Below are 57121 nucleotides of genomic sequence, written 5' to 3'. Positions count from 1 at the left end.
GGACGAGGCGCTGCGCCTGGCCGCCTCGTACGACCGCACCATCGTCGCGGAGCCGGCGCTGCGGGACAGGCTGAGCCCGCTCGCCGACGATCACCGGGCCCACGCCGCCGAACTGGCCGCGGTCATCGGCGTCACCGCGCCGTCGGCCGCACCGTCCGCGGCCGCCGGTGACACTCCGACCCTGGCGTCGCTGCGCAAGTCCGAGCAGGCGGCGCAGAAGACGGCGGCCGCCGCGTGCCGTACGGCTCCGTCCGACCGCGCGGCGCTGACCGGGTCGATCGCCGCCGCTCGGGCCGCCCACGCCGAGGCGCTGCGGTGAGCCCCCCGCTCGCGGCCGCCCTCGCGGCGGAGGAGGCGGCGATCTACGCGTACGGGGTGCTCGGCGTCAAGCTCACCCGCGACGGCGACCTGGTCGAGGCCCGCGCGACCGAGGCGGTGCACCGGGACCGCAGGGACGTGCTGGTCAGCAAGCTCGCGGCGGCGCAGGCGAGCGCGGCACCGGCGCCGGCCGGATACGAACTGCCGTTCCCGGTGACCGACCGCAAGACCGCGCTGAGGTTGGCGATCGAGGTGGAGGACCGGGTGGCCCAGGCGTGGCGGGCGGTGCTGCCGGTCACCGAGGGCGGCGACCGGTCGACGGCGCTGAACGCCCTGACCGACGCCGCGGTCCGCGCGGCCCGCTGGCGGCGGCTCGGCTCGGTCACCCCGGCGACACTGGCCTGGCCCGGACGCCCCTGAGCCATCGAGGATCTTCCACTCGGGGTCGGCGTACCCGAGAATCAGGCGGTGGCGCTGGACGAGATCGACCTGGCCGACCCGCGGTGGTATCTGGCCACCCGGCTCCGCGACGTGATCCTGCGGCGGTGGTCCGCGGAGGTGCGGGCCATCGCCGTGCACGGCTCCCTGGCACACGGCGACGACACCGGCAGCAGCGATGTCAACCTGGTCGTCGTCACGTACCGGCCGACGGCCGGGCCCCGAGCGGCCCTGCGCCGCGTCGACGGCATCCTGGTCGACCTGAGCGTGACGACCGGCGAGGAGGGACTGCGCCGCTGCCGGGAGCTGACGGCGCAATGGCCGCTGGAGGCCGACCGCTACCTCACCACCCGCGACCTGTTCGACCCCAATGGGTGGTTCGCCGCGCAGCGCGACGCGCACCTGACGCGGCTGGCCGAGGCCCGGCCGGCGGAGTTCAGCGGGCTCGCCCGGCACAACTGGTGCCTCGCCTCCGCCGCGCATGAACGCGCCGTCCGCCTCGCCGAGTGGTACGAGACCGACGCCGCGCTGGTGCTGATGGCCGAGGCCCGCCTGCACGCCGCCCTGGTCACCGGGCTGCTCACTCGCACGTACTTCCGCAACCGGGCCGACGCGGTGAAGCGCACCGGGCTGGCCGGCGCCGATATGACCGAGCTGGGCGCGATCCTGAAGACCCAGGCGGAGGAGCTCACGGCGCGCGGCCGGCCGGTCGACGGCCCGCTGGGTGCGCTGTTCGAGGTCTAGCGGGTCAGGGCAGCGTCAGGATCTCGTAGCCATCCTCGGTGACCACCAGGGTGTGCTCGAACTGCGCCGTCCACTTGCGGTCCCTCGTGACGACCGTCCAGCCGTCACTCCACATCTCGTACTCGTGGGTGCCGAGGGTGATCATCGGCTCGATGGTGAACGTCATGCCCGGCTCCATGACCGTGTCGAGCCGCGGGTTGTCGTAGTGCGGGATGTAGAGCCCGCTGTGGAAGGTCTCGCCGATGCCGTGGCCGGTGAAGTCGCGCACCACGCCGTAGCCGAAGCGGCGGGCGTACGCCTCGATGACCCGGCCGATGGCGTTGATCTGCCGCCCCGGCGCCACCGCGCGGATGCCGCGCATCATCGCCTCGTGGGTGCGCTCGACCAGCAGCCGGGCCTCCTCGCTGACGTCGCCGACGCAGAACGTCGCGTCCGTGTCGCCGTGCACACCCCCGATGTACGCGGTGACGTCGACGTTGACGATGTCCCCGTCCTCGAGCACCGTGCTGTCCGGGATGCCGTGGCAGATCACCTCGTTGAGCGAGGTACAGCAGGACTTGGGGAAGCCCTTGTAACCCAGCGTCGACGGGTATGCCCCATGGTCGGTGAGGAACTCGTGCACCACGCGGTCGATCTCGTCGGTGGTGACGCCCGGCTTGCAATGCTCACCGGCGAGCTGCGTCGCCTGAGCGGCGAGACGGCCCGCGACCCGCATCTTCTCGATCGTCTCCGGGTTCTGCACGTGCGAACCGCGCCACTCTTTCGGGCGCTTCTTGCCGACGTACTCGGGACGGACGATCTGCGGCGGCACCGCCCGCCAGGGCGTGAGCTTTCCCGGGGTGAGCGGGGCACGAACGGTCATGGCTCCAGCCTATCGCCGCCGATGTGACCGATCCCCGGTGCGTGCAATGGTTGTTGCCGCTCCTGGGCCCCTGTGTAATCGTGTCAGCGTGGATCAAGACGGGCCAGAGAACATCTTCTCGGCCACCACATCGGTGGCCGGCGACCGGGTCACCGTGGTGGTGACCGGAGAGGTCGACATGTCGACGGCGGACGGGATGTTCCAGGCCGCGACCGGCGACGACGCCCGCGCCGCCACTCTCGACCTGCGCAGCGTCACCTTCTTCGACTCGGCGGCCATCCACACCCTGATCCGCCTCGCCGAGCGCTTCCCCGCCGCCCTCGAGGTCATCCCCTCCCCGCAGGTGCGCCGGGTCCTCGACATCTCCGGGCTGGGCGACCAGCCCTGGCTGGTCACGCGCGGCTGAGCGGCCGGCGCAGGGTCACCGTGGTGCCCGCCTCCGAGCGGATCACCGACAACTCCGCCAGGGCACCGATCAGAGCCAGCCCACGTCCGCGGAAGCTCGGACCGGTGGCCGGCCGCCAACGGCCGGTGTCGTGCACGGTCGCGGTCACCGCGTCCTCGTCGAGCGAGACCCGGATCGCGATCACCGGCTCGGCCGGGTCGACCGGGTGCTCGATCGCGTTCGCCGCGGCCTCCGAGACCGCCACCATCAGGTCGAAGATGTCGCTCTGCGGGACCTCGTTGCCGGTGAGGAAGTCCTCCAACCGCCGGCGCAGCACGCTGAGCCGAGTCGGATCGGCCGGGAGCCGCAGCTCGAACTCGCGCGGCTCGGTGGCCTGCAGGGCGAGCAGCGCGATGTCGTCGCGGCGGGTGTGCCGGGCCGCCTTGGCCAGCAGGTTGTCGAGCAGATCCTCGACGTGGTCGGCCGGCTTGGCCAGCTCGGCGCACACCTCGGCGAGACCGGTGTCGATGCCCTGCCGCCGATCCTCCACCAGGCCGTCGGTGTAGAGCAGCAGCCGGTCGCCGGCTGACAGCTCGGTCCGCAGGGTCGGATACGCCGAGCCGGCCAGCGCACCGATCGGCGGTCCCAGCGCGGCGGTGTAGAGGAACTCGCCCTCCTCGCCGGGGGCCGCGCGCACCGGTGACGGGTGTCCCGCCGCGGAGTAGTGCAGTTCCCGGGTATGCGGATCGAAGCGCACGCACACCACCGTCGCGAACTGCCGCCGGCCCAGGTTGTCCACCAGCCGGTTGAGGCGCGTCAAGGCCTCACCGCAATCGAAACCTTCGAGGATGTACGCCCGCAGCGCGTTACGGAGCTGCCCCATCCCCGCGGCGGCCTGCACCCCCTTGCCGACCACGTCACCGATGACGAGGAAGAGCCGGTCGCCGGGGGCGACGATGACGTCGTACCAGTCGCCGCCGACCTCGGCCTCGCTGCTCCCCGGCAGGTAGCGGCTCGCCACGATCGCGCCCGGCACCCGCGGCAGCGACTGCGGGAGCAGGCTGTGCTGCAGCGTGCTGGCGATCCGGTGCTCGGCCTCGTAGAGACGGGCGTTCTCCAGGCGCAGGCCGACGAGGCGGGCGAGCTGGGTCAGCAGCACCGGTTCGGGCGCGCCGTCGGCACCGGACCAGACCTTCAGCTCGCCGAGCGTCGCACCCGCGGTGTCCGGCAGCGGCAGGACCGCGTCGGGCTCCGGGGGGCCGGTGAGGTCGCCGACCACCTCCGCACGATTTCCGGTGGCGGTCAGCACGACCCGGCGGGCCGAGGTCATCGCCGCGACGTGCCGCGCGGCCACCTCCAGCACCTCGGCGGTCGTCCGTACGGTGTTGACCGCCGCCGCCGCGTCGACCAGACCGCGCAGCCGGCTGATGATCTGCCGGCGGAGCTGTCCCAGTTCCAGGTTGGCCCGTACCCGAGCGGTCAGATCGCGGGCCGAGAACGGTTTCACCAGGTAGTCGTCGGCGCCCACGGAAAGACCCTCGACAGAGGACTCCTCGCCGGCCCGGGCGGAGAGCACGACGATCGGGACGTCCCGCGTACGCTCGTCGGCTCGCAACGCCTTGATCAGGCCGAACCCGTCCAGCCGCGGCATCATCACGTCGGTGAGGATCAGGTCGAACGGATCGCGGCCGGCCCGTTCGAGGGCCTCGAGGCCGTCGACGGCGGTCGTGACCTCCCAGTGCGGCCGCAGCAGCCGCGCCACGTGATCCCGCAGGTCGGCGTTGTCGTCGACCAGCAGCACCCGGCCCCGCCGCGCGTCCTCGACCTCGCCCGGAGCCGAGCGGGCCCCCGGCTCCGATCCCGTGTCGCCGAGCCACCAGTGCGCCTCCTCGACGTAGAGGCGGGCCTGCTCGTCGGGCACGGCGGCGGTGCCCACGTCGAGGATCCGGTCGGCGGCCAGATGTGCCGTGCCGAGCGGGATGGTCACCGTGAACGTGCTCCCGACGCCGGGTTCGCTGCGCGCGCTCGCCGTGCCACCGTGCATCTCGGCCAGCTCGCGGACCAGGGCCAGGCCGATGCCCGTACCCTCGTGGCTGCGGGACCAACTGCCGGTGACCCGGTGGAAACGGTCGAAGAGCAACTGCTGGTCGGCGGCGTTGACGCCGACGCCGGTGTCCGCGACCTCGAGCACCGCGCAGCCGAGCCGTTCGCCGAGGCGGACCGTGATGCCGCCGGATCGGGTGAACTTGACGGCGTTGGAGAGCAGATTGAAGACGATCTTCTCCCACATCTCGCGGTCGACGTGCACCGGGCCGCTCAGCGGCGGGCAGTTGACCTGCAGGTCCAGCCCGGCCCGCTCGGCGGCCGACCGGAAGGTGCTGGCCAGCCGCGCGGTGTAGTCGGCGAGATCGGTGGGCCGGTACTCCGCGCGCAGCCGCCCCGACTCCAGCCGCGAGAAGTCGAGCACGGTGTTGACCAGCCTCAGCAGGCGCAGGCCGTTGCGCTGCATCGGCAGCAGGCGCTCCCGCAGCTCATCGTCGCCGATGCCCCGGCTCGTCAGGAGGTCCTCCAGCGGGCCCAGGATCAGGGTCAGCGGGGTCCGGAACTCGTGGCTGACGTTCGAGAAGAAGTTCGTCTTCGCCGCGTCCAGCGCGGCGAGCTCGGCGGCCCGCTGGCGTTCCTGCTCGAAACTCCGCAGATTCGTCACGGCGCGCGAGATCTGCGTGGTGGCCAGGTCCAGGAAGTCCCGGTAGCCGTCGTCCATGGCCAGGTAGCGGCTGACCCCGACGACCAGTGCGCCGGCGTCGCTGCCGCCCGTACCCACCGGGAGCACCAGGGCCTGGTCCGCGGCCGACGGCGGCGCCGCGTCCGTGACGTCCGCGACCGGCACCGAGGCGGGCCGGTTCGTGCGCATGACCTCCTGGACCATCTGTCGTGCCTCGGCGCGCAGCGGACCGGACGCCGCCGGGACGCCGCAGGACCCGGCAGGGGCCGGACCGTCGCCGTCGGCGGGACCGTCCAGGTACAACAGGGCGAACGGCACGTCGCCGGGATTGTCGCCGAGGACCCGCGCGGCCTGGGCGCCGAGCGCCCCCTGGTCCGGCGAGTCGGCCAGCAGGGAGCCGAGCCGGCTGAGCGTACGGACCCGGCGGTCCGCGAGCACCCGGCGGGTGGTGTCGCTGACGATGCAGAACACCCCGCCCACCGTGCCGTCGTCGCGCCGGATCGGGTCGTACGAGATGTCGAAGTACGTCTCCTCGAGGAAGCCGTACCGTTCGAGCATGAACGGATGGTCGGCGGCGTAGTACGCCTCGTCGGTCGCGGTCACCCCGTCGAACAGGTCCTGCAGCAGCGACCAGGTCTCGGCCCACATCTCCCGGCCGGGGCGGCCCAGGTGGCCGGGATGCTTGCTCCCCATCGCGGTGATGTACGCGTCGTTGTAGAGCGCGCAGTAGTCGTCGCCCCAGAACAGCACGATCTGGGCCTTCGAGGCGAGCATCGTGGCGACGGCGCTGGCGAGCTCCGCGGGCCACTGCGCGGGCACGCCGAGCGGGGTGTCCGCCCAGTCCAGGGCGAGCATCCGGCGTCCCATCTCACCGCCGCGCTCGAACGCCGTCCGGAGTCGCTCCGGCAGCGCGCCGCCCATGCATTCCTCCAGGACTGGTGCCTTCTGAAAATTGCACGGTAACGGTATCCAGCCTTCCCTGCCTGTCGAGCCCGGCCCGGGACCGGGGTCCGCGAACACGCCCGTCCCCTTCGGCCGGGGGCGCTGCCGCTTTCGGCCGGCCGGGCCCGCTGCCGCTTCGGCCGGGCCTTGCGGGGTGGCCCCGGGTCAGGCGGCCAGGCTCGTCCGGCCCAGTCCCGAGCGGACGGCGGCGGCCTCGGCCAGGGCGGCGAACACGCGCAGATCGCCGGTGCGTTCCGGATGCCATTGCACGCCCAGGGCGAACGTCCGGTCGCGGTTCTCGAGGATCTCGGCGATCCGGTCGTCGGGGCACCAGCCGCTGACCGTGAAGGTGCCCGGGTCGTCGACCGCCTGGTGGTGGAAGGAGTTCACGGTGAGGTGCGACCCCAGCAGGCCCATGGCCCGCGAGCCGCGCCGCAGCACGACCTCGTGCCGGCCGAACGACGAGGAGTCCGCGGCGAGCGGGTCGGTGCCGGAGGCGGCGCGGTGGCGATCATGACCGACCAGATCGGGGAGGTGCTGGTGCAGCGCCCCTCCGGTGGCTACCGCCATGAGCTGCATGCCCCGGCACACTCCGAGGACGGGCAGGTCCGCGTCGAGCGCGGCCCGCATCAGCATCAGCTCGGAGAGGTCGCGGACGGGATCGGCATCGGTCGCCGGATGCGGCTCGGCACCCCAGTGCGACGGATCCACATCGCCGCCGCCGGCGAAGACGATGCCGTCCAGCGACTCGATCACGTCGGTGCCGGGATCGTCGGGGGTGATCAGCACCGCGCGCCCGCCAGTGGCGTGCACGGCCTTGACGTAGGACATGGGGAGCATCCCGGCCAGGACATCGTTGCCGTTGTACTTCACGTGCTCGGCGTACGAGGTCAAACCGATCAAAGGCCTGCGCATGCGGTGCGAACCTCCTGGGTCTTCAGATCTCGGTTATCGGCCGGCGATGGCAAGGCCTTGAGGGGTATTCCGGCGACGATGCCGATCTACCTTCCATAACCCACCGCCGCCCGTCGCAATCTGTTGATCACCGACGTTTTCCCCGGAGGCGCCGAATTCGTTCGAGCAGGTGACACCCGCGCGCGGGGTCGAATTCCCACCAATCACCCCGTGGGGCGGGTAAGCCCCCCACGCGGGGACGAGGCCTCCATAAGCGCGGCGAACAACCGTTTGTCCCGCATCACTTCCGGATGCCATTGGACGCCGAGCACGAAGGACCGCGCCGGATCCTCGACCGCTTCCACACCGCCGTCCTCCGCACGCCCGGTGACGAGCAGCGTGCCGGGGTCCGCGACGCCCTGATGGTGGTAACACCGCACCTCCCGGTCGTCGCCCATCAGGGCGGCGATGCGGCTGCCCGCGGTGAAGAGCACCTCCTGCCGTCCGTAGACGGCGGGAGCGGGCCGGTGCCGGTCGTGCCCCAGCACGTCGGGTAGATGCTGGTGCAGCGTTCCGCCGGCGGCGGCTACCAGGAGCTGCATCCCGCGGCAGATGCCGAGCACCGGCAGGTCCATCTCGAGGGCGGCCCGGGCCAGCAGCAACTCCGCCGAGTCGCGGTCGGGCCGGGTGACGGTCAGCGGCTCGGGGCGCTCGCCGTACAGCCCGGGGTCGATGTCGGCGCCGCCGCTCAGCACCAGGCCGTCGAGGACCCGCAGCACGTCGGCGTCGAGGTCGTCGGGCGGCAAGAGCACCGCCCGGCCGCCCGCGGCGGTTACCGCGGCCACGTAGTCGTGCGGGATCAGCACGGTGGGCAGGTCGTGCCAGACCGCCCAGGTGGCGGGCTCCACGTAGGTGGTGATGCCGATGACGGGGCGCATCACGCCGACCTAGGTGTTTCCGCCGGCGGCGCCGGCACCTCGAAACCCGTCTCGGCGGCGATGCCGAGCTCGCCCGCGATGCGCCGGGTCGGTTGGCAACACGAGCGCGCGACGCCGGTCCCAGAGGGCTGACGCCGCGCTCGGGCCCGTGCGTCCCACCGACGCAGCGATCGAAGCGTGCACCGGCGGGGATTCGACCCCTGCGCCCTGCCTGAGCAGCGCGTGAAGGTCCCGTGCCCGCGGACTGATCGTCCTAAACAAGCCATCACGGATTAGGTGTGCCAGATCGTGAATCACAGGGGCGTCACATAGGCCCCGGTGATACCGCCGTCCACGACGAACTGCGCGGCCGTCATGAACGACGCGTCGTCGCTGGCCAGGAAGGCGACCGCCGCGGCGATCTCCTCCGGCTCGGCGAAGCGGCCCATCGGCACGTGCACCAGCCGTCGCGCCGCGCGCTCGGGATCCTTGGCGAACAGCTCCATGAGCAGTGGTGTCGCCACCGGCCCCGGGCACAGCGCGTTGATCCGGATGCCCTCGCGGGCGAACTGCACCCCGAGCTCACGGGTCATGGCGAGCACGCCACCCTTGCTCGCCGTGTACGCGATCTGCGACGTGGCCGCGCCGAGCAGTGCGACGAACGACGCCGTGTTGATGATCGACCCCTTGCCCTGGCGCTGCATGTGCGGGATCGCGTACTTGCAGCAGAAGAAGACGCTCGTGGTGTTCACCTTGAGCACCCGCTCCCAGGCCTCGATCCCGGTGACCAGGATGGAGTCATCGTCGGGCGGGGAGATGCCCGCGTTGTTGAAGGCGATGTCCACCCGGCCGTGCCGCTCGGCCACCCCGTCGAAGAGGGCCCGCACGGACTCCTCGTCGCTGACGTCACAGGCGACGAACTCGCCGCCCACCTCGTCGGCGGCGGCCTTGCCCGCGTCGGGCGAGATGTCGACGCAGACCACCCGGGCACCCTCGGCCGCGAAACGCCGGGCGGTCGCGAGGCCGATGCCGCTGCCGGCCCCGGTGATGACGGCGACCCGATCCTGCAAACGTTGCATGCCGACCCCCTCAGTTGTCCGTCGAGATGAACACGTTCTTGACGTCGGTGAAGCTCAGCGGCGCTTCGGGGCCAAGCTCGCGGCCGAGCCCGGACTGTTTCATCCCGCCGAACGGCGTCCAGTAGCGCACCGATGAGTGCGAGTTGACGCTGAGGTTGCCGGTCTCCACCGCCCGCGACATGCGCAACGCCCGGCCGAGGTCGCGGGTCCAGATGGAGCCGGAGAGACCGTACTCGGTGTCGTTGGCCAGCTCGATCGCCTCGGCCTCATCCCGGAACGGCATGACCGACAGCACCGGACCGAAGACCTCCTCGCGCCAGTGTGGATCGCTGGACGAGCGGGCGAGCAGGACGGTGGGCGGGAACCACCAGCCGTCGCCGATGGGTGCCTCGCCGGTGAAGGCCACCTCGGCCGCCGCGGTGTAGGAGGCGACCTTGTCGCGGTGGGTGGCCGAGATCAGCGGACCCATCTCCGCGGTGGCGAGGCTCGGATCCTGCACTCGGAAGGCCTTGACGGCCGGCTCGAGCAGCGACAGGAAGCGCTCGTACACCGATTCCTGCACGAGCAGCCGCGACCGCGCGCAGCAGTCCTGACCGGCGTTGTCGAAGACGCCGCCCGGCGCGGCCGCCGCGGCACGTTCGAGGTCGGCGTCGGCGAAGACGATATTGGCGCTCTTGCCGCCCAGCTCGAGCGTCACCCGCTTCACCTGATCGGCGCAGCCCGCCATGATCGACTTTCCGACCTCGGTGGAGCCGGTGAAGCACACCTTGCGCACGGCCGGATGTGCGACGAAACGCTGCCCGACGACGCTGCCCTTGCCCGGCAATACCGTGAACACGCCCTCGGGCAGCCCGGCCTCCAGCGCCAGCTCACCGAGGCGGATCGCGGTCAGCGGGGTCAGCTCGGCCGGCTTCAGCACCACGGTGTTGCCGGCGGCCAGCGCCGGGGCGAACCCCCACCCGGCGATCGGCATGGGGAAGTTCCACGGCACGATGATGCCGACCACGCCGAGCGGCTCGTGAAACGTCACGTCGATGCCGCCGGGCACGGGAATCTGCCGCCCGGACAGCCGCTCGGGCGTGCCCGCGTAGTAGTCGAGCACGTCGCGGACGTTGCCTGCTTCCCAGCGCGCGTTGCCGATCGTATGCCCGGCGTTGCGCACCTCGAGCCCGGCGAGCTCCTCGACATGCTCGTCCACGACGGCCGCAAACCGCCGCAGCAACCGCGCCCGATCCCCCGGCGCCACCCGCCGCCACGAGGGGAACGCCCCGTGCGCCCGCTCGATCGCGGCGTCGGTCTCGGCCACCCCATAGGCCGGCACGGTCGTCAGGAACCCGCCGGTCGCCGGGTCGATCACCTCGCTGCTGTCCACCCCAACACTCACATTCTTTCGAAGCCGCGGCGGAGCTCCCAGTCGGTGACCGCTGCGTCGAACGCCGTCAGCTCCACCCTGGCCATGTTCGCGTAGTGCGCGACCACCTCGCCGCCGAACGCCGCCGACGCCACCGGTCCACGCTCCCATAACTCCAGCGCCTCACGCAGCGTCGTCGGCACCCGGGGCGCGGCGGGGTCGCCATACGCGTTGCCCTGGAACTCGTCCTCGAGGGACAACTCGTTCTCGATCCCGTGCAGCGCCCCGGCGATCAGCGCGGCGATGGCCAGATAGGGGTTCACGTCGCCGCCCGGCACCCGGTTCTCCACCCGCATGCCCTGCCCGTGCCCGGCGATCCGCAGGGCGCAGGTCCGGTTGTCGACCCCCCAGCGCAGCGCCGTCGGCGCGAAGGAGCCGGGCTGATAGCGCTTGTACGAGTTGATGTTGGGCGCGAAGAGCAGGCTGAACTCGCGCATCGTGGCGAGCAGCCCGGCGAGCACCCGCTGCCCGATCACCGACAGATGCGCGGGACCGTCGCCCAGCATCGCCGAGCGGCCGTCCTGCCCCCGCAGCGAGAAGTGGATGTGGCAGGAGTTGCCCTCACGCTCGTTCGGCTTGGCCATGAAGGTCAGCGCCATCCCCTCCTGCGCGGCGATCTCCTTGGCGCCGTTCTTGTAGATCACGTGGTGGTCGGCGCAGGTCAGCGCGTCGGAATAGCGGAAGGCGATCTCGTGCTGCCCGAAGTTGCACTCGCCCTTGGCGCTCTCGGGAACCAGCCCGGCGCCGGCCATGTCGTTGCGGATGCGGCGCAACAGTGGCTCGACGCGGGCGGTGCCGAGCAGCGAGTAGTCAACGTTGTACTGATTTGCGGGCACAAGGTCGCGATAGTTCTTGGCGAACGCCCGCTCGTAGGTGTCGCGGAAGAGGACGAACTCCAGCTCGGTGCCGGCATACGCGGTGAGGCCGTGCGCGGCGAGCCGGTCGAGCTGGTGCCGCAGGATCTGGCGGGGCGAGGCGTAGACCGGATGGCCGCCGGTGGTCTCGAGGTCGGCGAGGACCATCGCGGTGCCGGGCAGCCACGGCACCGGCCGCAGCGTCGCGAAGTCGGGCCGCAGCACGAAGTCGCCGTAGCCGCTGTCCCACGACGACATCGCGTAGCCACCGACGGTGTTCATGTCGACGTCGACCGCGAGCAAGTAGTTGCAGCCCTCGCTGCCACCGGTGGCCACCTCGTCCATGAAGTAGCGGCCGTGCAGCCGTTTGCCCTGTAGGCGGCCCTGCATGTCGGTGAGTGCGAGCAGCACGGTGTCGATGCTGCCGTTGTCGACGTCGACGGCGAGGTCCTCGAGATCCATGGTGCAGTCCTATCGCATGGGGCCGACAATTTCCGCCGGCCGGGCCGGGGCCCGGCCGGCGGATGATCACTCTGGTGGAGTCGGCATGGTCTGCTCGCCGTGCGCAGCCTTCTCGATGAGGTTCTGCCGGGGCCCGGTGAACCACTTCCGGGCGCTCGTGAACCACCAGATGCCGGCGGCGCCGACCACGACCAGTACGGCGACGATGGTGTAGTTGAAGGTCTTGGCCGTCACCGGGCTCGCCGTGGGCAGGACGAACAGGACGCAGATGATCGCGACCCAGACGATGGCGATCCATCCGATCGGCGCGCTCCATCTGCCGAGATGCCACGGCCCCGGCCGGAAGTCGGGGCTCAGCCGGCGCAGCAGCACCGGCCCCACGTAGGCGATGTAGAGGCCGATGACGGCGATGGATGTGGCCGCCAGGTAGGCGGTCGTGTTCCACAACGACGGCAGCACCAGGATCGTGCTCATCGCCACGCAGAGCCAGATGGAGTTGGTCGGCGTACCGGTGCGGGGGTTGACCTGCTTCCACAGCCGCGATCCGGGCAATGCGCCGTCCCGGGCGAAGGCGTAGGCCATGCGCGAGTTCGCCGTGACCGATGCCATGCCGCAGAACCACTGCGCCACCATGCAGATGAAGAGCAGGAAGGTACCCAGGTCGCGGCCGACGGCATCGATGAAGATCTGGGCCGGCGGCAACCCCAGTGCGGTCGCACGCTCCGCCTCGTAGTCCTGGATGGACCAGGTGATGGCGACCAACAGCACGAAACCGGCGATCACCGAGACCACCACCGACATCACGATGCCGCGCGGCGCTGCGCGCGCCGCATCGTGGGTCTCCTCCGCCACATGGGCCGAAGCGTCATATCCGGTGTACGTGTACTGCGCCATCAGCAACCCGACGAGTACGGCGTAGACACCCGCCCCGGCGAACGTGAACCCGGTCGCGTTCTGGACCTCGAAGAACACCTCGGAGAGCGGCTTGTGGTTGTCGGGCACGATCGCGAGCACGCCCACGATCACGGCGACGCCGACGAGGTGCCACCACGCGCTCACGTCGGACAGCAACCGGACCAGGTTCACGCCGAACGTATTGAGCAGACCGTGCACCACGATGATGACGATGAAGATCAGGAAGGTCCGCGCCGCGGTGACCTTCATGTCGAAGGCCAGGCCGAGGAAGGCGGAGGTGGTGATCGCCGCGCCGAAGTCGATCGCGGCGGTGACCGCGACCTCGCCGAGGAAGTTGAACCACCCGACGAACCAGGCCCACGCGGCCTTGTTGCGCTTGGCGAGGGCGGCGGCCCACCAGTAGAGGGCGCCGGCGGTCGGATAGGCGGAGCAGACCTCCGCCATCGCCAGCGCCACGAAGGTGACCATGACACCGACGAAGAGCCACCCGAGGGTGATGGCGAGCGGCCCGCCGGCGGTCATGGCGATGCCGTACGAGGTGATCGCGCCGGCGAGGATCGAGATGATCGAGAAGGAGACCGCGAAGTTCGAGAAGCCGGACAGTCGGCGGTGCAGTTCCTGCTGGTAGCCGAGCTGGGCGAGCCGTTCTTCGTCGGTGCTGGGGACAGGGTCAGCGCTCATGCATGCTCCCTAGACCGAGGGTCGGCTGTGACCTGGGCCACCGCCGTTGGGTGATGATCCACCCGCGGCGCGACAGCCGTCAATGAGCCGAGGTAATTGCGTTGCCCAGCGCGAATCGCAGGACGCACACTCGTACGCATGTCAGGGCTCATGAACGCGCGACGCGGCCTCATCCGCCGCAAACGCGCGGCCCTGCCGGTGTTCTGACGCCGCAACGCGGCGCGCGAGCCCTCGGCAGGCATCGCGAACACCAGAGGAGCAGCCGCCACGGCGCTCCCACCCGCGGCGGCGCGGGGCGCGGTCACCTCTCTCTCGCACAGCGATGCGCTGTGCCACGCGCCCGCCCCGCGCCGCCACCCTCTCCATGGCCCGCGCCCGCGTCGCGCCGCCACCCTCTGGCCCGCGCCCGCGTCGCGTTGCCGGCCTTCGCCGCTCGCCTTGCCGGCCTCCTCTCCCCGCCACTTCTTCCCCTTGGGTCCCTCCCTCCCCCCTCGCCCTCTCCTGCTCCGCCCTTCAGCCTTGTCCTTCCCTCGCTTCGCCCTTTCCGGCTTGCCTACCCGGCGCGGCGGGCGCAGCGCGAAAAATCTACAGCGGCGAGTCTAGAAATTGACACCTGACGGGCCTAACATCGTGGTGGTCGGCCACGCACAGCCGACACGCAACTGGCATAGACCCTGAGTTGGTTAAGGAGGACGAGATACCGCAGCAACGCGTAATCGCCACGTCCCCAAATCGACAAGAGGTGATCGCAGCCGATGCCCATCACTCCGGCCATCCGCTAGCGGCACGCAGGCGGAAAGGCCTTGCCGGCGACGGTCGGCATCAGAATTGAAAAGCCAAGGCCCCGGTAACCCGCCGGGGCCTTGGACTATGCGCCACCCGACTCTGGCCGCCCGCCCTCTCCGTCACCGGCCCTTGTGCCCCCCGGGCCGCCGCGCTCCACCCCGCGCTGCACCAGCCGACGCAGCGTCACCCCAGCCTTGCCCTACCTAGTCGTCGCACCACCCAGCACCACGTCACACAGCCTTTGTGCCACCCAGTCGTCGCACCACCCCGCACCGCATCACCCAACCTCTTGCGCCGCTGGCCGTTGCACCACCCGGCCGCCGCGTCACCCAGCCCGTTGCGCCGCTGGCCGTTGCACCACCCGGCCACCGCGTCACCCCGCCGCTTCGCCGCCCCTACCTTTGTGTCGTCCCGATCACGTGTATGTCCCCCGGAAGGCCCGATGACCACCACGCTCGACGACGCCGACTTCCCGGCGTACACCATGGGCCGCGCCGCCGGCATGCTCGGCGTGACGCCGGCGTTCCTACGCAGCCTCGGAACCGCCGGGCTGATCGAGCCGGAACGCTCGCTGGGCGGTCACCGGCGATACTCACGGCACCAGCTCGAGCTGGCCGGCCGGGTGCGCCAACTCCTCGACGAGGGCATTCTCCTGGCAGCCGCTTGCCGCATCGTCACCCTGGAAGACCGGCTCGCGGCGGCCCACCGCCGAATCATCGAACTCGGCGGCACCCTCACCCCCGACGACGACGCCAACCTGCCCACGCCAACGCACCCGGACATCGCCACGACGAACTACTACCCGACACCCCTGCCTGACCACTCCCCTCCAACACCACGAGACCACTCCCTTCCCACACCACGAGCCCGCTAGCACCGCGAAACCCCACCCCGAGCGACCATCACCCCGACCTGCTGGACGCGCCGGACGTGTTGCTAATCGCAGCACAAGCCGCCACTACCGACGACCAGCACGTGAGCCATCACCGCGAGCCGCCCCACCGCAGCCACCACCGCCAGCCAGCCACCGCCAGCCAGCCACCGCCAGCCAGCCACCGCCAGCCGGCCACCGCCAGCCGGCCACCGCCAGCCAGCCGCCGCCAGCCAGCCGCCGCCAGCCAGCCACCCACCGCCAGCCAGCCACCGCCAGCCAGCCACCGCGAACCGCCGAACCGCCGACTCCCAGCGCGGCGAGCCCGCCAGGCATCCTGAGCGCCAGCGCGAGCCCGGGCACGGGTGACTCGGTCAGCGCCAGTAGCGCGCTAGATTCGTGAACCGCCAGGGCCCGGGCGAACCCACGCACCGCCGCGAGCCCGCACACGCCTCGAACTCGGACAGATCCTGAACGCGGCCGCGAGCCAAACGTGCCGCAGTCGACTGGCCTTCGGCGCCGTGAGTGGCGCGGCGAATCAGGTCAGGCCGGTTGCGGCGAGGCTCGACTCCCACAGCCGTTCCGCGCGTTCCGGATCCGTCGACCGGCTCGTGGCACCGAAGGGGCGTTTCCACGCGAAGTAACCGCCCGGCACCAAGCCTTCCGCCTCCCTCGCCAGCCAGATCAACGTCTCGGCACCCCGCGCGGGTGTCCGAAACAGCACCGGCACCACTCCCACCAGGGAAAAAAGCGCGCTGCGCCGCCCGAAACGGCTGCGGATCAGGCCTGGGAAGAAGCAGGTCGGCACTATCCCGTACGGGGACCAGCGCCGCGCCGCCGCCACCGTGAAGAGGAGGTTGGCCTGCTTGCTGGCCCCGTACGCGAGCCACCTGCTGAGCTGACGCCGACCGGGACGCCGCACGTCCAGCGTGCCCCACGACTCGGCCGCGGAGCCGGTCGTGATCACCCGAGCCGGGCCGTCCGTGTCGGCCGTTTCCCGGAGCCGGTCAAGCAGCAGGTGGGTCAGCAGGAACCCGGCCAGGTGATTCGTCTGCATCGTCGGGTCGAAGCCGTCGGCGGTGGGCCGGCGAACGGCCGCGAGCTGACCGGCATTGTTGATCAGTACGTGCACCCGTTCGCGCTCCGCCGCCAGTCGCGTGCCCACCTCGTACACCTCGTCCAGCAAGGCGAAGTCGGCGCGATATGCCGCTGGTGTGCGCTTGCTCACCTCCCGAACCGCCTCCACGGCATGTCGCAGCCGTTCCGCGTCTCGTCCGAGCAGGACGAGCTCGTCACCGCCGCGGGCGAGTTCGACCGCGGTGGCCAGGCCTATGCCCGAGCTGGCTCCTGTGATCACCACCGTCCGATGCACCCGGACATTGGATCACCTCATTAGCGTGGACCCATGCTGCTGCGGATCATGGAGAGCCACGCCGTCCGCTTACGCGGTGCGACCGCCGGACTGGCGATCCTGGCGGGGGCGGGGGTCATGCTGGGCGCACTGGTCGCCGCGCCGGGCTCCTGGCTGCTGGGATACGTGAGCGAGGCGGGCACCGCGGCGGCGCCGTGGGCTTCCGCGTACCGATGGGGTTTGATCGTTCTCAGCGTCGGGGTGGCGCTGCTCGCGCTGGCGCTGCGGCCGCAGTCCCGACCGGTCGCCGCCCTGCTGGGCGGCACCGCCGTCTTCGGCGCCACGTCGGGAACCGTGCCGTGTACCAACCGGTGTCCCCTGCCGCCTTTCGAACCGACCACCGCGAGCGATGTGGTCCACTCCGCCGCCAGCATCGCCGGCATGGTCCTGCTGGCGGGCGCCATGCTTCTCGTCGCCGCGTCGGCCGCCTTCCGCCCCGCCGCACGTCGGCTCGCCGGCGTTCACGCCGCCCTCACCGTCCCCCTTGGTGGCGCGCTGGGGCTGATCATGCTCTTCGTTGGCCGCGGACCAGCGGGTGCGATCCTCGAACGGATCATGCTCGCTGTTGCCGTGAGCTGGCTCATCGGCACCTCCACATTGACGTTATTACGTAGTTCCGTAAGACTACCACCATGGATGCCTCAGCCGAACCCCTCGAGCACCGGGTCTCGGAGCTCGAACGCCGCCTCGCGGAACTGACCAGCACGGTCGAAGGCCGCACGCCTCGCGCCGGCGACCGGCGTCCGCCCGACGTCTTCTGGGCGCTGGAGGGACTCCGTGAGAGGGTCGGCGACGACAACGGAGGCGCCGTGCTCTTCACCGGCACGGTCCACCTGCCCACGGGTGAGCACTACGACTGGCAGTTCGGCACGGCAGTGGACGACATATTCGAATCCGACTGGTCCGATTGGGCCAGCACGCTCGGAGCTTTAGGCCATCCGGTCCGGCTGCTGCTACTGCGCCGAGTCCTGGCCGGCACGCGGACGGCTACGGAGCTCGCTGACGACGACGCGCTCGGGACCACCGGCCAGATCTACCATCACCTGCGCCAACTCGTCGCCGCCGGCTGGCTGCACTCGTCGGCCCGCGGGCAGTATGCCGTGCCCGGCGAGAGGGTCGTGCCCCTGCTCGTCGTCCTGTCCGGGGCACAGCGATGAGCGCACCCGCTCTCAACGCGGCGGTCGCGCTTCCCCAGCCACGCGAACGCGGCACGCCCGCGGCCGCCTCCGACCATTGGCGACGGCCTGGCCCGACGGCTCCCCAGCGGAGGGCGGACCTGGCCATCGGACTCGGTGTTGCGGCGCTCGCCGTTCTGAACGTCGTCCTGGCCCGCAGTGCCGGCATCTTCGCCAGCGCGAACCCGCCGTCCCTCGCCGAGCAGACCTGCTGGGCCTTGGCGGTCACCCTTCCGCTGATATGGCGTCGCACCAGCCCTGAGATCGTCTCGATCGTCGTCGCCGTAGCCTTCATCGCCGAGCAGTACCGCGGCGTGCAGGAGCAGCAGGTGGCCTCGGGGGCGATCTTCGCTGCGATCTACGCTTTAGGCGCCTGGGGACGCGATCGGTCACGGGCCCGCTGGCTGCGGCTGGGAATCATCGCGGCGATGTTCGTATGGCTCGCCGTCGCCTGGCTGATGGCCCACGACGAGCTGCCGGCCGACGGCATGCCGGGAGCCTCGGGCGAGCTGCCGCCCCTACTGGCTTCAATCATCAACGGCGTCCTCATCAACGGGCTCTTTTTCGGCTTCGCCTACCTGTTCGGCGAGACGGCGTGGCAGGCGGCGCGCCGACGGCATCAGCTCGAGGAACAGGCCGCCCAGCTTCGCGCGGCCCAGGCACTGATCAGCGAGCAGGCGGTGCTGGGCGAGCGGGTCCGCATCGCCCGCGAGCTGCACGACGTCGTGGCACACCACGTCTCGGTCATGGGAATCCAGGCCTCGGCGAGCCGCCGGGCGATGGACCGGAACCCGGAGCTCGCCCGCACCGCCCTCTCCGCGATCGAGCAGTGCTCCCGCACCGCGGTGGACGAGCTGCGCCGGATGCTGGGCGCCCTGCGGGCCGCGGATCGCCCGGGTGACGGGGAGGGACTTCCGCACCAGCGTTCCGTCGACAATCCGGCCGGAATAGAGCGCGTGGAAGAGCTCGTCGACCGGGCTCGCGCGGCTGGCCTGGAGGGACGGCTCGGCGTGCACGGCACGCCCCGGACGGTGCCGGAGTCCGTCTCGCAGGCGGCATACCGCATCGTGCAGGAGGCCGTCACCAACACACTCAAGCATGCGAACGCGACGATGATCGACGTCCGGATCCGTTACCTCGTCCATGATCTCGAGCTCGACATCGCCGACGACGGGCGCGGCGACGCGTCCGGCACGGCGAGCGGCCTCGGTCTGATCGGCATGCGCGAGCGAGTCGCCGTGCACGACGGCAACCTCGAAACTGGCACCCGCATCGGCGGCGGCTTCCGCGTGCGCGCCCGCCTGCCGATCGCGCCGGATACCGAAACCTCGGCGGTGCCGGGCACCAACACCACAGGAGAGCCGTCTTGACCAGCCCCCGCAGCGCCGCCTTTGCCAGCGCCGGCTCAAACCCCGTCGAACCGACGCCCGTGGCCGCACCGCTCATCCAGACCACGGAAGCCGCGCCAGTCTCACCGCCTGCCGAGTCCACGCCGGCAGCCCGCTCCGCCGGAGCGACACAACCGGTAGGGGTCGCGCCAGCCTCAGACCCAGCGGGGGCCGCCCATCCAGCAGGAGCCTCGAGGGTGGCGAAGATCCGGCTATTGCTTGCGGACGACCATGACCTGGTGCGGTCCGGACTGCGTGCCATCCTCGAGTGCGAGGACGATCTGGAGGTCGTCGCCGAGGCCTCGGACGGATTACGGGCGGTGGAGCTCGCCCGGCTCACCGGGCCCGACGTCGTGCTCATGGACGTGGAGATGCCTGGGATGGACGGGCTAACGGCCACCCGGCAAATCACCGCCACAGACGGGCCGTCGGTGCTCATCCTGACCACATTCGACCGTGACGACTACTTGTTCGCCGCGCTCCAGGCCGGCGCCTGCGGGTTCCTGCTGAAGAACAGCACCCCGGAGACCCTCGTCGACGCCGTCCGGGTCATCGCCCGCGGTGACGGCCTACTTGCTCCCGCGGTCACCCGCCGGGTCATCGCCACCTTCGCCAGTCCCGGTGCCGTGCGCTCGCGGGAGTCCGCTACCAAGCTGGCCGAGCTCACGCCCCGCGAACACGAGGTCTTTGTGCACCTGGCCGGCGGTGCGACGAACGCCGAGATCGCGAGCGCCCTGCACCTGGGCGAGACGACGGTGAAGACGCACGTCAGCCGAGTGCTGATGAAGATCGGCGCGCGGGACCGCACGCAGGCCGTCGTACTCGCGTACGAGCTCGGCGTCGTCCGGCCCGGCGGCTGAGGTACGGCACGATGCCCGCCCTGTCGCACATGTCGAGCGAATCCGCTCGGTATCTCTGCCCACTCGTTGGTCAAGCCCGCCCGTGGGGCAAGCCCGCCCGTGGGGCAAGCCCGCCCGTGGGGCAAGCCGCCCGTGGGGCAAGCCCGGCCGTGGGCAGGCCCGCACGTGAGTTAAGCCCGCTCGTGGGCAGGCCCGCACGTGAGTCAGGCCCGCACGTGAGTCAAGCCCGCCCTCGGGACAAGCCCGCCCGTGGGGCAAGCCCGCCCGCGAGACAAGCCGATCAGCAGGCTGTGGATCGGCGGCTAGAAGAACGCGATCTCTCTGCCCGCTCGTGGACGGGCCCGCCTGTGGGATGAGCGCGCTCGTTGACTTTGGTCGGTGGTTGGCCAGGCCTCCTGCTTGTCGGCGAGTCTGCGTCTGCCAGCCGGGCGGGAGATCGGGAGCGACCGGGTCCTCCTCAAGGAGGACGTTGGTGGTCGTTCGCGGGCCGGACGCCGCCGGCTTCCGCTCCACCTAGCGTTAGGGAATGACCAAAGTGCTGACCGTTGACACCGTGAGCCGTAGTTTCGGGGATCGGCAGGTGCTCAAGGATGTTTCGTTCACCGTGGAGCCCGGCCGGATGACCGGATTCGTCGGCGCCAACGGGGCCGGGAAGACGACGACGATGCGGATCATGCTCGGGGTGCTCGCCGCCGACAGTGGTGAGGTCAAGTGGCGTGGTGCGCCTGTTACCCGGCAGGCGCGGCAGCGGTTCGGTTACATGCCCGAGGAGCGTGGGCTCTATCCGAAGATGAGCGTGACCGACCAGGTTGTCTACCTGGGTCGGCTGCACGGGATGTCCGCTGCGGACGCTCGGCGGAATACGGCCGCCCTGCTGGAACGTCTCGGCCTCGGTGAGCGCGCCGGCGACCACGTCGAGAAGCTTTCCCTGGGCAACCAGCAGCGGGTGCAGATCGCCGCTGCGCTCGTACACGATCCGGAGGTGCTCGTGCTCGACGAGCCGTTCTCCGGTCTCGACCCGCTCGCCGTCGACGTGGTCGTCGGCGTTCTGCGGGAGCGTGCTTCCGCCGGCACGCCGGTGCTGTTCTCCAGCCACCAACTGGATGTCGTCGAGCGGCTCTGCGACGACCTGGTGATCATCGCGGACGGGTCCATCCGCGCCGCCGGGTCGCGGCAAGAGCTTCGGGCCGCTTACGCGCTTCCCCGGTTCGCGATCGAGGTCGAGGCGGACGCCGGGTGGCTGCGTGACCATCCCGGCCTCACCCTTGTCGACCTGGACGGCGCCCGGGCCGTGTTCGACCTCGCGCCCGGCGTCGATGACCAGCCGGTTCTGCACGCGGCCCTCGCGCGGGGGCCGGTCCGTTCCTTCGGCGCGGTCGCCCCGTCGCTCACCGAGATCTTCCGAGAGGTGACCCAGTGACCACCTTCCAGGCCATCCAGTTGGTCGCGGCCCGCGAGCTGCGGGTCAAGCTGCGGGACAAGACCTTCATCTTCAGCACCGTGTTCTTCCTGTTCATCGCGGTCGCGAGCACCGTGCTGCCGGCCCTGTTCGACGGCGGTCCCACCAAGGTCGCCGTCTCCAACGGTGCAGCCGGAGTCCCTCTGCAACGCGCCGGGCTCGACGCAGGCACGGTCGGCGCCGTTCTGCAGCGCGCGGAACTCGACGTACGCACGGTTGTCGACGACGCAGCCGCCGAGCGGGCCCTGCGCGACGGCGACGTCGAAGCCGCGGTGATCGCCGGCCCGACGGTGCTCGCCATGGAGGAGGCACCGTCCGATGTGGTGAGCGCTCTCAGCGCGGCCCCGTCGGTACGCCTGCTCGAGCCGGACGAGGTCGACCCGTTCCTCAAGTTCATCGTGCCGTTCGCGCTCGCCTTCCTCTTCTTCATCACGTCCTTCACCTTCGGCTTGCAGATCGCCCAGAGCGTGACCGAGGAGAAACAGACCCGCATCGTGGAGATCCTCGTGGCCAGCGTGCCGGTACGTGCGCTGCTCGCGGGCAAGGTGGCCGCGCTGACCCTGCTTGCCTTCGGGCAGATCGCCCTGATCGCGCTCGTGGCGACCGTCGGCATGCGGATCGCCGACGTGGACGCGCATGTGGTCAGCCTGGTCGGACCGGCGATGGGTTGGTTCCTGCCCTTCTTCACGCTCGGCTTCGTCATGCTCGCCACCCTGTGGGCGGGGGTCGGCGCCCTGGTCACGCGACAAGAGGACGTCGCGGGAGCGTCGACCCCGCTCCAGATGGCGGTCATGCTGCCGTTCTTCGCGGTCCTCTTCCTGACGGACAACGAGGCCGCGATGCGCATCCTGTCCTACATCCCGCTGTCGTCACCGATCGCGATGCCGATCCGCCTCTTCAACGGAGAGGCGGCCGCGTGGGAACCGATCGTGTCGCTGGGTCTGCTCGCGATCTCGGCGGTGATTTTCCTCGGGTTGGGCGCCCGCATCTACGAGGGGTCGCTGCTGCGGACCAACGGCCGCACTTCCCTTGCCGCGGCGTGGCGTAGCCGGTCGTCGGTGGGCTGACCGAGCCGGAGGCGGTTCCGTCCCGCGCTCGGGGCGGAACCCGCCTGGCCGGCCGATCGGGGGCGGTCGTCCCGACGGCGGTTCCGTCCCGCGCTCGGGGCGGAACCCGCCTGGCCGGCCGGTCGGGGCGGTCGTCCCGACGGAACGAAGCCGGGCCGGCAAGGCCGACCGGGTGGACCAGGCGGATGGACCGGGCAGGACGGACCAGACCAGACCGGCCAGGGGCCAGACGGCGCCGGGCCACGCTGGCCGGGGCCGGGGCAAGGATCAGGCCGAGGGCAAGGGTCAGGCCGGAGCCAGGCCAGGCCAGAGCCAGGCCAGGCCCTCCGTGCCCGGCGAGGGGAAATAGAGCCTGGACGGTGGCACGGTGTCGGCCAACATCGGGTAGGCCTGTCCCTGAGGCAGCGTGAGCCGTGGTGCGCCGGGCGGTATGGACGGTTGCGGTGGGTCAGACGGCGCGGCGGACGACGTTGAGGAGGGATTGCTCCACTTCCTCGATGCTGCGGTCCGGTTGGAAGACCAGCCAGTCGACCGCCACGACCAGGCCCACTCCGAAGAGAGCCGATGAGGCCACCCGGACGTCCAGGTCGGCGGGGAGGTCGCCTGCCTTCACTCCCGCCTTCAGCGTTTCCGCGATCACGCTGATCGCCTGTTCGCGGAGCAGCACCAGGGTCTGCTGCCACTCGCGGTTCGTTCGCCACATCTCCGAGAGCAGGAGCTGCGCGAACGCCTGGTAGCGCCGGATGTACTCGAGCTGGGTACGTACCAGCGCCGCCACCGCCTCACGGGGTGGCAGGCCTTCGACCGCGGCTCGGAACTCATCGGTGAGCAGGCCGATGCCGTGTGTCAGCAGTTCCTCGAAGAGCGCCGTCTTCGAGGCGAAGTTGTAGTAGACCGTTCCCTTGGCGACCTTCGCCCGCAGTGCGATGTCGTCGACCGTCGTCGCCGAGAAGCCCTGTTCGGCGATCAGTTCCACCGCTGCCTCGTACAGGCGTTGGCGGGTGTCATTCCGCCTGCGGGTTCTTCCATCCACGGTTGTCAGATCACCAGTTCCACAGTTGTCAGATCACCAGTTCCGGGTGCAGGTCCGACGGGGTCAGGCGGCGCTTACGAAGGGCTACCGCCACCGTCAGCGCCAGGGCGGCCGCGCCGTAGCCGAGCAGCGCGAGAGCGCCGGTCATCACCGTACCTGTCGATCCTCCGTCGATTGCGTGGCGCAACGCCGCTACGACGTACGTCATCGGCAGGAACGGGTGTACCGCCTGGAAGAAGCCCGGCGTGGTCTGCACCGGGTAAGTGCCGCCGGATGAGGTGAGCTGCAGCATCAGCAGGGCCAGCGCCACGATGCGGCCCGCGGGGCCGAGGGCCGCGCCAACCAGTTGCATGATCGCGGCGAAGGCCGTCGCGGTGAGCATCAGCAGACCCAGGGTCACTGCGGGGTTGTGCGGGCCGAGGCCGAGCCCGAACACCACCACGACGAAGAGCAGCAGCGCCTGCGCGAAGCCGATCGCCACGGCCGGCAGGAGACCGGCCAGCACCACGCGGTGCGGTGGTGCGCCTGAGACGACGTAGCGCCTGTTCAGCGGCCGCAGGACCATGAAAGTGATCATCGCACCGACCCACAGCGCAAGCGCCAGGAAGTACGGCGCGAAGCCCACGCCGTAGGTCGCCGCCGGGTTGCGGACGGTGCGATCCACTCGCACCGGGTCGGCGAGCAGGTCCGCACGGTCCGACGGGTCCTTCCCGTAGCCGGGGATCTCATCGGCGCCGTCGCTCAGGCCCGATGCGAGTTCGTCCGTCCCTTTGCGCAGGTCGCCGAGGCCCTTGGCGAGCTGGCGGCCGCCGTCCGAGAGTTCCAGCAGGCCATTGTCGAGTCGGCGGGCGCCGGAGGCGAGCTCGAAGACGCCGCCGCGGATCGCCACCGCGCCTGCCGCGGCGTCCGAGTTGCCGTTACTGATCTTCTGCGCACCGGTCGCGATCTGGCCGAGTGCGGCGGCCAACTTGTCCATCTTGGCGCGGGCACCGACGATGTCGTCGGCAAGATGCGGCGCGACGTCCGCGATCTCCCGCGCGGTGCTCGCCACGTCCTTCAGGCGCTTACCCCACGCCTCCAGGTCTGCGTCGTCGATGGCGGAACGGATCTGCTGTGCCGCGGTGAGGAGCTGCTTCGCGTAAGCCCGCGCTTCGGCGATCCCCGGCGTGGTGTCCGGCAGTCCGTCCAGGTAGTTCTGCAACTTCGTCGCGTTCGCCACCGCGTCGTCGGCGGCCTTGTCGAGCCGGTGGACGTTCTTGGACAACACGTCGGCGCCACGGGCCACGAGGTTCGCCCCGGTCTCGATGAGTTGGGCGTTCTCGCGCAGCATCGGTTCGTACTTGTCGGCGGCGGCGCCGATGGCCGTCGCGAACTGACGGGTGCCGTCTGCGGCTTGCCGCGTACGCCGTGCGAGCTCGGCCGAGCCGCTCTTCAGGGTGACCAAACCGCTGGCCAGTTGGTCCATGCGGTTGGCGGCCGTCCCGAGGCCGCCCGCGATCTTGCCGGCGCCCTTCTCGGAGGCGTCGATGCCACCCTCGACCTTCTTCGCGCCGCCGTGAAGGTCGGTGGCGCCGTTGTCGATCTTGTTCGCACCGTCGGCGGCTTTCTGCGTCTCCTGCTTGAGGTCCGTGAAGCCGATCAGCATCTTGTCGAAGTAGCCGGACTGGGCGCTCTGCGCGGCGGCGGTCCGGACCTCGTCGAACACCGTCCGGGAGAACACGCCGGACAGGTAATTGGTCGCGTCATCGTTGATGACGATGAGCTGCGCGGGCTTGGGCGTGGCGTCGGCGTCGGGACCGGTGGTGAGGTTCGCGGAGAAGTCCCGGGGGATCCGCAGCGACAGTTGGTAACGGCCGTCGACGAGTCCGTCCTCGGCCTCCCGCTCGTCGGTGACGTGCCAGTCGAAGATCTCGCGTTCGATGAGCTCGTCGGCGAGGTCCTTGCCGGCGTGCACCTTGGTGCCGTCGGTCGCGGTCGCCTCGACGTCCTCGACGACGAGCGCGACGGGTACGTGGTTGAGGCGCCCGTAGGGATCCCAGAAGGCATACAGGTAGAGCGCGCCGTAGAGCAGCGGGATGACGCAGATGACGACGAGGGCGGCGGCGGGGAGCCGGCCGCGGAGGAACCGCCGCAGCTCGAAGCCGGCCAGGCGCAGGCTGGAGGTTCCGGTCACTTGTTCGCTCCGAGGTGGTCGATGGGGTGGTCATGGTCGTCAGACGCGGATACCGAAACGGCCTCGACCGGCTCGGCAATCGGCTCGGTGATCGGCTCGTCGACCGGCTCCGCGTCAGCCGCAGGCTCGACCGACGAAGCAGCCACAGACTCGACCGACTCCGCGTCGACCGCAGGCTCGACCGACTCCGCATCGGCCGCAGGCTCGTCCGACGAAGCAGCCACAGACTCGCTCGACGAAGCAGCCACGGGCTCGACCGACTCCGCGTCGGCCACAGACTCGACCGACCCCGCGTCGGCCACAGGCTCGACCGACGAAGCAGCCACGGGCTCAGGCGCGGGCTCGGCCACAAGGGACGTTGGAAGGGAATCCGAGCCGGCGGGCGCCTGGGCCGCTGCGGAGGCAGGCGCCGAGGCCGCTACGGTGGCAGGGGCAGAGGCCGCCGCTGTGGGGACGGCGGCTGCAGGGACGGCGGCTGCAGGAACGGCGATCGGCACCGTCGCGATCGTGTCCGTCTTGTCGACCGGACCGCCGCCAGCGACCGGCTCGCCGACCGCACCGCCCAGACGCACCACTGTGGATACCAGAGCCTCCTCGACCTCCCGCGCCGCGACCAGCACCGTGACACCCTCCGCCGCCAGGTCGGCGATCAGGCGCCACAGCGCCTCCCGCTCTCCCGCGTCGAGCCCCTCGTCCACCGCGTCGACGGCGACGACCTGCGGCTCGCCGATCCGGGCCAGAACCAGACCCAGAACCCGCTTCTCGTACGGGCTGAGCGTGAACCCTTTGGCCGCCGGATCGAGTCCGTGCAGCACCACCTCGTCCGCTCGTCGTCCAATGAGGAGAGCCCTCTCCCGGACGTGCTCGGCAACGGTCAGGACGGACTCCGGTTCGCAGACGCCGGGCACGTACCCGAGGGCGGCCGCGCCGGCGAGCTCGACCCGGCCGGCGGAGAGCTTGAAACGCTGGGACAGGGCCAGCAGGACCGTGGTTCGCCCGCTGCCGGGCGGCCCGACGATCGCGACGACGTCGCCTGCCGAGGCGGAGACGTCCAGGTCGCGGAAGAGCCACTGGCGGTTACGGCGTACACCCGCGCCGCGCGCGCTGAGGACCGACATGATGAGAGCACCCACTTTGCACTGACTGGTCAGTGCAAAAACATACCGGCGGCGATGGCCGCCGACCTCCTCCCGTGGTCGACCTCACTCATGGACGCCGATACGTTCGGTGACCTCTCCATGGCGGACCGAACGGGGCATAACTCGACAAAGTCACATGGCTGTTCGGTAGACCGTGGCTCGCCCCACAGGGCAGGATCACACCATGGCGCAGCGATGGGGCATGACGATTCCACTGGGCGGGGTTCCGCTCGCCGATCACGCCGCGGTGTTCGCGGCGCTGAGCGACGCAGGGTTCACGGATCTGTGGTCGAGCGAGGTGAACGGCGCCGACGCCTTCACACCCCTCACCCTCGCCGCGGCCTGGCAGCCCCGCGCCCGTCTCGGCACCGCCATCACGCCCGTCTTCACCCGCGGTCCGGGACTGTTGGCGATGACCGCCGCCTCCCTCGCCGAGGCCGCACCGGGCCGCTTCCAGTTGGGCATCGGCGCCTCGTCACCCGTGGTCGTCGGCGACTGGAACGCCGCCGACTTCGCCCGGCCGTACGCGCGCAGCCGCGACATGCTCCGATTCCTGCGCGCCGCGCTCGCCGGGGAGACGGTCGACCGGTCCTTCGAGACGTTCGAGATCCGCCGATTCCGTCTCGAGCGCCCACCGGCGGTCCCGCCGCGGATCCTGCTGGCCGCCCTGCGTCCCGCCATGCTGCGCCTGGCCGCGGCCGAGGCCGACGGCGTGATCCTGAACTGGCTCGCCGCCACCGACGTCCCCCGCGTCCTGGCCGAGGCCAAGTCCGAGGATCCGGACTTCGACGTGGTCGCCCGCATCTTCGTGTGCCCCACCGCGGACGCCGCCTATGCCCGCACCATCGGTCGCCGCCTGATCGCCGCCTACCTGACCGTCCCGGCATACCTGGAGTTCCATCGCTGGCTGGGCCGCGAGCCGGAGCTCGCTCCGATGTGGAAGGCGTGGGCCGCGGGTGACCGCAAGACGGCCCTCGCCGCCATCCCCGACGAGGTGGTCGACGAGCTCGTCGTGCACGGGGCTCCCGAGGAGTGCCGCGCGAAGGTCGCCCGCTACGCCGAGGCGGGCGTGCAGGTGCCGGTCATGGCGCTCCTGCCCACCCCCGAGCTCGAAAAGCAGGGACCCACGGCCCTGGCCACGCTCATCGCCGCACTCGGCCCCGCGTAGAAACGGCGCCCGACCCCGCGGGAAGACAGCACCCGACCCGCGCGGGAAGACAGCACCCGACCCGCGCGGGGAGACAGCACCCGACCCGCGCGGAAAGACAGCACCCGACCCACGTGGCAACGGCGCCCCCGCCTCCGTAAGGGAAACGACGCCGACCCCACGGAGAGGCGACGCTCAATCCGGTCTAGAAGAGGATGGTCGCGAAGCTGCCCTGCTGCACGAATCCACACCGCGCATATACCCGCCGGGCGGCGGTGTTGTAGTCGTTCACATACAGGCTCACCGTGGGCGCCACCCGCCGCAGGGCGTCATGCACCACCGTCGCCATCGCCGCGGCCGCCAGTCCGCGGCCGCGGTATTCCGGGTCGACCCAGACGCCCTGCACCTGGGTCGTGCGCCGGGTCACGATCGCCAGCTCGGCCTTGAAGATCACCCGGTCGCCGACGAACCGGGCGTAGGCCCGCCGTCCCCGCACCAGCTCGGCGATGCGCCGCTTGTAGCCACGGCCGCCGTCGTCGAGCAGGGGTGACACGCCGACCTCCTCGGTATACATCGCCACCGCGGCCGGGAAGAGCTGGTCGACCTCCTTGAGCGTGACCAGCCGCACGGCCGGGTCCGGCGCGACCGGCGCGTCCCGGTCGGCGATCAGCAGCGGCTGGTGCGGCCGGACGTCGCGGGCCGGCCCCCAGTGCCCGCCGAGGCGGTCCCACAGCTCCAGCACCGCGTCGGCGCGGCCGATGATCGAGGAGCAGACGCGGGGGTCCGCTCCGAGCAGGTCCGCGAACGCGGCGAGCGCGGGAGGCGTCGCGCAGACCGGCACCAGATGGGCCCCCGACCAGCACAGGGACTCGACGCTGCGGCCCGTGCCGTAGCCGAAGATCCGCCCGTCCGATCGCCACCAGTTGAGCCCATGCGCCGCCACGCGCTCGGCGATCTGGGCGCCGGCGTACGGGTCTTGGTCAAGGATCCGCTCGACCGTCGCGCGCTCGGGCTCCCCGAGTTGGCGAATGGGCACCGTCAGCACAGGTATCAGATTGCCAGATGGCACGCCCCGCGCACCCGACGCTACCCACCCGGATTCAGAAACCCTTGCCGCCGACAGGTTGCCGATATATCGTCTAACTATCGGCAACAGATCGGAGATAGTCATGAGGCACGAACACATGCGTCGGCTGCACGAGGCACGGATGCGCGGCTTCGGCTTCCCGCCCGGATTCCCCTTCGGCCAAGGTGGCCCCGGCTTCGGCGGCCCAGGATGGGGACATGAGGGTCCCGGAGGTCGCGGCCATCGCCGCGGCGGGCGAGGCAGCCGACCGAACGTCCGGCCGGCTCTGCTCGCGCTCCTGCTCGAGCGCCCGATGCACGGCTACGAGATGATCCAGGAGCTGGAGAGCCGCACCGGGGGCATCTGGCGTCCGAGCCCCGGCTCGGTCTACCCGACCCTGCAGTTGCTGGAGGACGAGGGTCTGATCGAGGCCGAGGCCACCGGCGGCCGCAAGCGCTTCTCGCTCACCGACGCGGGGCGCGCCGAGGCGCAGACCGCCGCGGAGAACCCGCCGTGGGCCCAGTTCAGCGACGACACCATGTCGCAGGTCCAGGACTTCCGCGACGCGGCCGTCGGCATCATGAGCGCCCTGCGCCAGGTCGGCTTCAGCGGCACCCCGGAGCAGCGTCAGCGCGCCCTCGAGGTGCTCAACGAGACCAAGCGCAAGCTCTACGCCATCCTCGCCGACGGTGAGTGATCACCAAGAACGACGGGGCGCACCGATCCGGTGCGCCCCGTCGTTCTTTCTGACGATCAGTGGACCGTGACCTGAGGGCCGGGGACCAGGTCGCGCAGCTCCTCCGGGAGCTCCGCGCCCATCTCGTCGGCCAGGCGAAGCGCCTCCTCGACCAGCGTCTCCACGATGATCGATTCCGGAACCGTCTTGATGACCTTGCCCTTGACGAAGATCTGGCCCTTGCCGTTGCCGGACGCCACGCCGAGATCGGCCTCGCGGGCCTCGCCCGGGCCGTTCACGACGCAGCCCATGACCGCGACGCGCAGCGGGACCGGGAAGCCCTCGAGCGCCGCGGTGACCTGCTCGGCGAGCGTGTAGACGTCGACCTGGGCGCGGCCGCAGGAGGGGCAGGAGACGATCTCCAGGCCGCGTTCGCGCAGGCCGAGCGACTCCAGGATGGCCTGGCCGACCTTGATCTCCTCGACCGGCGGCGCCGACAGGGAGACCCGGATGGTGTCGCCGATGCCCTCGGCGAGCAGGGCGCCGAACGCCACGGCGCTCTTGACGGTGCCCTGGAAGGCCGGACCCGCCTCGGTGACGCCGAGGTGCAGCGGGTAGTCGCACTGCTCGGCGAGCTGGCGGTAGGCGCGGATCATCACGACCGGGTCGTTGTGCTTGACCGAGATCTTGATGTCGCGGAAGCCGTGCTCCTCGAACAGCGAGCACTCCCAGAGCGCCGACTCGACCAACGCTTCGGCGGTGGCCTTGCCGTACTTCTCCAGCAGGCGCTTGTCGAGCGAGCCCGCGTTGACGCCGATGCGGATGGGCACGCCGGCGCCGGAGGCCGCCTTGGCGATCTCCTTGACCTTGTCGTCGAACTGGCGGATGTTGCCGGGGTTGACCCGGACCGCCGCGCAGCCCGCGTCGATGGCCGCGAAGACGTAGCGGGGCTGGAAGTGGATGTCGGCGATCACCGGGATCTGCGACTTCTTCGCGATCGCGGGCAGCGCCTCGACGTCGTCCTGCGACGGGACCGCGACCCGGACGATCTGGCAGCCCGAGGCGGTCAGCTCGGCGATCTGCTGGAGCGTCGCGTTCACGTCCGCGGTGAGGGTGGTGGTCATCGACTGCACGCTGACCGGTGCGCCGCCGCCGACGAGGACGCCGCCGACGTTGATCTGGCGGCTCTGCCGGCGGGCGGCCAGCGGTGGCGGCGGTACGGCGGGCATGCCGAGGCTGATCGCGGTCATTTCACACTCACCTGGAGAAGATGGAGATCGGGTTGACGACGTCGGCGGTGATCGTCAGCAGCGTGAACGCGCCACCGATCAGGATGACCGCGTACGTCAACGGCATGAGCTTGTAGTAGTCGACGCGGCCGGGATCGGGCTTCTTGAGGCGTGCGTACACCCACGACCGGGCCCGTTCGTACCAGGCGATCGCGATGTGGCCGCCGTCCACCGGGAGCAGCGGCAGCAGGTTGAAGAGGCCGATGAAGACGTTCAGCGAAATGAAGATCATGAGGAAGATCTCCGGAACGCCCTTCTCGATCGCCTCGCCGCCGAGCCGGCTGGCGCCGACCACGCTGATCGGCGTGTCCGGGTCGCGCTCGTCGCCGGTGATGGAGTTCCACAGCGCCGGGATCTTCTCCGGGATGCGCTTCATCGCGGCGAAGGAGGCCTTCACCATGCTCCAGCCGTAGTCGAAGGTCACCCCGATGCCCTCGACCGGCCCGTAGGTGACCAGGGCGGGCATGTCGAGCCGGGGACCGACGCCGGCGACGGCCACCTGCTTGACCTCGCCGTCCGGGTCGTCGAGCGGCGGGCGCTGGGCCGCGATGAGCGTGACCTTGGCGGTGCCGGCCACGCCGTCGCGGGTGTAGCCGAAGTCGACGGCGCCGGCGGGTAGTGAGCGGATCGTGTCGGTGAGCTGGCCGTAGTTCTGGATCGGCTGGCCCCCGACGCTGGTGATCAGGTCACCGCTCTTGAGGCCGGCGGCCGCCGCGGGCGCCCTCGGGTCGGTCGGGGCACAGCCCTGCCGGCTGGAGAGGACGACCTGCACGCACTCGGCGACGGAGATCTTCGCGGGGATCGCGCGATCCTCGGCGGGGGTCTTCGGCAGATCGGGGTTGGGCAGACCGACGAAGACGGCGGCGAACCACGTCGCGACGATCGCCAGGGCGAAGTGGGTGATCGAGCCGGCGGACATCACGACAGTGCGCTTCCACACCGGGTAGCGCCACATGGCCCGGTGCTGGTCCTGCTCCTCGACGTCGTCGTCCTGCGGCGTCATGCCGACGATCTTGCAGAAGCCGCCGAGCGGGATGGCCTTGAGGCCGTACTCGGTCTCGCCGCGCTTGAAGGAGAAGATCGTCGGGCCGAAGCCGACGAAGTACTTGGTGACCTTCATGCCGAACCGCTTAGCCGTGATCATGTGGCCCAGTTCGTGCAGGCTCACCGAGATCAGGATGGCGAGCGCGAAGGCCGCCGTCCCCACCCAATACAGCATCAGGCTCCTTCAGCCGCAGTCGCGATCATCCGCTGTGCCTGGGCCCGCGCCCAGGTCTCCGCGGCAAGCACCTCCTCGACGGTACCCGGTTCGTCGAAATCGGGAGCCGCCGCGAGCACCGCCGCCAGGGTGTCGACGATGCCCAGAAAAGGTAGCCGACCAGCCGCGAAGGCGGCCACACACTCCTCGTTCGCGGCGTTGTAGATCGCCGGACGGCAGCGGCCCGCCCGGCCCGCCGCCTTGGCGAGCTCCACGGCGGGGAACGCATCGGCGTCCAGCGGCCGCAGCTCCCAGTTGTGCGCCATCGTCCAGTCGACCGCGGCAGCCGCCTCCGGAACCCGGTCGGGCCAGGCCAGCGCCAGTGCGATCGGTAGGCGCATGTCGGGCGGGCTCGCCTGGGCGAGCGTCGAGCCGTCGGTGAACTCGACCAGCGAGTGCAGCACCGACTGTGGGTGCACCATCACCTCGATGTCGTCGTAGGCCACGCCGAACAACTCGTGCGCCTCGATCACCTCCAGCCCCTTGTTCACCATGGTCGCCGAGTTGATCGTGACCACGGGCCCCATGTCCCAGGTCGGATGCTTGAGCGCCTCCTCGGGTGTGACATTCGTCAGCTCGCTGCGCCGGCGATCGCGGAAGGCACCCCCGCTCGCGGTGAGCACCAGCCGCCGTACCTCCCGCTGCGCGCCGCCGCGTAGACACTGGGCCAGCGCCGAATGCTCGGAGTCCACCGGCACGATCTGCCCCGGCCGCGTCACCGCGGCCCTGACCAGCGGGCCGCCGGCCACGAGCGACTCCTTGTTGGCGAGCGCGAGGGTACGCCCGCAGCGCAGTGCCGACAGCGTCGGAGCGAGCCCGAGGCTGCCGACGACCCCGTTGAGCACCACGTCACAGGGCCACTGCGCGAGCTCGGTCATCGCCTCCGGGCCCGCCACGATCTTGGGCAGCTTGAAGTCTCCGCTGGCCCAGCCCCGCCGCTGCGCCTCGGCGTAGAACGCGAGCTGAAGGTCCTGCACGACGCTCGACCGGGCCACCCCGACGGCGTCGACACCCAGCTCCAGCGCCTGCTCGGCGAGCAGCTCGACGTTGCCGCCCCCGGCACCGACCGCGACGACCCGGAAGGCGTCCGGGTTGCGCCGGACGATGTCGATGGCCTGGGTACCGATGGACCCGGTGGAACCGAGCAGCACAACCTCACGCATGACAGCCATCTTTCCGGACGCCCGCACCCCGGCGGCGCCCAGCCTTGCTCGTCCGGGGCGGTCGTGAGAACCACGACGCCCGGGGTATGTGGGGTGGATGCGAAAGCTGCGCCGGACGTTGACCGCCCCGTTCCGCCCGCTGCGCGGCCGGGATCTGGCGCTGCATGCCGCCGCGGTGACGTTCTACGCCGGGATCGCCGTGGTGCCGGTCGCGCTGCTGGCCGTGTGGATCACCGGGCTGGTCGCCGGGCCGGAGCGGGTACGCCGCCTCACCGGGCGCACGATCGACGCGCTGCCGGACGCCCTCGGGGCGCCGCACGCCCTGGAACGGCTGATCGACGCCGGGCTGCAGCTCACTCCGCTGCTGGCGCTGGCGAGCCTGCTGCCCGCCACGCTCTACGGCGAGGGCCTGCGCCGGGCGTTCGTCAGCCTGGGCGAGGGCGGCGAGTCGCTGGCCGGGTGGCGTGGGCGGCTGCTCTGGCTACCACTGCTCGCCGCCTCTCCCGCCCTGCTGCTCGCCCTGTTCCTGGCGCTGCCCGTGACCAGCGGCCTCTGGGTACGCGGCGGCTGGTACGCGGTCGCCGGAGTGGTCCTGTCGTTTCTCGCCGCCTGGCTGGTGCTGACCCCCGCGGTGGTCTGGGTCTACCGCGGGGTGGCGCCGGGCCGACCGGACTGGCCGGCGACGGCGCTGGTCGGCTCGTTCACCGCCGCCAACCTCTCCGGCTTCCTGCACGGCTTCGTGCTGTTCTGCGCGCTGCCGCTGGATCTCGGCGTCCCGTTCGGCGGGTTCACCGCGATCGGCGGCGTGGTCGCCGTGGGGTTGTGGCTCTACCTGTTCCACGTCATCGTGCTCGCCGGGTTCGCCGCGACGCGGAGCGCGAGCGGGTGCCGGCGGCTCAGACGGTCACGGAGTCCCGTTGCGGATCCGGCGCCTGCCGGGCCGGCGCCTCGTGGATCCCGTAGCGGTTGTAGAAGCGGCCCAGCGGGCCCGGCGCCCACCAGTTCCACCGGCCCAGCAGCCGCATCGTCGCCGGGACCAGCAGCGCTCTGACCAGGGTGGCGTCCACGATGATGGCTACGATCATGCCGACGCCGATGGTCTTGATGACGCTCATGCCGCCGGTGGCGAAGCCCGCGACCACGGTGATCAGCAGGACGGCCGCGGCGGTGATGATGCCGCCGGTGTGCTGCAGGCCGGTGGCCACCGCGGCGGTGTTGTCGCCGCCGGCGTCCCACTCCTCGCGGACACGGGACAGCAGGAACACCTCGTAGTCGGTGGCGAGGCCGAACAGCACGGCGAGGACCAGGATCATGTTGCTCGGTTCGATGAAACCGGTCGACTCGAAGCGCAGCAGATTCTCGAAATGCCCGTCCTGGAAGATCCAGACGACCACGCCGAAGGACGCGCCGATCGAGACCGCGTTCATCAGGACGGCCTTGATCGGCAACAGGATCGAGCCGAATGCCAGGAAGAGCAGGATCATCGTGGCGACCGCCATGATGAGCGCCATCCAGGGGAGCCGTTCGGCGAGGCTCTCCAGCAGGTCGAGGTCGATCGCCGGGCGGCCGCCCACGAGCACCTCGGCGCCGGCCGGCGGGGTGAGGTCGCGGATGCCGGAGACGATCTCGCGGGACTCGGCGTTGGAGAGGCCGGGCGGGTACGTCACCGTGAGGAGCGTGGAGTCGCCCTGCTGCGCGGTGACCGTGGCTCCGGTGACGTCCGGCAGCGCGGAGATCCGCTCGGCGAGGCCGCCGGCCGGCCCCTTCACCAGCACGGTGATCGGGTCCTCGCCGCCGCCGGGGAACTCCGCGTCCAGCCGCTCGCCGACGACGCGCGGCTCCGAGCCGGGCGGCAGCACGCGCTCGTCGAAGCCGCCGAACTCGACGCGCAGGAACGGCGCGGCGAAGGCCAGGAGGACGACGAGCACGCCGACGGCGTACAGGACGGGGCGCTTCATGACGCTGTGCGCGACCTTGGCCCATCCGCCGCCCGTTCCGGGGCGCCGGCGCGCCGGGAGTGGGATCGGCAGCTTGTCGATGCGGTGCCCGAGCAGGGACAGCACGGCCGGCAGCACGGTGAGCGAGGCGAGCATCGCGACCAGGACGGCGGCCATGCCGCCGATGGCGATGCCGCCGAGGAACGGCTGCGGGAAGATCAGCAGGCTGGAGAGCGCGAGGACGATGGTCAGGCCCGAGACCACGACGGTACGCCCGGCGGTGGCGACCGTGGTGCGCACGGCGGCCGGCACCTCGTGACCGTGGGACAGCTCCTCGCGGAACCGGCTGACGACGAAGAGCGAGTAGTCGACCGCCATGCCGAGGCCGAGCAGCGTGATGACGTTGATCGCGAAGACCGAGATGTCGGTGACATAGGTCAGCGCCCGCACGGCGAGGAACGCGCCCATGATGGCGATTCCGCCGATGAGCAGGGGCGACAGCGCGGCGATCAGCCCGCGGAAGATCAGCACGAGCAGGACGAACAGCACCGGCAGCGAGAAGATCTCGGCGCGGGTGATGTCCTTTTCGGTCTGGGTGTTGGCCTCGTCGGCGAAGGCGGTGAGGCCGCCGACCTGCGTCCGCAGCCCGGGCGCGGCGAAGTCGGACTCGATGCGGTGGTACGCCGCCCGCTTGCCGTCCTCGTCGGCCGCCTTGAGGTAGACGGCGGCATAGGTCGCGCGCTTGTCGGTACTGACCAGGGTCGGCGGGGCCTTCGGATCGGTGTAGGCGGCCACCTGCTGCACGTCGGGCCGCGCACGGATCCGGTTCACCGCGGCGGTGACCGCCTGCCGGACGGCGTCGTCCTCGACCGTCGCGGAGCCGGTGGACCAGACCACCACGAGGTCGGGGTCGCGGGTGCCGAGCTGCTGTGCGATGGCCGCCGCCGCGCGGTTGGACTCGCTGTCCGGGTCGTCGTAGCCGCCGCCGGTCAGCGCGCCGAAGACCCCGGTTCCCCACGTGGCGCCGCCGACGATCAGCGCGAGTGCGGCCGCGACGACCCACCAGCGCAGCGTGACGACCGTTCTGCCCCACCAGTCGAACATTCGTCCACCTCCTGCCCGAGCCGTTACAGTCGCCACAGATCGTCGACTTCTCAGTGAACACCGTTTACGGTTGCAAACACCGTTCGCTACGTCAATGGAGCCCCTGCTATGACGGCCACCACACCCAGCCGGCGCGAACGGCTGCGCGCGGAGACCGTCACCGAGATCAAGGACGCCGCGCGGCGTCTGCTGGTCGCCGGCGGCCCGACGGCGATCTCCCTGCGCGCCATCGCCCGCGACGTCGGCATGACCGCACCGGCGCTCTACCGCTACTTCGCCAGCCTCGACGCCCTGGTCACGGCGATCGTCACCGACCTCTTCGAGGAGCTCCGGGCCGCCGTGGCGGGCGTCGCGGCGGCACACGCCGACGAGGATCCCCTTACCCGCATCGGGCACATGGCACGCGGTTTCCGGCGCTGGTCGCTGGACCATCCGGCTGAGTTCGCACTGATGTTCGGCAGCCCCGTGCCCGGCGTCACCCCGCTGCCGCAGCGGGGACCGCCGCTGGACGAGGCCGGAGCCCGCTTCGGCGAGACGTTCTTCGCCGTCATGAGCGAGCACTACGCCCGGCACTCCTTCGCGGGGGAGCCGCACGAGCTGCCCGATCCGGCACTGCGCGAGATCTTCCGGCCGTACCTGGAGAACTTCGGCGACCGGTTCCCAGCGCCGGTCATCTATTTCTTCATCACCTCGTGGACCCGCCTGTACGGCATGGTGGCCATGGAGGTCTTCGGCCATCTGGCCTGGGCGGTCACGGACGTCGAGCCCCTGTTCGAAGTCGAGTTGGCCCGGGCTCTCCGGCAGTTGGCACGATAAGCTTCGCGGCCATGAGTGCTCTGCCGGAACGCGCCGATGTCGTGATCATCGGGTCGGGTCACAACGGCCTGGTCTCCGCCGTCCTGCTGGCCCGCGCGGGCCTTTCCGTCGTCGTCCTCGAGGCCGCCGACGTGCTCGGCGGCGCCACCCGCACCGAGCATCCCTTCGCCAAGGTGCCGGGCCTGGGCCAGTCCACCGGCTCCTACCTGCTCGGCCTGATGCCGCCGGAGCTGATCGCCACCCTCGGCGTCGACATCCCCGTGCTGCGCCGCGACCCGCACTACTTCCTGCCGACGCCGGGCGGGCCCGGCTCGCCCTATCTGCTCTTCGGCACCGACCGCGAGGCCACCCGCGCCCAGATGGCGCGGTTCTTCTCCCCCCGCGACATCGCCGCGGACGAGGCGATGCAGGTCGAGATCGCCGCGCTGCGCGCCGATCTCGCCCCCGCCTGGCTCGAGGAGCCGCGGCCCGTCGAGGAGATCGCCGACCGCCACATCCGGCCGCAGCTCCAGAGCACCTTCATCGATCTGGTACGCGGCTCGGTCGCCGACTACCTCGAGCGGTTCGGATTCAAGAGCGAACTGCTGACCAGCATGTACGCGGTGACCGACGGCCTGTCCGGGCTGAACGCGGGCCCCGACGACCCCGGCACCGGCCACAACTTCCTCGTGCACAACATGTGCCGCCTGCCGGGCGCGGACGGCACGTGGATGATCGCCGCCGGCGGCATGGGCACCGTCTCCCGCACCTTCGCGGCGGCGGCCCGGTCGGCCGGCGCCCAGATCTTCACGGGTACGCCGGTGAGCGCGGTGACCGTCTCCCAGGGCGCGGCGACCGGCGTGGCCCTCGCCGACGGCCGGACCGTCGAGGCCCGGGTCGTGCTGGGTGCGTGCGACCCCTACCGGCTGATGTCGCTGGTGCCCGAGGGCGCGCTGCCCACCACGCTCACCGAGCGGATGGCGGCCGTGCGCAGGACCGGCACCACGATGAAGGTCAACCTGGCGCTGTCCGGGCTGCCGCGCTTCTCCTGCCTGCCGGAGGACACCCCGTCGCCGTTCGGCTCGACGATCCACCTGCTGCCGGGGTCCGCAGGGCTGAGCCCTACCGCGGCGGAAGACCGCGGCAAAACCGTCATGGGTGGCCTCGCCGACTACAACTCCCCGATGGCCGCTCTGCGCGCCATGTGGGCGGACGTGCAAGCCGGGCGCCTGCCCGCGGAGCCGACCATCGAGTGGTATCTGCACACCACGGTCGACCCGTCACTGCGCGACGGCGCGGGACACCACTCGTCGGCCCTCTTCGTGCAGTCGGTGCCGTTCGAGCTCGCCGACACCACCTGGGACGAGGCTCTCCCCGGCTACGTCACCAAGCTGCTGGCGATCTGCGACCGCTACGCCCCGGGCACGTCGTCCCTGGTAGCGGACATGATGCCGCTGACCCCGCCCGGCATCGAGCAGCACTTCGGCATCACCGGCGGCCACATCCACCACGTCGACAACACGGTCGCCTTCGACGAGCGCATGCCCTACTTCACGGGTCTCGACGGCCTCTACGCCGGCTCGGCGGGCGCCCACCCGGCCGGGAGCGTGATCGGCGCCGCCGGCCACAACGCCGCCCAGCGCATCCTGCGCGACCTCGGCCGCTGACGCGGGGTTGACCTTCGGGCGCGACCACTCACGCACGTCGCCGGGGTGGGCCGAGCGTTCTGGGCGCCCCGCGCCCTGCTCGGCCCGCCCCGGCCCTCGGCGGGAGCAGCGGTCTGTACCCACCACCCCGCTACGACATCACGCTCTTAGGAACCTGTCTTTTCCGCTCGGATCTTGTGCCCCACACTCGTCAAGCACTTCCCGCTCGGCAAGTCGAACTTCCAGCCGTGGAGCTGACAGGTGAGCACATTCCCCTCGACGATCCCGAACCGGCTCAGATCCGCCTTCAGGTGCGGGCAGCGCCGCTGGACCGTCCACTCGCCCAGGTGGGTGTCCTCCGCCTCGACGGCCTTCTCGTGCTCGTCATACCAGCCCTCGGCGTACTGCAGTCGCTCCTCGCTGAGGCACTTGAAGAACGCGTAGACGAACTCGTTGTACTGCCCGATGCGGGCGGCGGAGAAGCGGCAGCTCAGGAAGAGGGAGTTCACCCAGTCGCCCTCGTCGATGAAGATGAGGTGCTCGATCAGCTCGCGCTGGGTGCGGAAGCGGTAGCGGACCTTCTCGTCGGCGTACGCGCGGACCTGCTTGCCGGGGAAGTCCACGACGATCGACTCGACCGCGTCGCCGTCGTAGCTGACCAGGTCGAAGCGGACCGGGCCGCCGACGCCCTTGGCCAGGTAGATGGACTCCTCGAGCAGCGGCTCGATGCGCTTCTTCAGCTCGCCCAGCACGTCGATCTCGGGGTGCCGCCAGGAGGCCTTCTCGGCGGCGATGATCGGCGCCTTGCGCTCGCGCATCTCCTCGAGGTGCGCCTTCTTGTTCGCGAAGAACTCGTCGACGTCGGTGGGGTGGGTGGTCGTGATGTCGCCCGTGGCGGTGACCTCCGAAGCGCTGCCCGGGAGCAGCACGACGCCGTTGGTGCCGCCGACCTTCGCGTACTCGCTCATGAACACCGACTGGTCGGGGAAGATGTTCCCCTCGTCGCCGAAGATGTCGTTGAACTGCCACAGCTCGTCGTCGAGGAAGCACGGCGGGCCGGCGATAGGGAAGACGTGGTCGGCCTTCAGGTCGTCGATGTAGCGCCAGGTGCGGTCGAACTGCCGGTCGCGCTTCTGCTTGCCGAAGGCCGTCTTCGCGGCGGTGGGCAGCTCGTAGACCATCGGATACCAGATCGCGCCGGAGAACTGGAGCATGTGCGCGTGCACGTGGCCCAGCTCGGCGAAGCGGGAGAGGTCGGACGGCCGGGCGTCGTTCTGGTTGAGCAGGCGGACACCGTCGTATTCCACCCAGAGGGAGGAGTCGCCGATGGGGCCGTCGGTAGGGCTGATCAGCGCCTGGATCATGACCTTGAGGCCGCCGTCGAGCTCATGCACCTCGTCGCTCCTGGTCCTCAGGAAGCTGGTGAAGCCGAGGTCACGCAGCTCGTCCTCGAGCTGGCTGGTCGGATACTCCGGGAGGAGGACCGTGGCTTTCTTGCTGATGAACCGCTTCAGATGCTCGGCGTCGAAGTGGTCCCGGTGCAGGTGGGAGACGTAGAGGTAGTCGACGTCGCCCAGCGCCTCCCAGTCCAGCAGCGAGTTGTCCGGGAACGGGAACCACGACGCGAAATACGCCGGGTTGACCCACGGGTCGCACAGGATGCTGCCCGCGCCCGTGTCGATCCGCATGCTGGCATGCCCAGTGCCCGTGATCCGCACTCTCGCTCCCTCGGCTCGCACAAATCCGACGGCATCGAAGGTACCGGGTACGGGTTGGTGAGCCGCGCGCGGAGGCGTCGTGCGACACTGTGTGCCACCAGGGAAGCGTTCGTTTCGGGAGGACCTCGTGGCAGAAGAGCCGGTTTACGCGCCTGACCAGCTCAAGCCGGGCAACCGCAAGTCGGCCCGGATCGGCGCGCTCGGGACGGCCGTCGTCCTGCTGACGATGCTGTGGGGAAACCACGAAGGCAACACCGAGAACATCTGGCTCATCGGTACGGCGGCGATGCTGGTCCTGATCGTGCTGGGCGACGTGGTCCTGCGCCGCAACGGCCTCAAGCCGAACGACCAGTAGCCTCCGCAGACGCGCGAAGGCCCGCTCTCCCTGGTGGGAGGCGGGCCTTTTTCGCGGCTCACCGCTTGTCGCGGGCTCACCGCAGGTGTAGCAGGATGTCCTTCACCTCGCGTAGGGCGGCGTCGACCTCGGCCTCGAAGTAGCCGCCGGGAACCAGCCCGAACTGCAGCGTGTCGAGCTCGTTCTCGGGCACCGGCATCGGGCCCCGGCCGGTCATGGCCTGCATGATGCTCTCGAAGAGGCGGTCGACCTGCGCCGGGTCGTATCCGCTGCCGAAGCGCCGCGGCTGGAAGGTGCGACGGAGCTGGTCGACGCGGTAGAGCTCGGGGCTGCCGCCCGGACCCCCGCCGGGGCCTCCCCCGGGGCCGCCGCCCATCGGAGGGCCGCTCATGGGCGGGCCGCTCATCGGGGCCGGGCCACCCATCGGGGGACCGCTCATCGGCGGGCCGCTCATCGGGGCCGGGCCGCCGAAGCCGCGGTCGCGCTCCGGCATGCGGATCTCCGCGGTCATGTCGGGCTTGCCGTGCCGGCCCGGCTCGAACTGCTCGTAACCGCCCGTGTCGTAGCCCTGCGGCCCGGCCGGCCGCTGCGGCATCTGCTGGCCGTAGCCGGTCGGCTCGTCGTAACGCCCGTACGGGTCCGGCGCCGGCATCTGCTGCCGCTGCGGCATCTGCTGCGGCGACATGCGGTCGTCCTGCGCGTACGGGTCGCGGGCGTACTGGTCTTCGCGCGCGTACTGGTCCTCGCGGGCGTACTGGTCTTCCCGGGCGTACTGGTCCTCGCGGGCGAACTGGCGGTCGTCGCGGACCGGGGCGGACAGCCGCTCGGTCGGCGGGGAGGAGCGTCCCAGCGACTGGCCCATCCGGTCGGCGGGCATGCCCCCGCCGCGCATCGGTTCGGGTTGCATGCGGGCCTCCGGGGCACGGCCACCCCGGTCCTCGAACTCGGCGAGCTGCCGCTCCACCCGGTCGAGGTGCAGGTCGACCTGCCACTCGTCGTAGCCGCCGAAACGCACGCGGAAGACGACGTCGTGCACCTCCTGGGCGCCGACGGGCGCGCCGACCTGCTCGCCGGCGAGGGTCGCCTCGACCCGGTCGAGGAAGGCGTCCACCTCGTCCACCTTGTAGCCGCGGCGCAGTGCGCGACGGCGGAAACGCTGCCCCTGACTCGTCACAACGTCTCCCAAATTCGCGTCCGCTGGGAACCGGCCCCAGTCATCGTGCCACCTCCGCGTCGGCGGCGGCGCCCCCTGCGTCCACCACCGTCAGCTCGCTTGCGGCCAACTGGCCGCACGCACCATCGATCTCCCGCCCCCGGGTGTCGCGGACCGTCGTCGCGACGCCCGCCTCGCGCAGCCGGCGGACGAACTCGCGCTCGACCGGCTTGGGGCTGGCGTCCCACCGGCTGCCCGGCGTCGGGTTGAGCGGGATCAGGTTCACATGCGCCAGCTTGCCGTGCAGCAGCCTGCCGAGCAGGTCGGCACGCCAGGGCTGATCGTTTACGTCCCTGATCAGGGCGTATTCGATGGAGATCCGACGACCGGTCTGCGCCGCGTAGTCGAACGCGGCATCGAGCACCTCGGCCACCTTCCAGCGCTGGTTGACGGGCACAAGCTCATCGCGCAGATCATCATCGGGGGCGTGCAGGGACAACGCAAGGGTCACAGACAGCCCTTCGGCTATCAACCGGCGCATTGCGGGCACCAGACCCACGGTCGACACGGTGATGTGCCGTTGTGAGAGCCCGAGACCCTCCGGTGCAGGCGCTGTGAGGCGGCGCACGGCCTCGATCACCCGCGGATAGTTCGCCAGCGGCTCGCCCATGCCCATGAAGACGACCCGGGACAGCCGCGGCGGCGAGCCGGTGACCGCGCCCGAGGCGGCCACGCCCGCGAGATACACGACCTGGTCGACGATCTCGGCCACGGACAGGTTGCGGGTGAGCCCGGCCTGCCCGGTGGCGCAGAACGGGCACGCCATGCCGCAGCCAGCCTGGCTGGACACGCAGGCGGTGACCCGGTCGGGGTAGCCCATGAGCACGCTCTCGACCATGGCGCCGTCGTGCAGCTTCCACAGCGTTTTGCGGGTGGCGCCGTCGTCACAGGCCAGCTCCCGCTGCGGGGTGAGCAGCGTGGGCAGCAGCACCTCGGTGAGACGGTCGCGGGAGGCGGCCGGCAGGTCGGTCATGGCCGCGGGGTCGCGCACGAGCCGGCCGAAGTAGTGGGTGGAGAGCTGCTTGGCCCGGAAGGCAGGCTCGCCGAGGTCGGCCACGGCGGCCCGGCGCCCGGCCAGGTCGAGGTCGGCGAGGTGGCGCGGGGGCATGGCGGGACGACGGCGCGTGGACACCGCGTCGGGCTGGTCGGGGCTGGTCGGAATGACCGGAAGAATCGTCATGACGGATCCAGTCTCCCACGTCGAGTACACATGCCTACCCCGGCGGCGCGATGAGGGAGAGCAGCAGATATGCCGCGGGGACCGCGAACAGGATGGAGTCGAGCCGGTCCATGAGCCCGCCGTGGCCCGGCAGCAGGTTGCTCATGTCCTTGACCCCGATGTCGCGCTTGAGCATCGACTCGGCGAGATCACCCGTGACCGCTGCGACGGAGATCACGGCACCGAACAGCAGACCCCACCCGAACGAGACGTCGAGCAGGAAGTACAGCAACAGCCCGCTGCCCACGGCGGCGGCGGTCACCGAGCCGGCGAAGCCCTCCCAGGACTTCTTGGGGCTGATCGTGGGGGCCATCGGGTGCTTGCCGAAGAACACACCGGCCGCATACCCGCCGGTGTCGGAGAGGATCACCGCGATCAGCGCGGACAGCACGCGCGAGGGTCCGTCGTCCGGCTCGGCGAGCAGCACGCCGAAGCCGAGCAGGAACGGCACGTAGACGGCGACCAGGGCGGCCGCGGCCAGATCCCGCCGGAAGCCGGCCTTGTGCTCGCTGAAGCGCCAGACGACGGTGGCGAGCAGCGTGGCCAGCAGGCCGAGTTGGAGCGCGTCCGGCCCGTAGAACCAGGCCAGGCCGATCATCAGGATGCCGCCGGCGAAGAGCGGGACCAGCGGGGGCCGCGCCCCGGCGACCTTGAGCGCTCGGACGGTCTCCCAGATGCCCACGCCCGCGACGACCACGAGGACGCCGAGGAAGGCTTCCTTCCGGATCACCAGAGAGAGCAGGATGACCAGGCCGAGGCCCACGCCGACGCCGATCGCCGCGGGCAGGTTGCGGCCCGCTTTGCCCTTCTGCTTCGCCGGCACCGGCTTCCCGTCTCGTCCCGCTCGGCGCTTACCCGGTCCCCGGCGGCCGGCTTCCGCGGTGGTCAACTCCCACTCCGCCTGAGAGGTGGAGGTCGCGGCCGTGGGTGCCGCCCAGTCCGGCTCGGCCGCCCGCAGCGCGCCGGACGGCCGGGCCGGGGCGACGGGATGCCGGTCCTGCCCGAGCCGCTCGGCGGGTGCATGCCCGGCGTTGAGCGGGGCGTCGGAGGGTCCTGACGCCCGGCTGCCGGAGGGGTGCCCGCCGCGGGGCTCGGGGTACGTCATCAGACCTCGAGCAGCTCGGCTTCCTTGTGCTTGACCAGCTCGTCGACCACCGCGACATAGCGGTGGGTGACGTCGTCGAGCTCCTTCTCGGCGCGGCGGCCGTCGTCCTCACCGGCCTCGCCGTCCTTGACCAGGCGGTCGAGCTGCTCCTTGGCCTTGCGGCGCACGTTGCGGATCGCCACGCGCCCCTCCTCGGCCTTGTGCCGCGCGACCTTGATCATCTCGCGACGCCGCTCCTCGGTCATCTGCGGCAGGTGGATGCGCAACTGGGTGCCCTCGTTGTTGGGGTTCACCCCGAGGTCGGAGTCGCGGATCGCGCGCTCGATCGCGCCGAGCTGCGACGCGTCGTAGGGCTTCACGATCACCATGCGCGGCTCGGGCACCCCGACGGACGCCATCTGGGTCACCGGGGTCGGCGCGCCGTAGTAGTCGACAACGATCTTGGAGAACATCGCCGGCGTGGCACGACCCGTACGGATCGCGGCGAACTCCTCCTTGGCGTGCTCGACCGCGCTCTCCATCTTTTCTTCGGCCTCGAAGAGGATCTCGTCGATCACCGCTCCGTCGCCTCCTTGCTTCTGCTGAAAAATCCGATGGTGGGGGTGGCGCGGGATCAGGTGGTGATCAAGGTACCGATCTTCTCGCCGCTGACCGCGCGGACGATGGTCTCGTCACCCTGGGCACCGAAGACGAGCATCGGCAGGCCGTTCTCCTCGCACAGGCTGAAGGCGGCCTGGTCGGCCACCCGCAGGCCCTGCTGGAGGACGCCGGCGAAGGTGATGTGGTCGATCTTGCGGGCCGCGGGATCCGTACGGGGGTCGGCGGTGTAGACGCCGTCGACGCCGTTCTTGCTCATGAGCACCAGATCGGCGTGGATCTCCAGGGCACGCTGCGCCGTGACGGTGTCCGTGGAGAAGTACGGCATGCCGGCGCCGGCGCCGAAGATGACGACCCGGCCCTTCTCGAGGTGGCGGATGGCACGCAGTGGAATGTACGGCTCCGCGACCTGGGCCATCGTGATCGCGGTCTGCACCCGCGTCTCGATGCCCTCCTTCTCGAGGAAGTCCTGCAGGGCGAGGCAGTTCATGACCGTGCCGAGCATGCCCATGTAGTCAGCACGGTTGCGGTCCATGCCGCGCTTCTGCAGCTCGGCGCCGCGGAAGAAGTTGCCGCCTCCGACGACGACGGCGATCTGGACGCCACGCCGCGTCACCGTAGCGATCTGCCGGGCGATGCCCTGGACGACGTCGGGGTCGACACCGACCGCACCACCGCCGAAGACCTCGCCGGAGAGCTTGAGGACAACCCGCCGGGGCCGTTCGGGCCGCGGCGCCGGGATCTCGCTCACCGCAACAGTCTGCTCGGTCACCATCGTCATGCCGACCCCGCCCTTCCTTCGCTAACCCGAGACCTTATGTGACGGGGAGGCCGGGCGCTTGTCCAGCGTCCCGACCTCCCGCGCAGTACGCCGGCGGCTGGATTACTCCTGGCCGACCTCGAACCGGACGAAGCGGGTGACCTCGATGCCGGCGTCGGCGGCGACCTGCTTGACCGTCTTCTTGTTGTCGGTGACCGACGCCTGCTCGAGCAGGACGAAGTCCTTGAAGAAGGAGTTCACCCGGCCCTCGACGATCTTGGTCAGGGCCTGCTCGGGCTTGCCCTCCTCGCGCGCGGTCTCCTCGGCGATGCGGCGCTCGTTCTCGACCGTCTCGGCCGGCACCTCGTCGCGGGTGAGGAACTTCGGCCGCATCGCGGCGATCTGCATGCCGACGGCGCGGGCGTCGTCGGCGCCGGCCTCGTCGTCCTTGCCGGTGTACTGCACCAGGACACCGACCTGCGGCGGCAGGTCCTGGGCCTTGCGGTGCAGGTAGACCGCGACGGTGCCGTCGAGCTCGGCGAAGCGGTTGACCACGATCTTCTCGCCGATCTTGGCGGAGAAGTCCTGGACCACGTCGGCGACGGCGCGGCCGTCCTCGAGCTTCGAGCCGAGCAGCGCGGCGGCGTCGGCGGCCTTGGTCTTGGCACCGTGCTCGACCAGCTGCTGACCCAGCGCGACGAAGTCGGCGTTCTTGGCGACGAAGTCCGTCTCGCAGTTCAGCTCGAGCAGCGCCGTGCCGGAGTGCGCGACGATGCCGTTGGCGGCGGTGCGACCCGCGCGCTTGCCGACGTCCTTGGCACCCTTGATGCGCAGGAACTCGACGGCCTTGTCGAAGTCACCGTCCGACTCCTCGAGCGCCTTCTTGCAGTCCATCATGCCGGCGCCGGTGAGGTCGCGGAGCTTCTTGACGTCCGCGGCGGTGTAGTTGGCCATGGCTCTCTCTTCGATCCTCTGAGTATCGGGTCTGCGGCACCGGCCGCCGTGCGGCGGCCGGCACCGTGAGGAATTACTCCGCGGCGGTCGCGACCGGCTGCTCGGTCTCGTCGGCCTTCTTCTCGGCGCCCTCGTAGAGGTCGCGCTCCCACTCGGGCAGCGGCTCGCCGGCGGCGACGGTGGTGGCCTCGGGCTTGGCGTCGGCGTCGCCGCCCCGGCCCCGGCCGGAACGGGCGATCAGACCGTCGGCGACCGCGGTGGCGACGACCTTGGTCAGCAGCTCGGCGGAGCGGATCGCGTCGTCGTTACCCGGGATCGGGAAGTCGACCTCGTCCGGGTCGCAGTTGGTGTCGAGCACCGCGATGACCGGAATGCCCAGCTTGCGGGCCTCATCGACGGCGATGTGCTCCTTCTTGGTGTCGACGACCCAGATCGCCGACGGCACCTTCGTCATGTCCCGCAGGCCACCGAGGGTCTTGGTGAGCTTGGTCTTCTCGCGGAAGAGCTGCAGGGTCTCCTTCTTGGTGTAACCCGCGGCGGTGCCGGTCAGGTCACCCAGAGCCTCGAGCTCCTTCATGCGCTGCAGGCGCTTGTACACCGTCTGGAAGTTGGTGAGCATGCCGCCCAGCCAGCGGTGGTTGACGTACGGCTGGCCCACACGGGTCGCCTGCTCGGCGATCGCCTCCTGAGCCTGCTTCTTGGTGCCGACGAAGAGGATGTGGCCACCCTCGGCGACGGTGTCCCGCACGAAGCTGTACGCCTTCTCGATGTAGTCGAGGGTCTGGCGCAGGTCGATGATGTAGATACCGTTGCGCTCGGTGAAGATGAAGCGCTTCATCTTCGGGTTCCAGCGCCGGGTCTGGTGCCCGAAGTGGACACCGCTCTCCAGTAGCTGACGCATGGTCACGACGGCCATGGTGAATTGCTCCCTGTGATCCCTGGTTGTCACGCTCACCGGCGGTGGGCGTCCTGGCGCCCGGTCGCCGGCCCGGAGTGGGCCCGAAGCAATTCGGGACCAGGGAGGGCCGTCGCTGACGGCTCATGATCGAACATGGCACTGATCGATTCACAGCAGCGGCAGAGGGCGCGCGAGGTCGACCGCGCAGGGCGGTCGCCGCCGACAAGCATACGCCGTGCGCCGGGGTGCTCGCTCCCGGGCTGGTCCGGGCCCGATTTGCGGGCCGTCTACCACGGCTGCACCGCGCTTGGGCGTTATCCACATTTCTGTACCGTCCACAGCGCCGGTAGGCGATTCCGTCTCCCCCGGGCCAGGGTGGCGGCCATGACGAAGCAGAGACAGGCGGTCGGCGCGTACGGCGAACGCCTCGCGGAACGCCACCTGAGCGATCAGGGCCTGGTCGTCCTGGCCCGCAACTGGCGCTGCGACGACGGCGAAGTCGACCTGATCCTCCGCGACGGCGAGGACGTCGTGTTCTGCGAGGTGAAAACCCGGCGCGGCGACGCGTACGGAAGCCCGGCGGAGGCCGTCGACCGCACCAAGGTCCAACGGCTGAGGAAACTCGCGTCCCGCTGGCTGGCGCAGAGCACCCTGCGACCACGAGAGGTCCGCTTCGACGTGGTGGCGGTCACACCACAGTCCAGGGGCGCGACCCGGATCGAGCACCTCCGCGCGGCGTTCTGAATGAGCTACGCAAAAGTGCTCTGCGTCGGCCTCGTCGGCGTGCGCGGTCACCTCGTCGAGGTCGAGGCCGACCTCTCCCAGGGCCTGCCCGCCGTGGTGCTGACCGGGCTGCCGGACACGGCGCTGAGCGAGGCGCGCGACCGGGTCCGTGCCGCCCTGGTCAACTCCGGACAGGTCTGGCCCAACCGGCGCATCACCGTCAACCTCCTCCCCGCCGCGTTACCCAAGTACGGCAGCGCCTTCGACCTGGCGATCGCGTGCGCGCTTCTGGCGAGTGCCGGGGAGCTGCCACTCGCGCCGATGGAGGGTGTCGTCGTGCTGGGCGAGCTCGGCCTGGACGGCACAGTCCGCCGCGTCCGCGGAGTCCTTCCGATGGTCACGGCGGCCGTCGAGGCGGGCATCACCCGCGTGGTCGTGCCGGTGGGCAACGCCCGGGAGGCCGCCGCCGTACCCGGCATCACTGTCGGGCCGGTGGATTCGCTGCATCGGCTCGTCGCCTTCATCAAGGGCGAGAAACCCCTCCCGGATCTCCCTCCCCGCCAGGCCGCGCCCGTCGTCGACGGCCCCGACATGGCGGACGTGGCTGGCCAGGAGCTGGGCCGTTATGCGATCGAGGTCGCCGCCGCCGGAGGTCACCACGTAGCCATGGTGGGACCGCCGGGCGCCGGGAAGACGATGCTGGCGGAGCGCCTGCCCTCGATCCTGCCCGAGCTGGACGACGCGTCGGCCCTGGAAGTGACCGCCCTGCAATCCATTGCGGGCGTCCTCCCACCCGGCGGCACCTTGATCAGGCGCCCCCCGTTCCAGGCACCACACCACAGCGCCAGCCTGGCGGCCCTGGTCGGCGGGGGCGCAGGCCTGGCGCGGCCCGGTGCGATCTCGCTCGCCCACCGCGGCCTCTTGTTCCTCGACGAGGCGCCCGAGTTCGCGCAGGCCACACTGCAGGCCCTGCGACAACCGCTCGAGAGCGGCCGCGTCGTCCTCGCCCGTGCGCGCGGCACGACGGAGTATCCGGCCCAGGTCCAGATCGTCCTGGCCGCGAACCCCTGCCCCTGCGCCAACCCGGCCGGAGATCAGCATTGCCAGTGCTCGGCGATCGCCCGCCGCCGCTACCTCGGCAGACTCTCCGGTCCGCTGATGGACCGCATCGACATCCACATCAAGCTCGAGCCGCTCGGCGTCGCCCAGCTCATGACGCCGGAGACCCCGGCCGAGTCGTCCGCCCGGGTGGCGGTCCGGGTCGCGAGAGCCCGCGCCGCCGCGGCGGCGCGCTGGTCCGACCGGGGCTGGCGGGTCAACGCCGAGGTGCCGGGGCCGCAGCTCCGCCGCCCGCCCTGGCGCCTGCCACCCCAGGACACCCGGGCACTGCGCAACGGGCTGGAAAGGGGCTCGCTGTCGGCCCGCGGCTTCGACCGCACCTTGCGGCTGGCCTGGTCGATCGCGGATCTGGACGGCCGGGACAGACCGAACGGGTCCGACGTGGACGAGGCCGCTCAATTGAGGATGGGAGAAGCACATGATCGTCACGCCCGGAGTTGAGCGGCAGGGAAACGACGACAGACCGAGCGGTGAGGCCGGCCGGCTCAGCGGTGAGGGGGACCGGCTGGCCCGGGTCGCGCTCACCTGGCTGGCCGAGCCCGGCAACCGGATCGTCTGGCAGCTCGTGCAGGCCCATGGCGCCGAGGAGACCCTCGATCGGCTGATCGGCGGCGACATACCCGAGGCCTCGCTGCGTGCGGCTGTGGCCTCGCGATCGAGCTCAGGAGACCCGCGGCGGGTCGCCGAGTACGCCCTGCGCCGCGCGCAGCGGCTCGGTGCCCGGGTGGTCGTGCCGTCCGACGACGAATGGCCCACCGGGGTGCAGTCGCTGGCGACGCTCGAACTGGACGTCGGAGGCCGGATCAGCCGGGACGTCCGGCCTCCACTGTGTCTCTGGGTGCGTGGCTCACGGCCGTTGGGCGACGCGTTCGAGCGGTCGGTGGCGGTCGTCGGGGCTCGAGCAGCCACGCCGTACGGGTTGCACGTGACCGCGGACATCGCCTATGGCCTCGCCGAGCAGGAGTGGACGGTGGTCTCCGGCGGGGCGTTCGGGATCGACGCCGCCGCGCACCGGGCGACGCTGGCCGCGGGCGGGTTCACGGTCGCGGTGCTGGCGTGCGGCGTCGATCGTCCGTACCCGGTGGGCAATGCCGCGCTGTTCGAGCAGATCGCGGAGAGTGGGTTGTTGATGAGCGAGTGGCCGCCGGGCGCGGAGCCGCTCAGGCACCGGTTCCTGATCCGCAACCGCGTGATCGCCGCGGCCACGGCCGGCACGGTGGTGGCCGAGGCGGCGGCCCGCAGCGGCGCCGTGCAGACGATGAGCCGCGTGGTGGCCCTGAACCGGCGCGCGATGGTCGTACCCGGCCCGGTCACCTCGGCGATGTCCGTCGGCTGTCACGAACTGTTGCGCCGATATCCGCAGGCGCGCCTGGTGACGGGCGTCGCGCACGTACTCGACGAGGTCGGCCGGATCGGCGAATACCTGGCGGAGCCGGCTCGGGGCGGTGACCACGTCCGCGACGGCCTCGACGAGGAATCGGCCCTGGTGCTGGAGGCGGTGCCGCGCCGCGGGATCGCGGGTCCCGAGCAACTGGCAGCAAGGGCGGGTCTGGGGCTGCGCACAGTGCTGCGGCGGCTGTCACTCTTGGAGATCAAAGGTCTGGTGGTACGCCGGGACGGCGGCATCGCACTGGCGGCGTTGGCCAGGACACCGGTCGCCCGCACCGACACGCCGCCACGGACACGCTTCCCGGCGTAACACCGGCGCGTTCCCCGCGCACTGGTGCACAAGTCCCTCGGCGCTGGCTCGCAGAACCCATTCGCGCATCGTGTCGAAGAGGCCCGTGCTGGCGTGGCAGAGCCTTTCGCGCCCGGTGTCGAAGGCGTCCCCTGCACCCGGGCGCAGGATCCCCCGCGTCGAGTTCCGCCGGCCTCGCCGCGTCGAGTTCCGCCGGCCTCGCCGCGTCGAGTTCGGCCCGGCCTCCGCCGCGTCCGGCGACGCGGGAGTACCGCGCCAAGCGTCGAACCTTCCTCGGTGCCGGCTTGGCAGCACCGAGCGGGTCGGGGCGGAGCGTCTCGGCGTGCGCTGGCGCGTGTTCGCTCGCCGACCTCGCGGCACCTTCACGCTCGGTGCCCGGGGCTCGTTCCCGGGGTCTGCGCACCCGTTCATGCTGCATGTCCGCGCGCTCGTTCACGGGCTGGCCCGCGCGCGCTCGTTCACGGGCGGTGCCGCGAGTCGCGTTGCGTCGGCGGCCGCGCTCCACGCGGGACAGCGAGGCCGAGAGCCCTCGGTGCCCTGCGAGGAAGCGAGGCCGACCTAGCCTTCGGTGTCGTCGAGGTCGCGCCGATGAACCTTCATCCACGCCTCCACATCCTCGGTCAGCCAGACCTTGCCCTGCGCGAGATCCGCGATCGGCGCGGGGAAGTCGGCCCTGCTGGTGATCTGGTATGCCCGCTGCCGGCTCACCCCGCCCAGACGGACGCGGATCTCGTGCGCACCCATGAGTCGGATCGACTTAGCCACATGATCGACCGTAGGCGCATGACTATTAGTCATGGGTCAACTTGTTCTAGGACAGGTTGTTACGGGTCAACTACAGTGACGGCATGACAACCCCACGCGGGCGAAGCCCAGATCCGGCTCCGCACCCCAGCTCCCACAGACGCCAATGGCGCAGCCTGTGGCGACGTTGCGTATGCGGCCACCAGGCTTCCTGCCCCTTCGGCACGGCGCGAAATCCCGGCGATTCTCGGACCCGCGATGACCCTCGGACTCGCGACAATCTTGGTACTCGCGAGAACGACACAGCGAACCGGGATGTCGGGTGGCTCGCGGTCTCCGCCCCTGAGCCACCCCGGGCCGACGCCACCTGGCGCAACGGTCGACCCTCGCATCCATCACCAGCGCGCGAGTTCCAGAGACGTCCACCCGACGCTTCTTCGCACGCGGCATCCGCATATCCGCCGACACCAGGCGCCTATCCGCCGACGGATCATCCGTCCACGGACGAGTTACAACCGCACTACGCCTTCATGAGTAGAGCCTCACCCCAGGGCGGCCATTCCCAGCGAACCTCTGCCCCTCTCGCGCCGGAACCGACGCGACTAGGGCACTTGACAAATGAGGTCTCGGCCGACGAAAGCCCAAGCCCCGGAGCGGACCGCTCCGCATCCGCGGTCCGCGCGCCTTTCGGGCCCGACCGCCTTCGAGCCGGAGCGGATGTCTCGCGGAGCGAAGAGGCACAGCCGACGAACTGGGCGCCGCGTGAGGATGTACAACCGGTTCGGCATCTCTTCAACGAGGAGGTGCGCCCGAGAAGCAGGATCCGCCCAACAGCCGTTTCCGATGCGGACGAAGCGCAACACGGGACTTCCGCGACCGGCACCAGCCGCCTCCCACCCGGAACCGCTCGCCTTCCGCCCGAGACCGGACGCCTTCCGCCCGAGACCGGACGCCTTCCGCCCGAGACCGGACGCCTTCCGCCAGGGACCGGACGGTTCTCAGTTCCCGCCCAGTGGTCCGTGCCACGTCCTTCCACACCGGGCCATGACGTCGGGGCTTCGGCGAACGCGCGTTCGCCCACGGAACATCGATATCAGCACGGCCCTACGGGCACGGCCCCGCCGCTGCACGAAACCGCAGGAAGTGGCGCCGTACCGGGCTGGGCGGGGCCCACGGTGGCCTTTGACCAGATCGGCAGGGCGGGTGCACTCACGCCGGCGCAGGCCTTCCGTGCGAATCAGGGCCGCGCATGACACCCACCGGCACGCATCGTGCCGCAGATTCAGAGAGCGAACACAGTGACCATTTCTCTCTACTACTCAGGCGCGTCCTCTCGACGTTGCCCCAACGCACCTGGCTGCGGGGGATGCATCGGGGCCGCCCGTGGTAAGCCATCCCTACCCGGCATGGCCACCGATCGAGCATCTGGGCAGCCCGCCTCGATGGGACTGTGCGGCGTGCGCACAGCCGTGGCCCTGCGCACAGGCGAAGGCGGAACTCATCGCCGAGTTCGCGCACGCTCCCACATTGTTGACGCTGTACTTGTCCTCGTACATGTCCATTGCGGCCCAAGATTTGACGGCTCTCGGCGGGCTGCCGCCAGCCGATCTCTGGCAGCGGTTTCTGGGGTGGGTTCCTCGCACGACCGGCGGAACCGGGCCCGATGCAGTGCCTTCGCAAGCAGCACACGATGGCACGCCTCCGGGCAGTGCGCCGAACGACGGACTCCCGCCGTCGACGCACGAGGACATGCCTTCGCAAGCAGCACACGATGGCACGCCTCCGGGAGAGACGTCGGGCGACGCGCCTCCGCGGGATTCGCCGGGCAACGACGAGACGGGCGATCAGTAGTGGGTGCCGGCGTTTCCCTGGCGGCGTCTGGCTCGCAATGCGCGTGCGTGCGGAGCAGCCGCGGGGTTCCCTCGCCGGAGAGCCGCGGTCAGTCCGTGGCGGGCGAGATTGTGCGGGTCGCAGGGCCAGCAGCTCCGGCATGCGGTGCAGAAACCATCCTCGCGGGACCGGTGATCGTGGTACAGGCCATAGGCCAGGCGCCAGATCAGCGGGTCCGCTCCGGTAGGTGGCTCGGCGGGTGGATGCTGCGGATCTCCGTCGAAGGTCGACACAGCCATCCCTGGTTGACGCAACAGTGAAGGGCAGACGGCGGCCGGGACCTTGGGGGACCGCCGACCGCCGCTCGCCACGCGATCAAGCTCGGCCTTCTCAGCGTGGCACGAGGATCATACCGACGTTCCTTCGTACGTACAATATTATGGAGCATCGTGACCACGTACGGTGTCTGTCATGATCGATCCCTCGGCCGACCGCGCGGTGTTCCGCCAGCTCGCCGATCTGCTGCGCAGCCAGATCGAGTCGGGCGACCTCGCGCCGGGCGAGCCGTTGCCGAGCGAACTGCGCCTCGCCCAGGAGTACGGCATCAGCCGCACGACGGTCCGGCAGGCGATCGGCCAACTCCGCACCGAGGGCCTCGTCACGGTCGACCGTCCTCGAGGGACGTTCGTGCGCGTGCCTGAGCCGATGGAGATCGTGACCCTGGGCCGCGGCGAGAAGGCCGGAGCGCGCATGCCCACCGACGCGGAACGCCGCACCTACCGCCTCGGCGAGGGCGTGCCCGTCCTGGTCGTCACGGCGACCGACGGCACGGTCACGGTGCACCCCGCCGACCGGGTCCAACTGACGCGCCCCTGACGGACGTCCCGCTTCGCGGGATCTACCACAAGTGGCACTGCACTTCCGCCTCGACTGCCAGCCGCAGGATCGGAAAGGCGCCGGCGTAGCGGAACGGTCAGCCGCCAACGAGACACCGACGACGCCCAGCGAGGCCAGATAGGCCCGATCGCCAAGCGGCGACTCACCGACAGCGCCCAGCACGGCCAGAAGACCCCATGGCCCATCGGCGACACACCGACAGCGCCCAGCACGGCCGCGGTGCAGACCCACCCGCCCAACGGCGAGACGCCGACGACGCCCCAGCGCTACCGGAAGTCACCCGCCTGGCTGCCATCAACGAGTGGTGGGTTCTGGCCCACGGAGTGTGGAGGCGAGCGGGGGGCGCCGTCATTCTGCAGATGTCCTACCTGCAAGTGCGGGTACCTGTTGGCTCCGCTCGCTCCTGGCGCATGACCGCCGCGATCGCGGCGTACGGCCGATGAGTGCCATCGCCGGGTCGATGCAGGCGCTCGACCTCTGTGAAGCCGGCCTGCATCAACCGCTCGGAGAACTCGTCGACGGGCCAGCGATAGGCAGTCACGACTTTGTGATCGAAGCGGCTGGCCTCGGCGCCGTCGAAGAAGCCGACCACCAACGTGCCGGCTGGTGTCATCACCCGCCGGAACTCGGCGAGCACTCCGTCGAGCTCCTGCGGCGGTAGATGGATCAACGAGAACCAGGCCAAGATGCCGGCGATGGTATGACTCTCGACGTCGAGACGTTTCATCGACCCGAGTTGGTACTCACCGGTCGGGTGGGCCGCCTTCGCGTGAGCGATGAACTCGGGAACGATATCGATCCCCATCGCATTGATGCCGAGCGACCGAAGATGGTCGGTGATGTGGCCAGGTCCGCAGCCCGCATCAAGCACTTCGCCAGGCTGAATCGACAGATGCCGTCCGATGAAGGCTAGGTCATCGGCATGTACCTGTTGGATCGTGCCAAACAGCTCGATGTAAAGGCCTGTCACGGAGGCATACGCGTCCCGCACCTGCTCCAAGTTCACCGCGTGACTATATTTGCCCTTAGGTCTTCGGACCTGCGAACCCCGTGAGGCCGGGCAGTGCTGCCTGCTGAGCGGCGGCGATCCAGGTGCCGAGTTGGCCTCCGTGCAGGTTGGTCAGCATGTCGGCGAACGAGCGCACGAGGTCGGCTGCGGTGTCCAGTTCTGGACAGTGGTCGAGAAGGGCTCGGAGCCCGTACGGTGTCCCGCTCGACAAGGTGATCGGGGTGGCGGCAGATCCAGCCGGTCACCTCGCGGACCGACGGCGGTTTGACCACCGCGCTCGGATCCGGGCGGGTGCGGTGGTGCTCGACGAAAGCGCAGACGATGCCGTAGCCGCCGGTGAAGCTCCGGGCGGTGACCTCGCCGTGCAGGACGGTGGCTTTGAGGCAGCCTTCGCTGATGCGCCGCAGAAGGTGAGCCGTGAACGGGGGTCGAGGCTGCTCGGGCGTGGTTTCTGCCCGACGATCATCTCTTGCCAGGTAGCGGCGCGGGCGTAGCGCTGGACGGTGTGCCGTCCCCAGTTCAGGTGCCGGGCGATCTGTCGAGGGCCAGGCCGATCTGCGTGAACGTCTCTCGCAAGGTGCGGCAGTAGCTGCTGGACCGTCTCGTCACACAGGAGCGCAACGTACGGCTGGGCCTCGGGGAATCGCGCGGCCGAGTGGTGGCCCCATCTACGGGCGAGTTTCGGCTCCCCATGTCGCTCGTTGACACGTGATCGCGAAGAAGTCTTGGACCTACTCGAGCCACCGCTAGTCGCGGGCGCCGATGGTAAGAAGGACCCATGCTCACGATCGGGTTGCTGGGTGGGATGAGCTGGGAGTCCAGCGCCCACTATTACCGGTTGGCCAACGAACTGGTCCGGGACCGCCTCGGCGGCCTGCATTCGGCACGGTGCGTGCTGTACTCCGTCGACTTCGCCGAGATTGAGCACCTGCAGAGCAGCGGGCAGTGGGAACAAGCTGGTCGCCTGCTTGGCCAGGCCGCCGCCGCGGTGCAGGCCGCCGGCGCCGACCTGTTGCTGTTGTGCACCAACACCATGCACAAGGTCGCCGACCAGGTGCAGGCCGCCGTCACCATACCGCTGCTGCATCTGGCCGACGCGACCGCCGACGCGGTCACCGGTGCCGGCCTGCACACGGTGGGACTGCTCGGCACCGCCTTCACCATGGAACAGGATTTCTACCGCGATCGGCTCGCCCGCCGGGGCCTGCGCG

Annotated in this window: 49 protein-coding genes and 1 pseudogene (2 of these 50 cut by a window edge); 22 read left to right on the top strand and 28 right to left on the bottom strand. The window is 70.5% G+C overall.

Going from position 1 to position 57121, the window contains the following annotated elements:
- The 3 genes in view from EDD30_RS27135 to EDD30_RS27125 are tightly spaced (at most 48 nt apart) and all read left to right on the top strand, a layout consistent with a single transcriptional unit that may run on beyond the window.
- Positions 1 to 319, top strand: partial view of a hypothetical protein gene (locus EDD30_RS27135; RefSeq protein ID WP_071809065.1) — the 3' portion only. Its footprint begins 146 nt before the window's first position; the window shows 319 of its 465 coding nt (coding positions 147-465); its start codon lies beyond the left edge, outside the window; the stop codon is at positions 317 to 319.
- On the top strand, positions 316 to 738 hold the full coding sequence (locus tag EDD30_RS27130; protein ID WP_071809064.1) for a ferritin-like domain-containing protein: 423 nt from the start codon (positions 316 to 318) through the stop codon (positions 736 to 738). Before EDD30_RS27135 ends, EDD30_RS27130 begins: the two co-directional genes overlap by 4 nt.
- Before the next feature lie 48 nt (positions 739 to 786).
- Positions 787 to 1500 (top strand): nucleotidyltransferase domain-containing protein, encoded by a 714-nt coding sequence (locus EDD30_RS27125; RefSeq protein ID WP_071809063.1) that lies wholly within the window; start codon positions 787 to 789, stop codon positions 1498 to 1500.
- A 4-nt stretch (positions 1501 to 1504) separates the two neighbouring features.
- Here EDD30_RS27125 and map read toward each other — a convergent pair whose 3' ends face one another.
- The gene (gene map / locus EDD30_RS27120) at positions 1505 to 2362 is read right to left on the bottom strand and encodes a type I methionyl aminopeptidase (protein ID WP_071809062.1); all 858 of its coding nucleotides are present in this window, start codon (positions 2360 to 2362) and stop codon (positions 1505 to 1507) included.
- A gap of 88 nt (positions 2363 to 2450) precedes the next feature.
- On the opposite strand from map, the gene EDD30_RS27115 reads away from it, so the two are divergent.
- Entirely contained in the window at positions 2451 to 2768 is a 318-nt protein-coding gene (locus EDD30_RS27115) for an STAS domain-containing protein (RefSeq protein WP_244945415.1), read from the top strand.
- Here EDD30_RS27115 and EDD30_RS27110 read toward each other — a convergent pair.
- The 7 genes from EDD30_RS27110 to EDD30_RS27080 all read right to left on the bottom strand — a co-directional run bounded on the left by EDD30_RS27110 (position 2755) and on the right by EDD30_RS27080 (position 13627).
- Positions 2755 to 6393 carry a SpoIIE family protein phosphatase gene (locus tag EDD30_RS27110; RefSeq protein WP_071809060.1) on the bottom strand — a complete coding sequence of 1213 codons (3639 nt, stop codon included), beginning with the start codon at positions 6391 to 6393 and terminating at the stop codon, positions 2755 to 2757. The two genes, EDD30_RS27115 and EDD30_RS27110, sit on opposite strands and share 14 nt — an antisense overlap.
- Positions 6394 to 6579: 186 nt before the next feature.
- The gene (locus EDD30_RS27105; RefSeq protein WP_071809059.1) at positions 6580 to 7329 is read right to left on the bottom strand and encodes a gamma-glutamyl-gamma-aminobutyrate hydrolase family protein; all 750 of its coding nucleotides are present in this window, start codon (positions 7327 to 7329) and stop codon (positions 6580 to 6582) included.
- A gap of 203 nt (positions 7330 to 7532) precedes the next feature.
- Complete coding sequence (locus tag EDD30_RS27100) at positions 7533 to 8246, bottom strand: gamma-glutamyl-gamma-aminobutyrate hydrolase family protein (RefSeq protein WP_071809058.1); 714 nt, start codon at positions 8244 to 8246, stop codon at positions 7533 to 7535.
- Positions 8247 to 8539: 293 nt separating this feature from the next.
- Entirely contained in the window at positions 8540 to 9304 is a 765-nt protein-coding gene (locus tag EDD30_RS27095) for a 3-oxoacyl-ACP reductase (RefSeq protein WP_071809057.1), read from the bottom strand.
- Positions 9305 to 9314: 10 nt separating this feature from the next.
- A complete protein-coding gene (locus EDD30_RS27090; protein WP_071809056.1) occupies positions 9315 to 10676 on the bottom strand; it encodes an aldehyde dehydrogenase family protein in 1362 nt (453 codons plus the stop codon).
- Positions 10677 to 10684: 8 nt separating this feature from the next.
- Positions 10685 to 12031, bottom strand: a complete 1347-nt coding sequence (locus EDD30_RS27085) for a glutamine synthetase family protein (RefSeq protein ID WP_071809055.1) — start codon at positions 12029 to 12031, stop codon at positions 10685 to 10687.
- A 66-nt stretch (positions 12032 to 12097) separates the two neighbouring features.
- Positions 12098 to 13627, bottom strand: coding sequence for an amino acid permease (locus tag EDD30_RS27080; RefSeq protein WP_071809054.1), 1530 nt, complete (start codon positions 13625 to 13627; stop codon positions 12098 to 12100).
- A gap of 1228 nt (positions 13628 to 14855) precedes the next feature.
- Here EDD30_RS27080 and EDD30_RS41810 point away from each other — a divergent pair.
- Positions 14856 to 15287 carry a MerR family transcriptional regulator gene (locus tag EDD30_RS41810; protein WP_084557548.1) on the top strand — a complete coding sequence of 144 codons (432 nt, stop codon included), beginning with the start codon at positions 14856 to 14858 and terminating at the stop codon, positions 15285 to 15287.
- Positions 15288 to 15822: 535 nt separating this feature from the next.
- Here the strand turns inward: EDD30_RS41810 and EDD30_RS27070 are convergent.
- On the bottom strand, positions 15823 to 16644 hold the full coding sequence (locus EDD30_RS27070; protein ID WP_071809083.1) for an SDR family NAD(P)-dependent oxidoreductase: 822 nt from the start codon (positions 16642 to 16644) through the stop codon (positions 15823 to 15825).
- 45 nt (positions 16645 to 16689) lie between these two features.
- On the opposite strand from EDD30_RS27070, the gene EDD30_RS27065 reads away from it, so the two are divergent.
- The 6 genes from EDD30_RS27065 (at position 16690) to EDD30_RS27040 (ending at position 22644) form a co-directional block, all read left to right on the top strand.
- A complete protein-coding gene (locus EDD30_RS27065) occupies positions 16690 to 17394 on the top strand; it encodes a DUF998 domain-containing protein (protein ID WP_071809053.1) in 705 nt (234 codons plus the stop codon).
- A complete protein-coding gene (locus EDD30_RS27060) occupies positions 17328 to 17852 on the top strand; it encodes a helix-turn-helix domain-containing protein (protein WP_071809052.1) in 525 nt (174 codons plus the stop codon). The genes EDD30_RS27065 and EDD30_RS27060 overlap by 67 nt, the downstream gene beginning before the upstream one ends.
- Positions 17849 to 19240, top strand: coding sequence for a sensor histidine kinase (locus EDD30_RS27055; RefSeq protein WP_071809051.1), 1392 nt, complete (start codon positions 17849 to 17851; stop codon positions 19238 to 19240). The genes EDD30_RS27060 and EDD30_RS27055 overlap by 4 nt, the downstream gene beginning before the upstream one ends.
- Before the next feature lie 215 nt (positions 19241 to 19455).
- Positions 19456 to 20118 carry a response regulator gene (locus EDD30_RS27050; RefSeq protein ID WP_071809050.1) on the top strand — a complete coding sequence of 221 codons (663 nt, stop codon included), beginning with the start codon at positions 19456 to 19458 and terminating at the stop codon, positions 20116 to 20118.
- Positions 20119 to 20644: 526 nt separating this feature from the next.
- Positions 20645 to 21538: an ABC transporter ATP-binding protein gene (locus tag EDD30_RS27045; RefSeq protein ID WP_084557546.1), complete on the top strand. Its 894-nt coding sequence runs from the start codon at positions 20645 to 20647 to the stop codon at positions 21536 to 21538.
- Complete coding sequence (locus EDD30_RS27040) at positions 21535 to 22644, top strand: ABC transporter permease (protein ID WP_071809049.1); 1110 nt, start codon at positions 21535 to 21537, stop codon at positions 22642 to 22644. The genes EDD30_RS27045 and EDD30_RS27040 overlap by 4 nt, the downstream gene beginning before the upstream one ends.
- A gap of 448 nt (positions 22645 to 23092) precedes the next feature.
- Here EDD30_RS27040 and EDD30_RS27035 read toward each other — a convergent pair whose 3' ends face one another.
- The 3 genes from EDD30_RS27035 to EDD30_RS27025 are packed head-to-tail and all read right to left on the bottom strand — an operon-like array spanning position 23093 to position 26968.
- On the bottom strand, positions 23093 to 23677 hold the full coding sequence (locus EDD30_RS27035) for a TetR/AcrR family transcriptional regulator (protein WP_071809048.1): 585 nt from the start codon (positions 23675 to 23677) through the stop codon (positions 23093 to 23095).
- A 28-nt stretch (positions 23678 to 23705) separates the two neighbouring features.
- A complete protein-coding gene (locus EDD30_RS27030; protein WP_071809047.1) occupies positions 23706 to 25850 on the bottom strand; it encodes a YhgE/Pip family protein in 2145 nt (714 codons plus the stop codon).
- On the bottom strand, positions 25847 to 26968 hold the full coding sequence (locus EDD30_RS27025) for an ABC transporter ATP-binding protein (protein ID WP_084557550.1): 1122 nt from the start codon (positions 26966 to 26968) through the stop codon (positions 25847 to 25849). The genes EDD30_RS27030 and EDD30_RS27025 overlap by 4 nt, the downstream gene beginning before the upstream one ends.
- A 223-nt stretch (positions 26969 to 27191) precedes the next feature.
- Between EDD30_RS27025 and EDD30_RS27020 the strand changes: the two genes are divergently transcribed.
- Positions 27192 to 28157: an LLM class F420-dependent oxidoreductase gene (locus EDD30_RS27020; RefSeq protein ID WP_071809079.1), complete on the top strand. Its 966-nt coding sequence runs from the start codon at positions 27192 to 27194 to the stop codon at positions 28155 to 28157.
- Between the two features lie 184 nt (positions 28158 to 28341).
- Here the strand turns inward: EDD30_RS27020 and EDD30_RS27015 are convergent, their stop codons facing one another.
- Positions 28342 to 29181, bottom strand: a complete 840-nt coding sequence (locus tag EDD30_RS27015) for a GNAT family N-acetyltransferase (RefSeq protein ID WP_071809045.1) — start codon at positions 29179 to 29181, stop codon at positions 28342 to 28344.
- Positions 29182 to 29305: 124 nt separating this feature from the next.
- Between EDD30_RS27015 and EDD30_RS27010 the strand changes: the two genes are divergently transcribed.
- Positions 29306 to 29899 (top strand): PadR family transcriptional regulator, encoded by a 594-nt coding sequence (locus tag EDD30_RS27010; RefSeq protein WP_071809044.1) that lies wholly within the window; start codon positions 29306 to 29308, stop codon positions 29897 to 29899.
- 56 nt (positions 29900 to 29955) lie between these two features.
- Here the strand turns inward: EDD30_RS27010 and ispG are convergent, their stop codons facing one another.
- The 3 genes from ispG to dxr are packed head-to-tail and all read right to left on the bottom strand — an operon-like array spanning position 29956 to position 33597.
- Positions 29956 to 31128, bottom strand: a complete 1173-nt coding sequence (ispG, locus tag EDD30_RS27005) for a flavodoxin-dependent (E)-4-hydroxy-3-methylbut-2-enyl-diphosphate synthase (protein WP_071809043.1) — start codon at positions 31126 to 31128, stop codon at positions 29956 to 29958.
- Between the two features lie 7 nt (positions 31129 to 31135).
- Positions 31136 to 32386 (bottom strand): M50 family metallopeptidase, encoded by a 1251-nt coding sequence (locus EDD30_RS27000; RefSeq protein WP_071809042.1) that lies wholly within the window; start codon positions 32384 to 32386, stop codon positions 31136 to 31138.
- On the bottom strand, positions 32386 to 33597 hold the full coding sequence (dxr, locus tag EDD30_RS26995) for a 1-deoxy-D-xylulose-5-phosphate reductoisomerase (protein ID WP_071809041.1): 1212 nt from the start codon (positions 33595 to 33597) through the stop codon (positions 32386 to 32388). The genes EDD30_RS27000 and dxr overlap by 1 nt, the downstream gene beginning before the upstream one ends.
- Positions 33598 to 33685: 88 nt before the next feature.
- Between dxr and EDD30_RS26990 the strand changes: the two genes are divergently transcribed.
- Positions 33686 to 34639: a YhjD/YihY/BrkB family envelope integrity protein gene (locus tag EDD30_RS26990; RefSeq protein ID WP_084557544.1), complete on the top strand. Its 954-nt coding sequence runs from the start codon at positions 33686 to 33688 to the stop codon at positions 34637 to 34639.
- On the opposite strand, the pseudogene EDD30_RS26985 reads toward EDD30_RS26990, so the two are convergent.
- Positions 34638 to 36629, bottom strand: a pseudogene (locus tag EDD30_RS26985) (MMPL family transporter); the annotation flags it as partial. The gene EDD30_RS26990 and the pseudogene EDD30_RS26985 overlap by 2 nt on opposite strands.
- Positions 36630 to 36737: 108 nt before the next feature.
- Between EDD30_RS26985 and EDD30_RS26980 the strand changes: the two are divergent.
- Both EDD30_RS26980 and EDD30_RS26975 read left to right on the top strand, forming a co-directional pair.
- Positions 36738 to 37445 carry a TetR/AcrR family transcriptional regulator gene (locus EDD30_RS26980; RefSeq protein WP_071809039.1) on the top strand — a complete coding sequence of 236 codons (708 nt, stop codon included), beginning with the start codon at positions 36738 to 36740 and terminating at the stop codon, positions 37443 to 37445.
- Positions 37446 to 37456: 11 nt separating this feature from the next.
- Complete coding sequence (locus EDD30_RS26975) at positions 37457 to 39091, top strand: phytoene desaturase family protein (protein ID WP_071809038.1); 1635 nt, start codon at positions 37457 to 37459, stop codon at positions 39089 to 39091.
- Between the two features lie 146 nt (positions 39092 to 39237).
- On the opposite strand, the gene EDD30_RS26970 is transcribed toward EDD30_RS26975, so the two are convergent.
- On the bottom strand, positions 39238 to 40782 hold the full coding sequence (locus EDD30_RS26970) for a Rieske 2Fe-2S domain-containing protein (protein WP_211278019.1): 1545 nt from the start codon (positions 40780 to 40782) through the stop codon (positions 39238 to 39240).
- Between the two features lie 133 nt (positions 40783 to 40915).
- On the opposite strand from EDD30_RS26970, the gene EDD30_RS26965 reads away from it, so the two are divergent.
- Complete coding sequence (locus tag EDD30_RS26965; protein ID WP_084557542.1) at positions 40916 to 41143, top strand: DUF2631 domain-containing protein; 228 nt, start codon at positions 40916 to 40918, stop codon at positions 41141 to 41143.
- A gap of 76 nt (positions 41144 to 41219) precedes the next feature.
- Here EDD30_RS26965 and EDD30_RS26960 read toward each other — a convergent pair whose 3' ends face one another.
- The 7 genes from EDD30_RS26960 to rpsB form a co-directional block, all read right to left on the bottom strand.
- The gene (locus tag EDD30_RS26960) at positions 41220 to 42317 is read right to left on the bottom strand and encodes a DivIVA domain-containing protein (protein ID WP_071809035.1); all 1098 of its coding nucleotides are present in this window, start codon (positions 42315 to 42317) and stop codon (positions 41220 to 41222) included.
- Between the two features lie 40 nt (positions 42318 to 42357).
- On the bottom strand, positions 42358 to 43536 hold the full coding sequence (gene rlmN / locus EDD30_RS26955) for a dual-specificity RNA methyltransferase RlmN (RefSeq protein ID WP_071809034.1): 1179 nt from the start codon (positions 43534 to 43536) through the stop codon (positions 42358 to 42360).
- A 34-nt stretch (positions 43537 to 43570) separates the two neighbouring features.
- Positions 43571 to 44680, bottom strand: coding sequence for a phosphatidate cytidylyltransferase (locus EDD30_RS26950; RefSeq protein WP_071809033.1), 1110 nt, complete (start codon positions 44678 to 44680; stop codon positions 43571 to 43573).
- Positions 44680 to 45237 (bottom strand): ribosome recycling factor, encoded by a 558-nt coding sequence (gene frr, locus EDD30_RS26945; protein ID WP_071809032.1) that lies wholly within the window; start codon positions 45235 to 45237, stop codon positions 44680 to 44682. Before frr ends, EDD30_RS26950 begins: the two co-directional genes overlap by 1 nt.
- Positions 45238 to 45293: 56 nt before the next feature.
- Positions 45294 to 46058, bottom strand: a complete 765-nt coding sequence (pyrH, locus tag EDD30_RS26940; protein ID WP_071809031.1) for a UMP kinase — start codon at positions 46056 to 46058, stop codon at positions 45294 to 45296.
- 102 nt (positions 46059 to 46160) lie between these two features.
- Positions 46161 to 46991, bottom strand: a complete 831-nt coding sequence (tsf, locus tag EDD30_RS26935; RefSeq protein WP_071809030.1) for a translation elongation factor Ts — start codon at positions 46989 to 46991, stop codon at positions 46161 to 46163.
- A 73-nt stretch (positions 46992 to 47064) separates the two neighbouring features.
- The gene (gene rpsB, locus EDD30_RS26930) at positions 47065 to 47907 is read right to left on the bottom strand and encodes a 30S ribosomal protein S2 (protein ID WP_071809029.1); all 843 of its coding nucleotides are present in this window, start codon (positions 47905 to 47907) and stop codon (positions 47065 to 47067) included.
- Positions 47908 to 48273: 366 nt separating this feature from the next.
- On the opposite strand from rpsB, the gene EDD30_RS26925 reads away from it, so the two are divergent.
- Genes EDD30_RS26925 through EDD30_RS26915 form a run of 3 tightly spaced genes read left to right on the top strand, consistent with a single transcriptional unit; the run spans position 48274 to position 51430 of the window.
- Positions 48274 to 48633, top strand: coding sequence for a YraN family protein (locus tag EDD30_RS26925; protein ID WP_071809077.1), 360 nt, complete (start codon positions 48274 to 48276; stop codon positions 48631 to 48633).
- Positions 48634 to 50172 (top strand): YifB family Mg chelatase-like AAA ATPase, encoded by a 1539-nt coding sequence (locus tag EDD30_RS26920; RefSeq protein ID WP_071809028.1) that lies wholly within the window; start codon positions 48634 to 48636, stop codon positions 50170 to 50172.
- A complete protein-coding gene (locus tag EDD30_RS26915; protein ID WP_084557540.1) occupies positions 50150 to 51430 on the top strand; it encodes a DNA-processing protein DprA in 1281 nt (426 codons plus the stop codon). Before EDD30_RS26920 ends, EDD30_RS26915 begins: the two co-directional genes overlap by 23 nt.
- A gap of 558 nt (positions 51431 to 51988) precedes the next feature.
- Here EDD30_RS26915 and EDD30_RS26910 read toward each other — a convergent pair.
- A complete protein-coding gene (locus EDD30_RS26910; protein WP_071809027.1) occupies positions 51989 to 52174 on the bottom strand; it encodes a DNA-binding protein in 186 nt (61 codons plus the stop codon).
- Positions 52175 to 54475: 2301 nt separating this feature from the next.
- On the opposite strand from EDD30_RS26910, the gene EDD30_RS26900 reads away from it, so the two are divergent.
- Positions 54476 to 54880: a winged helix-turn-helix domain-containing protein gene (locus EDD30_RS26900; protein ID WP_071809026.1), complete on the top strand. Its 405-nt coding sequence runs from the start codon at positions 54476 to 54478 to the stop codon at positions 54878 to 54880.
- Positions 54881 to 55265: 385 nt separating this feature from the next.
- On the opposite strand, the gene EDD30_RS26895 is transcribed toward EDD30_RS26900, so the two are convergent.
- Together EDD30_RS26895 and EDD30_RS38445 are read right to left on the bottom strand one after the other, a co-directional pair.
- Positions 55266 to 55907 carry a class I SAM-dependent methyltransferase gene (locus EDD30_RS26895; RefSeq protein ID WP_071809025.1) on the bottom strand — a complete coding sequence of 214 codons (642 nt, stop codon included), beginning with the start codon at positions 55905 to 55907 and terminating at the stop codon, positions 55266 to 55268.
- 19 nt (positions 55908 to 55926) lie between these two features.
- Positions 55927 to 56121, bottom strand: coding sequence for a hypothetical protein (locus tag EDD30_RS38445; RefSeq protein WP_143162999.1), 195 nt, complete (start codon positions 56119 to 56121; stop codon positions 55927 to 55929).
- A gap of 567 nt (positions 56122 to 56688) precedes the next feature.
- Between EDD30_RS38445 and EDD30_RS26890 the strand changes: the two genes are divergently transcribed.
- On the top strand, positions 56689 to 57121 hold the 5' portion of the coding sequence (locus tag EDD30_RS26890) for an aspartate/glutamate racemase family protein (protein ID WP_071809024.1). It continues 290 nt past the right edge of the window; only the first 433 of its 723 coding nucleotides appear in the window; the start codon lies at positions 56689 to 56691; its stop codon lies off the right edge, out of view.

Origin of the sequence: Couchioplanes caeruleus, from assembly GCF_003751945.1 — a bacterium.
GTDB classification, from domain to species: Bacteria; Actinomycetota; Actinomycetes; order Mycobacteriales; family Micromonosporaceae; genus Actinoplanes; species Actinoplanes caeruleus.
Note: the sequence above shows the minus strand (reverse complement) of the source record. Positions and strands in the feature narration are given on the sequence as shown.

Excerpts from the sequence above, each read along its gene's own strand:
- map (WP_071809062.1), bottom strand. The coding sequence starts at position 2,362 with ATGACCGTTCGTGCCCCGCTCACCCCGGGAAAGCTCACGCCCTGGCGG.
- EDD30_RS27110 (WP_071809060.1), bottom strand. The coding sequence starts at position 6,393 with ATGGGCGGCGCGCTGCCGGAGCGACTCCGGACGGCGTTCGAGCGCGGC.
- EDD30_RS27105 (WP_071809059.1), bottom strand. The coding sequence starts at position 7,329 with ATGCGCAGGCCTTTGATCGGTTTGACCTCGTACGCCGAGCACGTGAAG.
- EDD30_RS27100 (WP_071809058.1), bottom strand. The coding sequence starts at position 8,246 with ATGCGCCCCGTCATCGGCATCACCACCTACGTGGAGCCCGCCACCTGG.
- EDD30_RS27095 (WP_071809057.1), bottom strand. The coding sequence starts at position 9,304 with ATGCAACGTTTGCAGGATCGGGTCGCCGTCATCACCGGGGCCGGCAGC.
- EDD30_RS27085 (WP_071809055.1), bottom strand. The coding sequence starts at position 12,031 with ATGGATCTCGAGGACCTCGCCGTCGACGTCGACAACGGCAGCATCGAC.
- EDD30_RS27080 (WP_071809054.1), bottom strand. The coding sequence starts at position 13,627 with ATGAGCGCTGACCCTGTCCCCAGCACCGACGAAGAACGGCTCGCCCAG.
- EDD30_RS41810 (WP_084557548.1), top strand. The coding sequence starts at position 14,856 with ATGACCACCACGCTCGACGACGCCGACTTCCCGGCGTACACCATGGGC.
- EDD30_RS27065 (WP_071809053.1), top strand. The coding sequence starts at position 16,690 with ATGCTGCTGCGGATCATGGAGAGCCACGCCGTCCGCTTACGCGGTGCG.
- EDD30_RS27060 (WP_071809052.1), top strand. The coding sequence starts at position 17,328 with ATGGATGCCTCAGCCGAACCCCTCGAGCACCGGGTCTCGGAGCTCGAA.
- EDD30_RS27055 (WP_071809051.1), top strand. The coding sequence starts at position 17,849 with ATGAGCGCACCCGCTCTCAACGCGGCGGTCGCGCTTCCCCAGCCACGC.
- EDD30_RS27045 (WP_084557546.1), top strand. The coding sequence starts at position 20,645 with ATGACCAAAGTGCTGACCGTTGACACCGTGAGCCGTAGTTTCGGGGAT.
- EDD30_RS27025 (WP_084557550.1), bottom strand. The coding sequence starts at position 26,968 with ATGTCGGTCCTCAGCGCGCGCGGCGCGGGTGTACGCCGTAACCGCCAG.
- EDD30_RS27020 (WP_071809079.1), top strand. The coding sequence starts at position 27,192 with ATGACGATTCCACTGGGCGGGGTTCCGCTCGCCGATCACGCCGCGGTG.
- EDD30_RS27010 (WP_071809044.1), top strand. The coding sequence starts at position 29,306 with ATGAGGCACGAACACATGCGTCGGCTGCACGAGGCACGGATGCGCGGC.
- ispG (WP_071809043.1), bottom strand. The coding sequence starts at position 31,128 with ATGACCGCGATCAGCCTCGGCATGCCCGCCGTACCGCCGCCACCGCTG.
- EDD30_RS27000 (WP_071809042.1), bottom strand. The coding sequence starts at position 32,386 with ATGCTGTATTGGGTGGGGACGGCGGCCTTCGCGCTCGCCATCCTGATC.
- dxr (WP_071809041.1), bottom strand. The coding sequence starts at position 33,597 with ATGGCTGTCATGCGTGAGGTTGTGCTGCTCGGTTCCACCGGGTCCATC.
- EDD30_RS26990 (WP_084557544.1), top strand. The coding sequence starts at position 33,686 with ATGCGAAAGCTGCGCCGGACGTTGACCGCCCCGTTCCGCCCGCTGCGC.
- EDD30_RS26980 (WP_071809039.1), top strand. The coding sequence starts at position 36,738 with ATGACGGCCACCACACCCAGCCGGCGCGAACGGCTGCGCGCGGAGACC.
- EDD30_RS26975 (WP_071809038.1), top strand. The coding sequence starts at position 37,457 with ATGAGTGCTCTGCCGGAACGCGCCGATGTCGTGATCATCGGGTCGGGT.
- rlmN (WP_071809034.1), bottom strand. The coding sequence starts at position 43,536 with ATGACGATTCTTCCGGTCATTCCGACCAGCCCCGACCAGCCCGACGCG.
- EDD30_RS26950 (WP_071809033.1), bottom strand. The coding sequence starts at position 44,680 with ATGACGTACCCCGAGCCCCGCGGCGGGCACCCCTCCGGCAGCCGGGCG.
- pyrH (WP_071809031.1), bottom strand. The coding sequence starts at position 46,058 with ATGACGATGGTGACCGAGCAGACTGTTGCGGTGAGCGAGATCCCGGCG.
- tsf (WP_071809030.1), bottom strand. The coding sequence starts at position 46,991 with ATGGCCAACTACACCGCCGCGGACGTCAAGAAGCTCCGCGACCTCACC.
- rpsB (WP_071809029.1), bottom strand. The coding sequence starts at position 47,907 with ATGGCCGTCGTGACCATGCGTCAGCTACTGGAGAGCGGTGTCCACTTC.
- EDD30_RS26925 (WP_071809077.1), top strand. The coding sequence starts at position 48,274 with ATGACGAAGCAGAGACAGGCGGTCGGCGCGTACGGCGAACGCCTCGCG.
- EDD30_RS26920 (WP_071809028.1), top strand. The coding sequence starts at position 48,634 with ATGAGCTACGCAAAAGTGCTCTGCGTCGGCCTCGTCGGCGTGCGCGGT.
- EDD30_RS26915 (WP_084557540.1), top strand. The coding sequence starts at position 50,150 with ATGATCGTCACGCCCGGAGTTGAGCGGCAGGGAAACGACGACAGACCG.
- EDD30_RS26910 (WP_071809027.1), bottom strand. The coding sequence starts at position 52,174 with ATGGGTGCGCACGAGATCCGCGTCCGTCTGGGCGGGGTGAGCCGGCAG.
- EDD30_RS26900 (WP_071809026.1), top strand. The coding sequence starts at position 54,476 with ATGATCGATCCCTCGGCCGACCGCGCGGTGTTCCGCCAGCTCGCCGAT.